This is a genomic window from Paraburkholderia nodosa (assembly GCF_001718195.1).
Taxonomy (GTDB): domain Bacteria; phylum Pseudomonadota; class Gammaproteobacteria; order Burkholderiales; family Burkholderiaceae; genus Paraburkholderia; species Paraburkholderia nodosa_A.
This window is the reverse complement of record NZ_MCNV01000006.1, coordinates 227109-283459: the sequence shown is the minus strand read 5'-3', so window position 1 is coordinate 283459 and position 56351 is coordinate 227109. Positions and strand designations below refer to the sequence as shown.

Here is a 56351-nt window from a genome sequence, read left to right as displayed (position 1 = left end):
GCCGAGCGCCTTCTCCTGGTACTCGCGATACGCGCGCTGCACGGCGTCGGCGTTGCGCGCGAGCGCGGCCGGCACCGGCTGCTCGAGCTGCAGGAAACGCTCGACCGGCTGCAGATCCGTTGTGTTCGCATCGGGAATGCGGGTGACCACCCGCAATCGAAGCGCGCCCTTCGAGCCAAGCTGATGCGGGTCGCCATCCACTTCGCCTTCGATCGCCGCATAGCCGCGCCCGCGCGCCTGATCGATCATGAGCGCCGTGGGCATGTCGGCGGGCATGAGCGACGAGAAGTTGCTCGACGCCTGCGCCACCACGTGCATGTCGGGCGCCGCGCCCGACATGCTGCGCACCGGCTCGACGATCATCGCGTCCTGCACGCCGAACTGATCGCGCGCGCGCAGCAGCGTGAGCGTCGTGCCTGCCGAATCGCCGTTCGCGATCTGCTCGGCCATCAGACGGCCCTTGGTTTGCAGGTCGGAGAGCGAGGCGTCGAGCATGCCGCGGCCGAGATTCAGGCCGGCGGTGAGCGCGGTTTCCACGTTCACGTCGAACCACGACTCGATCGAGCGCGAGACGAACTGATAGGAAACGATATAGATGATGCCGCCCGGCACCACGCCCACGAGCGCGAAGAAGAACGCGAGCTTCGCGAGCAGCCGCGTGCCGAACTTGCCGCGCCTCAAGCGCACGACGATCACGATCATGAGCGCCGTGACCACCGACAGGAAGATCAGCGCGACGACGATATTGGCTGCGTAGAGCCAGCCGTAGTAGCGGTCGAAGAACTCGGTGTTCGCGCTCGCCGCGGCGAGCAGGACGAGCAGCAGCGTCGCGGTGAACGCGACGGTGGAGACGAGCAGCTTGACGACGACGCTGCTGAAGCTGGTGGCGCGGCGTACTTTATTTAGCACGTTCGGTCACCGTGAAGTTGAAGCGCTTCCAGTCGGAAGCGAGGTTCCAGTCGCGGTTGTTCACGGCGTCGATCTGGAACGGCTTGGGCATCAGCGCGACGTCGAGCTGCATGCGCACCGAGGCCGTGTACGTTTCGCCGGCGTGCACGTCGTTGCGATCGATCACGTGCCACGAGGTGACGTGCTTGATGACCGCGAGCGCTTCTGCGAGCGTCGAGAAGCCGAGCTGCAGACCGCCGCTCGAGACGCGGTACTCGCGCGTGAGCGGCTGGAACGACAGGCGAATGCTTTGCGAAACGCTCACCGGCTGTTCGTCGAACCAGTACCAGCGCGCGCGCGTGAGCTCGAAGTCGGTGGTGAAGTAGAGCGGAATGCCCTTGTTGACCGCGTCTTCCAGGCTGCTGTTGAGGTCGAAGTCGAAACGGGCGTCGAGGCTCCAGCCGTTGCTGTCGGCCTGGAGCGACGCGCGCTGCACCGAGATCGAGTCGGCGCGCGCCGGCGCGGCGGCCACGAAGCCGACGACGGCAAGCACCAGCCAGATCAGGGCCGCGAACCGCAGCGGGAAGAAGCGTTTGATGGTCACCGTTTCTGAAAGCGCGCGTAGAAGAATCCGTCGTGATCTGCGGTGCGATCGGGAACGGGAAAGACAGTCGTCGTCACTTCGGCCTTTGCAGCAGCATCGTGCCGCGCTTCGCCGGCTGCGCCGTCTTCTGGCCCCCGGGCCGGCGCGCCGAATGCCTCGGGCAGCAGTTGCCCCGGGGCGTCCAATCGTACCGCATCCGCATGGGTGCTTTCAAACCAGCGCGCCTGCGCCTCGCCTTCCTCGGGGAAGATCGAACAGGTCACGTACAGCAGTTCGCCGCCCGGCTTCACGAGCGGCCACAGCGCATCGACGATGCGGCGCTGCTCGGCGGCAAGCGCCGGGATGTCGCTCTCGCGGCGCAGCCAGCGAATGTCCGGATGACGGCGCACGATGCCCGAGGCCGAGCATGGCACGTCGGCGAGGATGCGATCGAAGCCTTCGCCGTCATGCCACGCGGCAGGATTGCCCGCGTCGCCGACCACGATCGATGCGCGCCGCATGGGGTGCGCGGGATCGTCTTGCGCGAAACCGAGGCGCGCGAAGTTTTCGCCGATGCGCGCAGCGCGCGTGGCGTCGCTTTCGAGCGCAACCAGATCGATGTCGGCAAGCTCGAGCAGATGGCCGCTCTTGCCGCCGGGCGCCGCACACGCGTCGAGCACACGCATGCCGTCACGCACGCCGAGGATTTGTGCGGCCACTTGCGCGCCGGCGTCCTGCACGGACACGTCGCCCGCGAGGAACCCGGGGATGCGATCCACCGGCAACGCGGCGGCCAGACGCACGGCGTGTTCGCCGATCTGCGTGGCGGCGATGTTTTCGGCGGCGAGCCGCTGGACGTAATCGGCGGCGCTCGTGCGGCGCGCATTCACGCGCAGCGTGAGCGGGCCTTGCGTGTTGCCCGCGGCGAGAATCGCCTGCCACTGCGTGGGCCACGCGGCGCGGACCGCGTCGATCCACCAGCGCGGATAGTTCCAGTGGGCGGTTTCATCGGCCTGGGCAGCGGCAAGCGCGGTGTCGCGCTCGCGCAAAAATCCGCGCAGTACCGCATTGACGAGCCCCTTCGCGAAGGCGATTTCGCGGCGCGCGCCCACGGCGCGCACGACCTGATCGACGACCGTAAACGGCGTGTAGGCGGCGCTCGCCTCGTCTTCGGCGAGCAACGCCAGCGCGCAGGCGAGCAGGTTCGCGACGAGCTGCGGCGGCGCCTTGCTCACGCGCTGCCGGATCAGCCAGTCGACCGTGCCGAGCCGCCGCATGGTGCGATAGGCGATGTCCTGCACAGCGCCGCGAGCCTGCGGCGCGACGTCGGCGCGCAAGGCGGCGAAGGCGCTCGCGAGCGCGCCAGGCAAGGCCGAACCGGCGCGCACCGCGCCGACCGCATGAGCGGCCTGGTCGAGCGCAAAGCCCAGCGAATCGGGGGCCAGGTGCACGGCGTGGCTGCGCGCCGGCGCCGCGCCCTGCGGGCGCGCGGGGGATGCGGAACTCTTTTTGCCTTGAGACGGCTTGCCGGGTCGCCGGGATGGGCTGGATGTCATGAAGAAACCGGATGCGGGCCGCTGTGAGTCGCGGCGTCAGTAATGCACGAGCGAGCCATTGTAGCGTGGCGAGCGCGCAACACTGCGAGCCGGCGCGATTCCCGTTGACGGCACCGCGCCAGCGCGCGGATAGCGAGGCAAGCGCAGGGATACATATTGGCGGATACCGACTAACCGCTCGCCTCATGATGGCGACAGAAAACGCCCCTCCCCCCTGCGACGTAGCGGCCATCATGAAACGACTCGGGAAGAAACAAGACTTCGCGTTCCTCGCCTTCGTTGCTCTGTTTTCTGTGTACCAGCAGGGACGGGGAAAGCTGTTCTCGCCTTTCTGGGACTACAAGGTGTACGCGTACGCGCTCGATCAATTCAAGCGCGGCGCGAATCCGTATATTCCGCACGGATTCCCCTTCATCTATCCGCCCATCTTCCTGAATCTGTTCTCGCGCGTGCCGTTTCACTGGCTCTATCTGGCATTCGTTGTCGCGTCGCTGATCTATCTGGCCTACAGCATCAGGCATGCGGATTTCATCGTCGCGGGCGCGCTTGGGTTTCTGACCGGCGGCGCGGGCGTGGGAGGCATCCTCACGGGCAATTTTGCGATCTTCGGCCACCTGCTGATCATTGCGCTTTTTTATGCGGCTTCGGCTATGCACGACAGCCGTGGCGCGACGGCAAAGTATTGCGCGCTGGCTTTTTTCATCGCCCTGTTTGCCTCCATCAAGATCTATTTCCTGACCTACGCCGTCGTGTTCTTTTTTATCCCCAAAGGCATGCGCTATTTCATCGCCGTGCCCTTGTGCGTTGCGCTGGCAACCATCGCGCAGCTCGCGCTGGAACCGCGCCTGTGGACCGACTTCGAAACCCTGCTGCGCTGGCAGATGCTCGCCCAGAACGATTCCGGACTCGTGCTGTTCGGGATACTCGAACAACACGTGCGTGCGCTGTCGACCCTGGAAGACGTGCTGCTCTACGAGCTGGTGGTCGTGGCGCTATTCATGTACGCGGTCAATCCATTGCGCGGGCGGCGGCTCATGGTTGCCGAAAACGCAAGCGTGCCTGGCAGGCTGTTCTATGTGCTCGCGTTCTGTCTCGCGCTGAATCCGAGAATGAAGGAATACGACATCGCGCCGTTTTTTGCGTGCTGCTACGTTTCGCTCTTCCAGAGCAGCAAAGAAGACAACCGGATGGATCGCGTGTTTTTCTACGCCGTACCGTTGGCGTTCATCGCCGCGTGGATCGTCGTCAAGTTCGGGCACGTCTACTACGCGCTCGACGTGTCCTGGTTCATCGGCGTTTATTTCGTATTCTTCGTGGTGTCGCTGCGTCAACGGGCGTTGCGGGTTTCGGTGCGAGCGGGCGCCCGACATATGGACGGCGACGCCGCGGCGACGGGCTGAATAAAAAACGCCTCCGAGGAGGCGTTTTTTTCGTCACCGGCTACCGGTCGTCGCGTTAGCGTTGGCCACCTGCAGCCATTTCCATCAAGCGGCGGATGCGCTCTTCCGTGGACGGGTGCGTGCTGAAGAGGTTCTGCAAGCCGCCGCCCGACAGCGGATTCATGATCATCATCTGCGCCGTGGCCGGATGCTCTTCGGCCGCCGGGAACGGAATGCCCTGCGCGTAGCGGTGGATCTTGTCGAGCGCCGAAGCGAGCGCCTGCGGATCGCCGGAAATCTCGGCGCCGCCGCGGTCCGCCTCGAATTCACGCGCACGCGAAATCGCCATCTGGATCAGCGCGCCCGCGATCGGTGCGAGCAGCGCCACGGCGATGCTCGCGATGGGGTTCGCGGGACGGCCGTTCTCGTCGCGGCCGCCGAAGATCATCGCGAAGTTGGCGAGCGCCGAGATCGCGCCGGCCATGGTGGCCGAGATGGTCGAGATCAGAATGTCGCGGTGCTTCACGTGCGCCAGTTCGTGCGCCATGACGCCGCGCATTTCACGTTCGGACAGCACGCGCAGGATGCCCGTGGTCGCCGCGACCGCTGCGTGCTCGGGATTGCGGCCGGTAGCGAAGGCGTTGGGCGCGTCCTCGTTGATGAGGTAGACGCGCGGCATCGGCAGGCCCGCCCGCGTGGACAAATCGCGGACCATGCGATAGAACTGCGGCGCCGTGGTCTCGTCGACCTCCTGCGCGTTGTACATGCGCAGGACCATCTTGTCCGAATACCAGTACGAGAAGAAGTTCATGGCGAGCGCGAAGAACAGCGCCAGCACCATCCCGCGATGCCCGCCGATCAGCCCGCCAATCACGATGAAAAGGGCCGTAATCGCGGCCATCAACATCGCGGTTTTGACCCAGTTGAACATGTGCTGTGCTCCTTCACCCACCAGGGGATCAAATCGATCGTTGAACGCCCGCCGCCAGCCGGTCAGCTAGCTTTGAGCGAGCGCATTGTAAGCGATTTGTTAGATATGGGCAGATGCGAAAAATTCAATCTCATCGCGTGGCGGTCGCGAGCTTCAGGCCCAGCCCGACAAACGCCGAGCCGACCGTGCGATCGAGCCACTTCTTGACGCCCGGCTTGCCCGAGAAGCGCTGCGTGACGCTGCCCGCCACCCACGCGACGAAGCTGTTCCAGACCGTGCTCATCAGCATGAACACGGCGCCGAGTGTGAGGAAAGCGAGGGCCTTGTGCTCCGTCCCCGTGGTCACGAACTGCGGGAAAAACGAAACGAAGAACAGCACCACCTTCGGATTGAGCACGTTGGTGCAGAAACCCGAAACGAACAGCTGACGCAGCGGGCGCGGGGCGGCGGCAGGGGCCGTGGCCTGCGGGGCGCCTTCGGCGGGCCTGACTTCGTGCTTCGTGAGAACGAGGCGCACGCCGAGATACACGAGATAGATCGCGCCCACGATCTTGATGACCGTGAACGCCGTGGCCGACGCCGCGAGCAGCGCGGTCAGACCGAACGCGCAGGCGAGCGTGTGCACGCAGCAGCCCGCCGAGATACCCAGTGCGGAAACGAGGCCCGCGCCGCGGCCCTGCGCGACGCTGCGGCCGACGATATAGGCCGTGTCGGGCCCCGGCGTCACGTTCAGGAGAAATACGGCGACGAGAAAGAAACCGAAATGGGTAATGCCGAGCATGCCAACCTCAAAATCGAAAAACGCGCTTCAAACGCCATTGATTCTAGCGCGCCGGGAACCGCGCAGCACTTGGCCTGGCGGAGCGTTTTCACGCGCTGGCGCGAGCCCGGGTTCAAGCCGCCGGGGTCTCCGGCAGCTGGAACCGCTGCCCCGCCGCCAGCGGCATACCGGCCAGGAATTCGCGCGCGGGCAGCCGCTTGCCGCCCGGCTTTTGCAGCTGCGTGAGGCGCAGCGCACCCTCGCCGCAGGCCACCACCACGCCCGCCGGGCTGACTTCGAGAATCTCGCCCGGTTCGCCGGCCGCGTCCGCCGGACGCTCGACCGGCTCGGCGGCCCACAGCTTGAGCTGCGCGCCGTCCAGCGTGGCCGCGCCGCCCGGGAATGGGTCGAATGCGCGAATCTGACGCGCGAGCGCCACCGCCGGCCGACGCCAGTCGAGCGCGGCTTCCTGCTTGCCGATCTTCTCGGCGTAAGTCGCGCCTTCGGCCGGCTGCGGCGTGGCGGGCAGCGCACCGTCGCGCTCGAGCGCGACGAGCCCGTCGACGATCAGCTGCGCGCCGAGTTGCGCGAGGCGGTCGTGCAGCGTCGCCGTGGTGTCGCCCGGCGCGATCGGCGTGCGCACCTCGGAGATCATCGGGCCGGTGTCGAGCCCCGCGTCCATCTGCATGAGCGTGATGCCGGTTTCGGTGTCGCCGGCTTCGATCGCGCGATGAATCGGTGCCGCGCCGCGCCAGCGCGGCAGGATGGACCCATGAATGTTGATGCAGCCGCGCGGCGGGATATCCAGCACTTCCTGCGGCAGCAACAGCCCGTAGGCTGCGACCACCATCACGTCGTGCGGCGTGGCGCGCAGCAGGTCCAGCGCCGCGGCGGCTTCCTGCGGATACTTGCCGGTCCGGCGCAGCGACGGCGGCTGGGCGACGGCCATGCCGTGCTCCTGCGCATAGCGCTTGACCGGGCTTGCCTGGAGTTTCATGCCGCGGCCTGCCGGGCGGTCCGGCTGAGTCAGGACGAGCGGCACGGCAAAGCCCGCTTCGTGAATCGCCGCGAGCGCCGCGGCAGCGAATTCCGGCGTGCCGGCGAAGATGACGCGAAGGGTGTGGCTCATGGGCGCTCGGTGCGTGGCGGCGGGTTGATGAAGAAAGAGACGGTCAGATCGCGATTACATCGCCCGTTCGAGCTTCTTCATCTTGCTGCGGATGCGCGTCTGCTTGAGCGACGACAGGTATTCGACGAACACCTTGCCCATCAGGTGATCCATTTCGTGCTGGATGCACACGGCGAGCAGCCCTTCGCAGTCCACCTCGTAGGTCTCGCCCTTTTCGTTCATCGCGCGCACGCGCACCTTTTCCGCGCGCTCGACTTCATCGTAGATGCCCGGCACGGAAAGGCAGCCTTCCTCGTGCACTTCGCGCTCGTCGCTCGACCAGATGATTTCCGGGTTGATGAACACGCGCAGTTCGTCGTGCGCGTCCGACACGTCGATCACCACGACGCGCTCATGCACGTCGACCTGGGTGGCCGCGAGACCGACGCCCGGCGCGGCGTACATGGTTTCGGCCATGTCGGCGACCAGTTTGCGGATGCGGTCGTTGACCACCTCGACCGGCTTTGCGACCTTGTGCAGACGCTTGTCCGGGTAATGAAGAATGTTCAGTAGAGCCATGATTTGACGGGTTTCTCGTTGGGCGCCTGAAAGAGCCTGGCACAGGGAACGATGCGCGGCCTGGCCATTCGGCCAGCTTGCGGGTCCCGGGCCGGATACGGAGGATATCTCCTGATATTCGGACGAAAGGGCCGCAATTCAACGTTGAACGCGCGTATCGCCCGTGCGGGCGCGCTGCTCGCGAAGGCGTGCGCGCAATGCCACGGGTAAAGACGCCACGGTGTATTTCGGATGGTGAAAATTTTATCACGAGGTGCGGCAAACCGTCCGCGCCCTGGGAACGCAATGCCGACGACCTTGCCGCTGTCTGCCGAAGAACTGGCCGCCTGGCTGCGCCTCGCCCTCGCGCGCGGCCTGAGGCCCGCTGCGCTGCGCGCGCTGCTCGGCGCGTTCGGCCTGCCCCAACACGTGCTGGCCCAGCCGTTCGCCGCACTCGCCGCGGTGGCGGGTGCGCAAGCCGCCCATGCCGCCCTGGCCGAGCCCCGGCCGGACTTCGCGGCACGACTCGATGCCCTGCAGGCGTGGCGCGCGGCGCCCGGCAACGCGCTCATCACGCTTGCCGACCCGGCCTATCCGGGCCGCCTGCTCGACATGCCCGATCCACCGCCGCTGCTCTACGCAAAGGGCCGGCTCGAACTGCTGCACGCACGCGCGGTGGCCATCGTGGGCAGCCGCAACGCCACGCCGCAGGCCGTCGAGGACGCCGCGCGCTTCGCACGCACTCTCGCCGCGTCGGGTCTCACCGTCGTGTCGGGGCTCGCGCTCGGCGTGGACGGCGCCGCCCATCGCGGCGCACTCCACGAGCAGGGCGGCACCGTCGCCGTGACCGGCACCGGGGCGGATCTCGTCTATCCGCCGGCCCATCATCCGCTCGCCGTGGAGATCGCCGCACACGGCGCGCTCGTCTCCGAATGGCCGCTCGGCACCCCGGCGCGCTCCGCGAACTTTCCGCAGCGCAACCGCGTGATTGCCGCGCTCGTCGAAGGCGTGGTGGTGGTCGAGGCCGCACAACGTTCCGGCTCGCTCATCACGGCACGGCTCGCCAACGAAATGGGACGCGACGTTTTCGCGCTGCCCGGCTCGATTCACGCGCCGCTCACGCGCGGCTGCCACGGGCTCATCAAGCAGGGGGCGCAGCTGGTCGAATCGCCCGAAGAGGTACTCGATGCGCTCGATGTCGGGCAACCCTCGAGTGCAGGCCGCACGCCGGTGTCGCCGCGGGAACAGCGCCGCGAGAAGGTCTCCGTTCCGTTCGATCGCATGCCGCGCGACGACGCAAACGAGACGCCACAGCTGGCGCTCGAGTTCCCCCGCCCCGAGCCGCCGCCTGCGCATCGCGCTGAAGCACGAAAATCGCCCGCCAGCCTTGGCGCTGAAGCCCGGCGCCTCCTCGAAGCGCTCGGTCACGCGCCCGCCACGGTTGAAATCCTCGCGCAGCGCACCGACATGGCCGAAGCGGTGCTGCAAGGCACGCTGCTGCAACTCGAGCTCGCGGGACACCTCGACGCCCTGCCCGGCGGCTGGTTCGTGCGGGCCTCGCGCGGCTGATGCCGCGGATTGGGGGAGCATCACCGCTCACGCGTCGCCGTGATACATTCGCGCCAAATACCCCGCTCTATATATAAGAGAACGCAAGGAACGACCATGCCCGCGCTAGACCTCGACACCGAAGCCGACCAGATCGCCGAGCGCGTCAGCAATCAGGACACGCTGTTCGTCGCGTGCCTGTGCGCGCAATGGTGCGGGACGTGCCGCGACTACCGTGCCACGTTCGACCGCATCGCCGAGGCGCATCCCGATGTCTGCTTTGCGTACATCGACATCGAAACCCATGCCGACCGCTTCGACGATCTCGATGTCGAGAACTTCCCGACCATCCTGATCGAGGACGGTCACGCCACGCGCTTTTTCGGCACGGTCCTGCCGCACGCCGCCGTGGTCGAGCGCATGCTTTCGGACCTCACGGCGCTACCGGGCGTGTCCGACGCGCCCAAGCTGCGCCCCGTCCTGAGCGCGGTTTGAGCGCACCCAGCATCTGACCCCGATCAGGCACACCGCTTGCCGCGCGGCCTGGCGCGCCCTTATGATTGGGCGCCCTGGCGGGTGCGCGGGTGTCGTCATGAGATGACGCAAAAATCGACGCCGACGCGCCATGTGCTATAAAGCGGTCGAGAACGGCCCCCCGAGCGGGGCAGCAACGCCGGGCATCGCGCCCAAGCGCCCATTCAGGCGGCATCGGCCCCGGGGGCGCCAACCGGAACACCCACAAGCAACCAGTCATGTCCAAAGCTCTGATCATCGCCGAGAAGCCGTCCGTCGCGAACGACATCGCGCGCGCGCTGGGCGGTTTTACCAAGCATGACGAGTACTACGAGAGCGACGACTACGTACTCTCGTCGGCAGTCGGCCATCTGCTGGAAATCGCAGCGCCGGAAGAATACGAGGTCAAGCGCGGCAAGTGGAGCTTCGCTCACCTGCCCGTGATCCCGCCGCACTTCGACCTGAACCCGATCGCCAAGAGCGAATCGCGGCTCAAGGTGCTCAACAAGCTGATGAAGCGCAAGGACGTCACGCAACTCATCAACGCCTGCGACGCGGGGCGCGAGGGCGAGCTGATCTTCCGCCTGATCGCGCAGCACGCGAAGGCGAAGCAGCCGGTCCAGCGCCTGTGGCTCCAGTCGATGACGCCGCAGGCGATCCGCGACGGCTTCGCGAACCTGCGCAGCGACCACGACATGCAGCCGCTCGCCGACGCCGCCCGCTGCCGCTCGGAAGCCGACTGGCTCGTCGGCATCAACGGCACGCGCGCGATGACCGCCTTCAACAGCAAGGGCGGCGGCTTCTTCCTCACGACGGTTGGCCGCGTTCAGACGCCGACCTTGTCGATCGTCGTCGAACGCGAAGAGAAAATCCGCCGCTTCATCCCGCGCGACTATTGGGAAGTGCGTGCGGAGTTCGTCTGCGCGAGCGGCTTCTATGAAGGCCGCTGGTACGACCCGAAATTCAAGAGGGACGAGTTCGATCCGGAAAAGCGCGATTCGCGCCTCTGGAGCCTGCCGGCCGCCGAGACCATCGTTGCGGCCTGCCATGGCCGCGAAGGCACGGTCAGCGAGGAATCGAAGCCGTCCACCCAGCTCTCGCCCGCGCTCTTCGACCTGACGAGCCTGCAGCGTGAAGCGAACGGCCGCTTCGGCTTTTCTGCCAAGAACACGCTCGGCCTCGCTCAGGCGCTGTACGAAAAGCACAAGGTGCTCACCTACCCGCGTACCGACTCGCGCGCGCTGCCCGAGGATTACATGGGCACGGTGAAAGAGACGCTCGAGATGCTCAAGGAGAGCAACAACTACCTGCCGCACGCCAAGCAGGTGCTCGACAAGGGCTGGGTGAAGCCGAACAAGCGCATCTTCGACAACTCGAAGATCAGCGACCACTTCGCCATCATCCCCACGCTGCAGGCGCCGAAGTCGCTCTCGGAGCCCGAGCAGAAGCTGTACGACCTCGTCGTGAAGCGCTTCCTCGCCGTGTTCTTCCCGGCGGCGGAATATCGCGTCACCACGCGTATCACCGAAGTCGCAGGGCATCACTTCAAGACCGAAGGCAAGGTGCTGGTCGAGCCGGGCTGGCTGCAGGTCTATGGCCGCGACGCGGGCGGCGACGACGCCAATCTCGTGCCGGTTAAGAAGGACGAGAAGGTCAAGACCGACAAGATCGCGGCGCACCAGCTCGTGACCAAGCCGCCTGCGCGCTACAACGAAGCGACGCTGCTCTCGGCCATGGAAGGCGCGGGCAAGCTCGTGGACGACGAAGAGCTGCGCGAGGCCATGGCCGCCAAGGGCCTCGGTACGCCGGCCACGCGCGCGGCGATCATCGAAGGTCTGCTCGGCGAAAAGTATCTCGTGCGCGAAGGCCGCGAACTGATCCCGACGGCCAAGGCGTTCCAGCTCATGACGCTGTTGCGCGGTCTCGGCGTGAAAGAACTGACCGCGCCGGAACTCACCGGCGAATGGGAGTACAAGCTTTCGCAGATGGAGCGCGGCAAACTCCCGCGTGACGCGTTCATGCAGGAAATCGCCCGCATGACGCAGACCATCGTGAAGCGCGCGAAGGAATACGACTCGGACACGATCCCCGGCGACTACGCGACGCTGCAAACGCCGTGTCCGAATTGCGGCGGCCAGGTGAAGGAAAACTATCGCCGCTTCGCCTGCACGAAGTGCGAGTTCTCGATCTCGAAGATTCCGGGCGGCCGCCAGTTCGAAATCCCCGAAGTGGAAGAACTGCTGCAGAACAAGACGATCGGCCCGCTCTCGGGCTTCCGCAGCAAGATGGGCCGGCCGTTCTCTGCCATCCTCAAGCTCTCGTTCGACGACGAAATCAAGAACTACAAGCTCGAGTTCGACTTCGGCCAGGACTCCGGCGCCGAAGACGGCGAAGCGCCCGACTTCTCGCAGCAGGAGCCGGTGGGCGCGTGCCCGAAGTGCAAGGCACGCGTGTACGAGCACGGCATGAGCTACGTGTGCGAGCACTCGGTCGCGAATCCGAAGACCTGCGACTTCCGCTCGGGCAAGGTGATCCTGCAGCAGGAGATCGCGCGCGACCAGATGGCCAAGCTGCTTGCCGAAGGCCGCACCGACTTGCTGACCAACTTCAAGTCGTCGCGTACGGGCCGCAACTTCAAGGCTTTCCTCGTCAAGCAGCCGGACGGCAAGATCGGCTTCGAGTTCGAGAAGAAGGAGCCGAGCGCGAAGACGGCGGCCAAGACGGCCGCGAAGAAGTCGGCTGCCTCGGCTGAGGCGACGAACGATGCCGCGAACGACGCGGCGGATTCGGCCGAAGAAGGCAAGGCGAAACCCGCGCGCAAGACGGCGGCCGCCAAAGCCGCACCGGCACGCAAGACCGCCGCCCGCAAGACGCCGGCGCGCAAGACAGGGTCGTAAAGCCGTCCCTTCCCGGGCCGTCGCCGGCCCGCTCGCAACAGGCAAAAAGGCGCAGCTTCTCTCGAAGCTGCGCCTTTTTTATCGACCGATGAACGGCGATATCGGGCTTATAGCGGCGAGATCGCCGAAGTCCGGGTACGCGCTGCCGAAGCGCGCGCCGCCTTCGGCGCGCGTTCGCCGTCCGTGCCGTTGTGCTCGCTGTCGTGCAGGCTACCGCCCGGCGCTGGCTGCACGCCATCGTAGTCGTCGCCCGCAACGCCGTTGCGAGCCGCCACTGCCGGACGTGCAAGACCGTCCTTGACCCACTGCTCGCCAAGCTGGCTGTTCGGCGTCTGGCTGAAGTGCTCGACGAGATGGTCGATGAACGTGCGCACCTTGGCAGGCAGGTGACGCCGGCTCGGATACGCGACGTTGATCTCCACCTGCGGCAGACGATAGTCGCCAAGCAGCCGCACGAGGCGCCCGCGCGTCATGTCGCGACCGATCAGGTAGCTCGGCAGGATCGCGATGCCCATGCCGAGCAGCGCGAACTGGCGCAGCATCTCGGTGTTGTTCGCCACGATCACATTTGTCGGACGCACGCGGATTTCGCCGTCCGGACCCGTGAAGACGCGCTCGTCCCCCCAGTACTCGGAGGGCAGCGAGAGGCTCGGGTGCTCCATGAGATGCTCGGGGCGCGTGGGCGTGCCGTGCTTTTCGAGGTACGCGGGCGTCGCGCACACCGTCATGCAACCCGTGGTGAGGCGGCGCGTGACGATGCTGGCGCTGCGCATCTGGCGTGCTGTCACGACGCCCAGATCGAAGCCCTCTTCGACGAGATCGACCTGACGGTCCACCAGCGTGACGTCGGGAATGACCTGCGGATAGCGCTGCGTGTAGGTCTGCAGCACCGGAGCGAGGTTGTGGAGCCCGAACACGACCGGCGCGACGATGCGCAGCGTGCCGACAGGTTCGTGATTGCGCGCGACGACCATCTGTTCGACATCCTCGAGCTCATCGAGGATCTGGCGGGCGCGCTCGAGATAGACCTGACCCGATTCGGTCAGGGAGAGACTGCGGGTCGTGCGGTTGAGCAAACGCGTGCCGAGTCGACCTTCGAGGTCGGCAACGTGCCGCGTCGCAACTGCGTTGGAGATATCCATCGCGGAAGCGGCCCGGGCGAAACTGCCGAGGTCGGCCACTTTGACGAATACTCGCATCGACTGCAAATGATCCATGAGACAACTCCTGCCTGTTACTACCCCGCTGTTAATCAGCGGAGGAAACCGCGAATTCTCCTACGACAGCAGAAATCGTGCAGAAGTTGCCTCCGAAGCCCTTATTTTCTTTACGATTTCTTCGACTGCACCCCAAAATGCATTAACAGCGGTCCGATTATTACTTCGAACGAAACAATTTTGCGCGTTGCAGCGAAATAGTCGCTCTAACGCCGAACAGACGTGCCTCTGCACCGCACCAATGCATTCGACCCCGGAAATAAAAATGGCCGCCCTCGGGCGGCCGTCCAGATAGTGAGCGCTCACATTACATGATTAGAGACGCGTTTCCAGCCTCTGGCGAGCGTCCTTCAACACTTGCGGCAAGCCATGAGCGAGCTTGTCGAACAGCTCGGCGTGCAGCGCGAGTTCGGCGCGCCAGGCGTCGGCGTCCACTGAAATCACCTGTTCGAACTGCTCCTGCGTAAAGTTCAGGCCGCTCCAGTCGAGGTCGCCGTAGCGCGGCGACACGCCGAATGCATGCTCGTCGCCGGTGGCCTTGCCCTCGATACGGCGCACCATCCACTCGAGCACGCGCATGTTCTCGCCGAAGCCCGGCCACACGAACTTGCCATCTGGCCCCTTGCGGAACCAGTTCACGCAGAAGATGCGCGGCACCGTCGCACCGGCCTTGGCGAGGCGCTCGCCCACGTCGAGCCAATGCCCGAAGTAGTCGGCCATGTTGTAGCCGCAGAACGGCAGCATCGCGAACGGATCGCGCCGCACCACGCCCTGCTGTCCCGCGGCCGCGGCCGTGGTCTCCGAGCCCATGGTCGCGGCCATGTAGACGCCCTCGGTCCAGTCGCGCGCCTCGGTCACGAGCGGCACCGTGGTCGAACGGCGGCCGCCGAAGATGAACGCATCGATGGCCACGCCCTTCGGGTTCTCCCACTCGGGATCGATCGACGGGCACTGCGACGCGGGCGCCGTGAAGCGCGCGTTCGGATGCGCGGCCTTGCGGCCCGTTTCCTTGCCGATGGCGGGAGTCCAGTCGTTGCCGAGCCAGTCGATCGCGTGCGCGGGCGGTTCGTCGGTCATGCCTTCCCACCAGACGTCGCCGTCGTCGGTGAGCGCGACGTTCGTGAAGATCACGTTCTCCTTGAGCGTCGCCATGGCGTTGAAATTGGTCTTCTCACCGGTGCCCGGCGCCACGCCGAAGTAGCCGGCCTCGGGGTTGATGGCGTAGAGACGGCCATCGGCGCCGGGCTTGATCCACGCAATATCGTCGCCGATCGTGGTGATTTCCCAGCCGTTCATGGCAGGCGGCGGAATCATCATGGCGAAGTTGGTCTTGCCGCACGCCGACGGGAACGCCGCCGCGACGTGGTACTTGCGGCCTTCCGGCGAACGCACGCCGAGAATCAGCATGTGTTCGGCGAGCCAGCCTTCGTCGCGGCCCATGGTCGAAGCGATGCGCAGCGCGAAGCACTTCTTGCCGAGCAGCGCATTGCCGCCGTAGCCCGAGCCGTAGCTCCAGATCTCACGCGTTTCCGGGAAGTGGACGATGTACTTCGTCTTGTTGCACGGCCACGGCACGTCCCGCTCGCCCGCTGCGAGCGGCGCGCCCACGCTGTGCACGCACGGCACGAACGGGCCGTCTTCGCCGAGCACGTCGTACACGGCGCGGCCCATGCGCGTCATGATGCGCATGTTCACGGCCACGTAGGGGCTATCGGAAAGCTCCACGCCGATATGCGCGATCGGAGAGCCGAGCGGGCCCATCGAGAACGGCACGACATACATCGTGCGGCCGCGCATCGAGCCTGCGAACAGGCCGTCGAGCGTCGCGCGCATTTCGGCGGGCGCGACCCAGTTGTTGGTGGGGCCGGCATTTTCCTTGGTGGGCGAGCAGATGAAGGTGCGATCTTCCACGCGCGCGACGTCCGAGGGGTCGGAGCAGGCGAGATACGAATTCGGACGCTTCTGCGGATTAAGGCGGCGCATCGTGCCGGCCTCGACCATCTGCGCACACAGGCGGTCGTATTCTTCCTGGGAGCCATCGCACCAGACGATGCGATCGGGCTGCGTATGCGCTGCGATTTTCTGCACCCAGTCGACCAGTTTCCGGTGCCGGACCCAGGCGGGCACCTGTGCGGCGGCCTGGGCTTGGTAATCGGGATGGTTCATCGAGCTGTCTCCATTTTTAGGGCTGTAAAACGAGAATCGGCCCTTTTCAACGCTGCACGCGAGAGGCGCAACTCATTGCGAACCGGATGTCGATGGCAGATCAACATGCGAATCGGTTCGCGCAGTTGGGCAGGTCGTCAAGGTCCTCTAGCCTGGGGTTCGAAACCGTCTGTAAAGCGGCTTGCATCGGAGCCCGACAAGCTGTTAAAAGTTGCGAATTCGCGGCTGATTGCCGCGTCAAAAACCTGCGTGCGTAGCCTCGGGCTTGCGCAATTGCAATGCCTGCTGCTGCACGCGGCGAGCGACGTGAAGGCTCCCTATATTCATACCAGCCTTCCCGGCGCTGCATAGTGGGATAACCACCAGATGAACACCGAAGTCGCGCTACGAAAGGCGCGATGCAAAACACGCAAAACAACCCGCCGCCATGAAAATTGCCATCCTTGACGACTACCAGGACGCCGTCCGCAAGCTCGACTGCTTTCAACTGCTCGCCGACCACGAGGTCAAGGTTTTCAACAACACGGTCCGCGGCCTCGGCCAACTCGCCAGCCGCCTCGCCGAAGTCGACGCGCTCGTCCTGATTCGCGAACGCACCCGCATCACCTCGCAACTGCTCGACAAGCTCCCCCATCTGCGCATGATTAGCCAGACGGGCAAGGCCGGTCCGCACATCGACATCGAAGCCTGCACCGAGCGCGGCATCGCCGTGCTCGAAGGCACTGGTTCGCCCGTCGCGCCCGCCGAACTCACGTGGGCGCTCATCATGGCCGCGCAGCGCCGCATTCCGCAGTACGTCGCCAACCTCAAGCAGGGCGCGTGGCAGCAGTCGGGCCTCAAGACCTCGGCGATGCCGCCCAACTTCGGCCTCGGCCAGGTGATGCGCGGGCAAACGCTCGGCATCTGGGGCTACGGCAAGATCGGCCGGCTCGTGGCCGGCTACGGCAAGGCCTTTGGCATGCGCGTGCTGGTATGGGGCCGCGAGCATTCGCTCGAAGCGGCGCGCGCCGACGGCTACGAAGCCGCCGCAAGCCGCGAGGCGCTGTTCGAAGAGAGCGACGTCTTGTCGCTACATCTACGCCTGCACGATGACACTCGCGGGATCGTCAAGCAGGAAGACCTGCTGCGCATGAAGCCCACGTCGCTGCTCGTCAACACGAGCCGCGCGGAGCTGATGGAAGAAAATGCGCTGCTCGGCGCGCTCGCGCACAACCGGCCGGGCATGGTCGCGATCGACGTGTACGAGAGCGAGCCGATCCTGCAGGGCTACAGCCTGCTGCGCATGGAAAACGTGATCTGCACGCCGCACATCGGCTATGTGGAGCGCGAGAGCTACGAGCTGTACTTCGGCGGGGCGTTCCGCAATATCCTCGCGTTCGACGCGGGCGATCACGTGAGCGTCGCGAACCCCGAAGCGCTGCAGGGCGGCCGCCGCAAGTAAGCGCGGCGGCACGGGGCGGCGCGCGCCGCCCTTCGTGCGTCTTTCCGTCTGATTTCGATGCGGCCGCGTGCGCTCAGGCGTGAGCGGCCGCTTCCATGACCTCGGGCAAACGCGCGAGGAAACGCTCGCCGTCCACGCGGCCGAGGTTGTACGCGTGCTGCATCTGCTGCGGGCTCGTGTAGTCCCAGCTCGAGATCGGCACCCTGGCCGACGGCTGCACGTAAAGGCGCTGCTGCACGCCCTGCGTTGCCTGATGCCGCACCACGAACATCTGCGGACGCGGATAGAGCCGCGTCACCATCACCAGCACACGGCCGGGCGTGTCGTCGAGCGCGCCGACCGGCACGTTGTCGACCATCCCGCCATCGAGCACCGGTCGGCCGTCACGCCGCAGCACCGGCGTGAACGGCGGCGTGCATGACGACTGCAGGATGAGATCGGCTAGATCCTCCACGCTCGCGCATTCCTGCGCCGTCACGAATTCCGGATGAAACCCGAGCCTGCGCCCGAGCGTCGGGTGCAGCGTCTTGCGGATATGTTTTTCGATGTTGTACGCGATGAGACCCGCCGCCACGGCGCTGCGCGCGCCAAGCCAACGCGGCACATGCGACACGCCGATGCGGATCTCAGGCGCGTCCTGAAGCTGCGTGAACGGCTCGCCGTAGATGTCGAGCAACGCCTGGCGATAGATGCGGTAATGCGGAAACACCGACTCGCCGCGTAGCAGATTGCCCCAGTAGGCGTTGCGCTTGTTGTGGCGCAGCGCTTCCTCGTAATAACGCATGACCCAGTCGGCGTCGCGCGTGTAGAGCATGCACGCGGTGGCCGCGCCCGCCGAGATGCCCGTAATGACGCGCGGGCGAATGCGCAGCTCGGGCTGGACGATGTCCCAGAACCCCGCCTGCCACCAGCAGCGATTGCCGCCGCCGGCGAAAACCACCTGATCGAACATGCCTTCTACGTCCTTCGAAGCGACCGAAACCGATCGGAAGCGCCAAGCTTAATCGAGCAGCGCGTAGGTCGAGGTCGCGTGAACCGCCATGCGGCCGTCTTCGTCGTAGAGTTCTATTTCACCGAACACCAGATTGCGGCCCATGCGCAGCACGCGCGCCGTCACGAGCACGTCGCCCTTGCGCACCGCGCGCATGAAATTGGTGTTCAGCGCAACAGTCGTCATGGGCTTGAAGCCGCCGAGCGCGGCCGTGATCGCGACGATCATGGCCGTATCCGCCGCCGCCATGAACACCTGGCCGCAGATCACGCCGCCCGAATGGCGCAGCTCGCCGGAAAACGGCAGGCGCAAGGTGGCGCTGTCTTCCGAGACCTCGACGGGCTTCATCCCGAGCGCGCGCACCCAAGGGGCCAGCACCCGCTCCAGCAGCGCGTCGATTGCGTTGTCGTCCATCGTTTGCCTTTGTGGATTGCCGTGCGACGTTTCCAGCCGATCGCAGCCGACCTTGGCGAACCGGGGCGGTGCACAGCGACTAGCTCGAAACCTGGTTTGACCCAAGCGTGGCGACATCATACCGGGACGGCACGGCGCCCGTGGTAAAGGCACAAACGCTCGCGCACACGGAGCCTGCACCGCATCGACAAACTATTTTCAGATAATTTGCAGAAGGGACTTGCCAAGCCCGGAAAAGTCCTGCATAATCTTTTTTCTGTTGGGGGCGTTAGCTCAGTTGGTAGAGCAGCGGACTCTTAATCCGTAGGTCGAGTGTTCGAGTCACTCACGCCCCACCAGCGAATTCAGCCAAAAAGCCCGATCCTTGCGATCGGGCTTTTTGCATTTCTCCGCGGCCACGGGCCTGAACTACTTCACGCGCCTCACATGACGCGACGTCCGCTTCGGACGCGGCAGCCAGCGGCCGAGCGCCTCGAAGCCGTCGAGCTGGCGCAGCAGCGTATCGACGGTCGAAAGCTGAACGTGAGTCAGATGGTTTTGCTTGAGAAGCGCGTGCAAGCGCTTGCGCCAGTACGCGACACCCATCACCGGCATTTCGAAATCGCCAGCCAGCGACGGTGGCATCACGCGCGCGATGTGCGCGATTTCCTGTTCGACGAATGTCATGGCCTTCCCCGTTGTCCTGCCGTGGTTTCTTATCGTATGAAGTACTGTAGGACGCTCCGGGGCGCTCGCCAGCCTACCCGTATAGATAGGTAACCAATAGTCCGACTAAATAGGGGATGGACGCCGCTGAAAGCGGCGCCTCGCTGCCCGACGCTTGCGCTTCGCCGGTCACCGGCAAGCCGGTCTTTCACTTTCCACGCTTGCCAGGTCCGAGACGCCATGGATGGCGAAAAACTTCGGAATCCGGACCATCGAAGTCCGCTCCGCATGCTTCGCTTTTCGGACTCTCTTCGGCATCACGCTCGCTATCCAGATCGTCCAGCCGCCAGCGCTCAGAGGAACGGCTTGCCGTCCACCTGTTCATAGACGACGTTGCCGTCGTCGTCTTCGAACTGCTCCAGGTAGTTACGGGCGCCACACAGCGGACACCGGAACAAGGGCCCCTGACCTTCGTTCTTGATCACGACCTCGCTCTGTTCCCACGGGGTGCCGCACGACTGGTTGCGGCAAACGAATGTACTCGACATGCAAACTCTCCTGACTGTTACGGGTGCAAAGCCTACCGCAAGTGCGGCCCGCGCGCCGCAAATCTCCGACTCCCGCCGCAATTACGCTCCCAGGCTGTTCACTTCCTGAGCAGTTGGCCGCCCTTCTGTTCCGGCCTGACGCAATCCTTTCTCCGACCTGAAGGCTCGCGCGCAGCGCATTCGCGCGGCATGACGCGCTGGGCCTCGACCGCCCGGCAAAGCGCCGCTGCGCCGCCGCGCTGGCATGGTTCTCGCGTTAGCGTGCCGCGGTAGCGCGGCCTCGCCGCGTCCATCCATATCGAGATCGAGAACACAGAGGAGCACGCAGATGAATCACGCGGACATGCAATTCCTGACTACCGAATTCCCGTACAAGAAGCAGTATGGCAACTTCATCGGCGGCGAATGGGTCGCGCCGCTCGGCGGCGAGTATTTCGACGATATTTCGCCGATTACCGGTCACGCGTTCACGTCCATCCCGCGCTCGCGCGAAGCCGACATCGAACTCGCGCTCGACGCCGCACACAAGGCCAAAGCCGCCTGGGGCAAGACTTCGCCCACCGAGCGCGCGAATATCCTCAACCGCATTGCCGATCGCATCGAGCAGAACCTCCACAGGCTCGCCGTGGCCGAGACCATCGACAACGGCAAGCCGCTGCGCGAAACGCTCGCCGCCGACATCCCGCTCGCCGCCGACCACTTCCGCTATTTCGCGGGCTGCGTGCGCGCGCAGGAAGGCGGCATCTCGGAGATCGATCACGATACGGTCGCGTATCACTTCCATGAGCCGCTGGGCGTGGTCGGCCAGATCATTCCGTGGAACTTCCCGATTCTCATGGCCGCGTGGAAGCTCGCGCCCGCGCTCGCGGCCGGTAACTGCGTCGTGCTCAAGCCCGCCGAGCAGACGCCTGCATCGTTCCTCGTGCTCACCGAGCTGATTCAGGACCTGCTGCCGGCCGGCGTGCTCAACGTGGTGAACGGCTTCGGCCTCGAAGCCGGCAAGCCGCTCGCCTCGAACAAGCGCATCGCCAAGATCGCCTTCACGGGAGAAACCACCACGGGCCGCCTCATCATGCAGTACGCGAGCCAGAACATCATTCCCGTGACGCTGGAGCTCGGCGGCAAGAGCCCGAACATCTTCTTCGCCGACGTGCTCGACCATGACGACAGCTATTTCGACAAGGCGCTCGAAGGCTTCGCGATGTTCGCGCTCAACCAGGGCGAGGTGTGCACGTGCCCGTCGCGTGTGCTCATCGACGAGAAGATCTATGACCGCTTCATGGAGCGCGCGCTCAAGCGCGTCGCGGCGATCCAGCAAGGCCACCCGCTCGACACGAAGACGATGATCGGCGCGCAGGCCTCGCAGGAGCAGCTCGAGAAGATTCTCTCGTATATCGACCTCGGCAAGCAGGAAGGCGCGCAGTGCCTGATTGGCGGCGAGCGCAACAGCCTCGCCGGCGAACTCGGCGAGGGCTATTACGTGAAGCCCACTGTCTTCCGCGGCCACAACAAGATGCGCATCTTCCAGGAAGAGATTTTTGGACCCGTGGTGTCCGTCACCACCTTCAAGACCGAAGAGGAAGCACTGGAAATCGCCAACGACACGCTCTACGGCCTCGGCGCAGGCGTGTGGACGCGCGACGGCACGCGTGCCTACCGCTTCGGGCGCGCGATCCAAGCGGGGCGCGTGTGGACCAACTGCTACCACGCATACCCGGCGCACGCGGCGTTCGGCGGCTACAAGCAGTCGGGCATCGGCCGCGAGAACCACAAGATGATGCTCGACCACTACCAGCAGACGAAGAACCTGCTCGTGAGCTATAGCGAGCAGCCGCTCGGGTTCTTCTGAACGTACTGCGTGCCCTGAGCGTCGCGCGCGTTGGTTGGCGGTCGAGAGGCCGCAATTGCGCGCGACGCCCCCTTCGTAGCCTCTCGAGAGGAGCGTCACGACATGGTCGAACGCGTTACCGCCACGCCGGCCGCGCTCGCGCTGATCGAGCAGTTGGCGCGCGAGCACGGGTCCCTGCTCTTTCACCAGTCGGGCGGCTGCTGCGACGGCAGCGCGCCCATGTGCTTTCCCGTCGGCGAGTTCATGGTCGGCAATGCCGACGTGCAGTTGGGAGAAATCGGCGGGATGCCGTTCTATATGACCCAGGCGCAGTTTGAATACTGGCAGCACACCCAGCTCATCATCGACGCCGTGCCAGGCAACGGCGGCATGTTTTCGCTCGAACGACCCACGGGCCTGCGCTTTCTCACGCGCTCGCGGCTCTACGACGACGAAGAGAACGCGTGGCTCGAGGCGCATCCGGTGACACGCGTGAGTTCGTGACGCTCGAGCGCCCGGCACGCCAGGGGCGTCGCACCGGGCGTGGTGCTATCTTGGTTCGCAGGCGCTGCGCCATCGCGCGGCCATCGCACCAGGAGACGCCATCATGCAAAACCACGACGTGAAACTACTCACCCTCGAGCCGATGGACCTGCTCGCCGTCAGCCACGTGGGTCCGTACATGAAGATCGGCGACGCGTTCTACACGCTCGCGCAATGGCTCGGCGAGCGCAACGTGCGCACGTCCGGCTCGAAGATGGTCGGCATCTATTACGACGATCCCAATACGGTCGACGAGTCGAAGCTGCGCTCGAAAGCGGCGCTGCATCTGGGGCACGAAACCGACGTGGAGATCGTGGCGCCCGTTGAGAAGTTCCAGCTGCGTGGCGGCGAGCACGCGATGATGCTGCACAAGGGGCCGTATCAGGCGCTAGGCCAGGCGTGGATCTGGTTTTACAACGAAGGGCTCAATAAGCTCGGACGCACGCCGGACTTTTCGGCGCCTTCGTTCGAGGTTTATCTGAATACGCCCGATGAGGCGGCGCCGGACGATTTGAAAACGGAGCTTTATATCCCGCTCGCATAAGGCAGGCGATTCGCACACTTCGAACGATGCCGCCGGGACGTTTACGGCGGCATCTTCGTTTCCGATGCGAGGGTTCTAAGGTTTTAATAACGTATGTATACGTAAACGTAGTAATAGTTAACAAGCCCCTGGGTATTCTGTGGATAACCCCGGAAAACCATTGAGTAAACAAGGCTGTGGAAAAACCATAACCGTGCGGGCGTTAACGGGACAACACGAGGCAGCTGCTGGCAACTTTTCCACAGTTTGCGTGCAGACGAAGTTATCCCCGATTCATGCACAGTGATTTCCAGGGGTTTTCCGGCAGTTATCCGCTGGGGGCTGTGGATAGTGCAGAACGCGAATTGCCGCTGTCTTCCACACAAAAAATGGCGCCTTCAAGGGCGCTTTTTCGCTGCTGTAAATCGCGATGTTGAATCGGACCTCGCAATCTCGAATTTACGGTCTATAACTTCTGCGAGTGGGCCAGTGGTGACTATTGATCGAATTGCGCCATGGTCCGGGTGTCGCTCGAAAACGTGAAATAGTGAAAATCGCGAAGGCCGTCGAGGCCTGCTCCGTCACTCATGGAGGCGCCGGATGAAACGCCGTGAACTGCTGGCCGCGCTGGCTGCGGGCGCAATGACCCAGGTTTCCACCAGCCAGGCGCAGGAGAGCCCGGCGAAGTACACCAATGAGATCGCACTGCCCAAGCCCAAAGTCTCCGGCACGGTCTCTCTCGAGGATGCCATCCAGCGGCGCAGGTCCGTACGCAGGTTCCGGTCCGACGCGTTGCCTGTCGAGACCATCGGCCAGCTGCTGTGGGCCGGCCAGGGCGTGACCAGCCCGGACGGCAAGCGCGCGGCGCCTTCGGCCGGCGCTTTGTTTGCGCTTGAACTCTACATGGTGACCGCCGCAGAGGTGATGCACTACGTGCCTCAAGGCCACCGCGCGCAGACGCGAGCGACGCCCGACATGCGCCCCAAGCTGCAAGCGCTTGCACTCAACCAGGCGTCTGTCGGGGCGGCGCCGGCCTTGATCGTGGTGGCTGCCGATCCCGGCCGGCTCAAGCAGCGGTATGGGGGGAGAGCCGGCGTGTATAGCGATCTGGAGGCCGGGCACGCCGCCCAGAACATGCTGCTGCAGGCCGTTGCGCTCGGGCTCGTCGCCGTGCCCGTGGGCGCGGTCGATGGGCCGCAGGCAGCGCACGCGCTCGGTTTGCCTGCCGGGCAGAGCGTCGTCTATGTCATCCCGGTGGGTTTCGCGGCTTGAGTTGCGGCGTGAGGCCGTACAAAAAACAAACGCCCGGGAAACCGGGCGTTTGTTGTTCAATGCAGGCGTAGACGATCAAACGTCGATATTCCCCGCCCGCAGCGCATTGCTTTCGATAAACGCGCGACGCGGCTCGACGTCGTCGCCCATGAGCGTCGTGAAGATGCCGTCGGCAGCGATCGCGTCTTCGATCTGCACGCGCAGCAGACGCCGCACCGTCGGGTCCATCGTCGTTTCCCACAGCTGCCCGGGGTTCATCTCGCCAAGCCCCTTATAGCGCTGCTTCGACACGTTGCGCTCGGCGTCGGCGATCAGCCACTTCATCGCGCTCTTGAAGTCGTTCACGGCCATGCTGCGCTCGCCGCGCTTGATCACGGCGTTCTTGCCGATCAAGCCCTTGAAGGTATTGGCCGTGTTCACGAGCTGCTGATAGTCGGCGGTGAGCTGGAACTCCTCGTCGATCACCGAGACCTTCACGTTGCCGTGATGGCGGCGCTCCACGCGCAGCGAACGTTGCTCGCGCACCTGGTCGTACATCGGCACGACGCTCACTTCAGGCTTGAGCGGATCGTCGCGCAGCTGCGCTTCGAGTGCACGCGCCGAAGCCTCGGTCGAGGCTTCGCTCGACAGGTCGATCGCCACGCCGTCCATGATCGCTTCGAGCGCACGCTCGTCGTACAGACGCGAGAGACGATCCACCACGCCGCGCGCAAGCTGGTACGAGCGCGCGAGTTCGCCGAGCGCGTCGCCGGAGATCGGCGTCGCGCCTTCGCTCGGCATGAGCTCCGAGCCTTGCAGCGCGAGACGCAGCATATGCGCGTTGAGCTCCGAATCGTCCTTGAGATAACGCTCGTCCTTACCCGCCTTGAGCTTGTACAGCGGCGGCTGCGCGATATACACGTAGCCGCGCTCGATCATCTCCGGCATCTGGCGATAGAAGAACGTGAGCAGCAGCGTGCGGATGTGCGCGCCGTCCACGTCCGCGTCAGTCATGATGATGATGCGGTGATAGCGCAGCTTGTCCAGGTTGTAGTCGTCCTTGCCGATGCCGCAGCCGAGCGCGGTGATTAGCGTGACGATCTGCTCGGAAGACAGCAGCTTGTCGTAGCGGGCCTTTTCGACGTTCAGCACCTTGCCGCGCAGCGGCAGGATTGCCTGGAACTTGCGATCGCGGCCTTGCTTGGCCGAGCCGCCTGCCGAATCGCCCTCGACGATATAAACCTCCGACTTCGCCGGATCCTTTTCCTGGCAGTCCGCGAGCTTGCCCGGCAGGCCCACGCCGTCGAGCACGCCCTTGCGGCGCGTCATTTCGCGTGCCTTGCGCGCAGCGTCGCGCGCGCGCGCGGCGTCGACGATCTTGCCGCAAATGGTCTTCGCGTCGTTCGGCGTTTCGAGCAGGAACTCTTCGAGCGCCTTCGCCACGACGTCTTCGACCGGCGCGCGCACTTCCGAGGAAACCAGCTTGTCCTTCGTCTGCGAGCTGAACTTCGGCTCCGGCACCTTCACCGAAAGCACGCACGACAACCCTTCGCGCATGTCGTCGCCCGAGGTTTCCACCTTGGCCTTCTTGGCGATTTCGTTGTCGGCGATGTACTTGTTGATCACGCGCGTCATCGCCGCGCGCAGACCGGTCAAGTGCGTGCCGCCGTCGCGCTGCGGGATGTTGTTCGTGAAGCACAGTACGCTTTCGTTGTAGCTGTCGTTCCACTGCATCGCCACTTCGACGCCCACGCCGTCCTTCTCGCCCGAGATGTAGAAGATGTTCGGGTGCAGGACCTGCTTGGCCTTGTTGATGTACTCGACAAAGCCCTTCACGCCGCCCGCGAAAGCGAAATCGTCTTCCTTGCCCGTGCGCTGGTCGGTCAGGCGGATGCGCACGCCGTTGTTCAGGAACGAGAGCTCGCGAATACGCTTGGCGAGAATGTCGTAGTGGTACTCCACGCTGCCGAAGATGGTTTCGTCGGCCATGAAGTGCACTTCGGTGCCGCGATTTTCCGTGTCGCCGAGCAGTTGCATGGGCGAGACCGTGTGGCCGTCGCGCTCTTCGAGCACACGGTTCTGCGGCACGCCACGGTGAAATTCCATGAAGTGCTTCTTGCCGTTGCGGCGCACGGTGAGGCGCAGGAAGCTCGAAAGCGCGTTCACGCACGACACGCCCACGCCGTGCAGGCCGCCCGAGACCTTGTAGCTGTTCTGATCGAACTTGCCGCCCGCGTGCAGCTCGGTCATGACGATTTCGGCGGCGCTGCGCTTCGGATCGTGCTTGTCGTCCATCTTCACGTCCGTGGGAATGCCGCGGCCGTTGTCGGTGATCGAGATGGAGTTGTCCGCGTGGATCACCACGCGGATGTCGTTACAGTAGCCGGCGAGGGCTTCGTCGATCGAGTTGTCCAGCACTTCGAAGACGAGATGGTGCAGACCGGTGCCGTCCGACGTGTCGCCGATGTACATCCCGGGCCGCTTGCGCACTGCCTCCAGACCTTCGAGGATCTGGATCGACGAGGCGCCATAGCTGCTGTTGTCGGGTTGCGAGTTGTTCGTATCAGTCATGGAATTTTCCGGTTCTGCGTACTGCCTGTGTTACTGCTCGAGACTTTTTCAAAAAGCCATAAAAACGCCAAAGGGGCGCAGCGCCCCCTGGTGTTCTTCTTCTGTCGCGCTTTTTAGATGCGCATCGGCATCACCACGTACTTGAATTCCTCGTTCTCGGGAATCGTGATGAGTGCGCTGGAGCTGGCGTCGCCGAGGCTCACTTCCAGCGTGTCGACCTTCAGGTTCGCGAGTACGTCGAGCAGATACGTGACGTTGAACCCGATGTCGATGGTGTCGCCCTGGTAGGCGATTTCCAGCTCTTCCTGCGCCTCTTCCTGGTCGGCGTTGGTCGACATGATCTTGAGCTGGCCCGGCTCGATGATGCAGCGCACGCCCTTGAACTTGTCGGACGTGAGAATCGCCGCGCGTTGCAGCGAGCGTTGCAGTTCTTCGCGGCCGATCTGGAAGGTGTTCTTGTGCGCCTTCGGGATCACGCGCTGGAAGTCGGGGAACTTGCCTTCCACGAGCTTCGAGACGAGCTCGACCTGGCCGAACGTGAACTTGACCTGGGTCGAACCGATGTCGATCTTCAGCACGTCGTCGATGTCTTCGAGCAGGCGCTGGAGTTCGAGAATGGTCTTGCGCGGGATGATGACTTCCTGGCGCGCGAACGAGCCTTCGATCTTCATCGAGGAGAACGCGAGGCGATGGCCGTCGGTGGCGACTGCCATGAGCTGGTCGCCGTCCACGACGAGCAGCATGCCGTTCAGGTAGTAACGGATGTCCTGCTGCGCCATGGCGAAATACACCATGCCGAGCAACTGGCGGAACGTCTTCTGCGGCACCGCGAGGTTCGCGCCGAAGTCCTTGGCCTGCGCCACCGTGGGGAACTCGTCCGCGGCGAGCGTTTGCAGGGCGAAGCGGCTCTTGCCCGACTGCACCGTGAGGCGCTTGTCCGCGAGCGTGAGCGTGACCTGGCCGTCGGGCATCGCGCGCAGGATGTCGAGCAGCTTGCGTGCGGCGACGGTCGTGGCCACCTGGTCGTTGCCGACGCCGAAGTCGGCGGTCGTGGTGATCTGCAACTCGAGGTCGGTCGACAGGAACGAGACGTCGGAACCGGTTTTGGTGATCAGCAGATTGGCGAGGATCGGCAACGTATGGCGGCGTTCGACAATGCCGCTCACCGTTTGCAGCGGCCTCAGCAGGTTATCGCGTTCGGTCTTGACCAGTTGCATAGAGTTCCTTCGTTGATGTGACGGACTGCGCGCCCGCCTGGCGCCGGTTTTGCCGACGTGACCCCACGAAAGTCACGCGGCTTTGGCGCCGCTCAGGCGGTTAATGCGGCACAGGCCGCGGCGGTGGTTCCCGCCCCGGACCGCCGGGCGGTTAAACCCATATTGTGCCTGAAAACGGACCACTTCCCTAAATTGGGGGCGATCCGCGAAATAAACAGGGCAAACCTTTCGGGAAACGACGTCCGCCCCGCCATTGCGCTGCCGCCTGATGCGTCTTACCCCTTCAGCGTCTGCTCGAGCACGTGCAGCTCGTGATTGAGCTGGGCGTCCTTGGTGCGTTCGTCGGCGATCTTGCGCACGGCGTGCAGCACCGTGGTGTGGTCGCGGCCGCCGAACAACTCGCCGATTTCCGGCAGGCTCTTCTGCGTGAGTTCCTTGGCCAGATACATGGCGATCTGGCGCGGGCGCGCAATGTTCGCCGGGCGCTTCTTCGAATACATGTCGGCGACCTTGATGCTGTAGAAGTCCGCCACCGTCTTCTGGATGTTTTCGACCGAAATCTGGCGGTTCTGCACCGTCAGCAGGTCCTTGAGCGCTTCCTTGGTCAGCTCGATCGAGATCTCGCGGCCGTGGAACTTCGAATACGCGAGGATCTTGCGCAGCGCGCCTTCGAGTTCGCGCACGTTCGAGCGCAGGTGCTTCGCGACGAAGAACGCCACGTCCTCGTTCAGGCTCACGCCTTCCGATTGCGCCTTGCGCATCAGAATGGCCACGCGCATTTCGAGCTCCGGCGGCTCGATCGCCACGGTCAGGCCCGAGTCGAAGCGCGAGATCAGACGGTCGTCGATACCCGAGATTTCCTTCGGATACGTATCGCTCGTGATGATCACCTGCGCCTTGTTGGCGACGAGCGCCTCGAACGCGTAGAAGAACTCTTCCTGCGTGCGCGACTTGCCCGAGAAGAACTGAATATCGTCGATCAGCAGCAGGTCGAGCGAGTGGTAGTAACGCTTGAAGTCGTCGAATGCCTTGCGCTGGTAGGCCTTCACCACGTCGGACACATACTGTTCTGCGTGGATGTAGCGGATGCGCGCGCCCGGCTTGTCGAGCAGGAGCTGGTTGCCGATCGCGTGGATCAAGTGGGTCTTGCCAAGGCCCACGCCGCCGTAGAGGAACAGCGGGTTATACGAGATCCCGGGGTTGTCGGCGACCTGGATGGCGGCCGCGCGCGCGAGCTGGTTCGCCTTGCCCGTCACGAAGTTGTCGAACGTGAGCACCGGGTTGAGCTTCGAGCGCTCGTAGGTCGGGTCCGGCTCGCCGCTCGAAGCGGCCGCAGCCGCGCCCTGGCCCGGACGCCATGTGCGGCGGCCGGCGGCGGCTTCGTTGGCGTCGAGGCTGGGCAGATCGAGGTCGGCGGCGTCATCGGCCGTGGCCTGCGCGGCGGCGGCCGACGCGGCATGCACCATGCCCGCGAGTCCCGTCCCGCCCGTCACGGCGGCCGGCTGCGGCGCGGCGGCTGCGCTCATGACCGATGCGGACGCCGGCGCGGCAGCCAGCGGCGCGCGCGACGCGGCGGCGGGCGCCGGTGCGACGTGAGGCGCGCGCATGCCCGCCTTCGGGTCGAGGACGAACTGCACGTCGACGGGGGTCTGCCAGAAGTCGCGCGCCAGATCGGTGATCCGGCCCGAGAACTGGCTCTTGACCCAGTCGAGCTTGAAACGGTTGGGAGCGGCTATCTGCAGCGTGTTCGCCGCAGCATCGAAGGCAACCGGGGCCAACGGTTTAATCCACGTCACGTACTGCTGGGGCGTTAGCTCACGCTCCAGTAGTGCGGAACAGTGTTGCCAGAATTCGTTCATCGAGTTGCTGTGGTCGTTTTGTTTGCATGCGTTGCGGTCGCCCCGCTCTTGTCGCACGGATGCGACGAGGCCCTGACGAGGCGACGGCAATGGCTCCGGAAGCCCGCGCGGCAAAGGTCTTGCGGCAAGCAGGCGGGCCGGAGCGGCATGCAGGATTCTTGGGATAGGCGAGATTCTAACGCCGAAATCCCCTCACCAGGAAGTTATCCACAGGGACGGATCAACGCACGCTCGTTCGTGCCCTCACCGCGGCCGATGCAGGCGTTGCGCTGCCGTTCGAGAAGGTTCGATCGCCTAAGCTATTGACGGCCAACGAAAAACCGGCTTAAATAGCGGGTTCCTCGAAAACCAATCCCTAGTACCACCGGCCATTGCCTTTTTCCGCGATGCTCGCCGCGGTCATAACTCAACAGTGAGAGCAACATGAAACGTACTTTCCAACCTTCCGTTACCCGTCGCAAGCGTACCCACGGTTTCCGCGTGCGCATGAAGACCGCTGGTGGCCGCAAAGTGATCAACGCACGCCGTGCGAAGGGTCGCAAGCGCCTCGCCGTCTAAGTCGGGCAGCATCGCTATCAGCGAAATCACGGGTAGCGGCCCGCTCGCGAGCACGGCGAACAGGACGAACCTGGTAACTGATCGGGGCGTCATGCCGTCGCGAACGCAAGCCGCTTTTCCGAAAGCCGCAAGGCTACTGAAAACGGATGAGTTCTCATCCGTTTTTCGTTTGCGCCCCTGGCGCCGCACCGAGCACTTCGTCGTGTACGGCCGGCCCACCGGCAACGAGGCGCGGCTCGGGCTCGTGATCGGCAAGAAGTACGCACCGCGCGCGGTCACGCGCAACCTGGTGCGCCGCATTGCCCGTGAAGCGTTTCGTGTGCGCCGGGCGCAGTTCGAAGGTTTCGACCTGCTGCTGCGCCTGCATACGAAGTTCGACCGCAAGGCGCTGCCGGGCGCGTCTTCGCCGGGGCTCAAAGCTTTGTGCCGCGGCGAGATCGAAACGCTGCTCGAAAAGGCCGCGCGCGAAGTCACGCGGCGTGGCGGCGCTGCGCCTGCGACATCTGCGCGCACCCCTTGCGCAACGCAGGCTGCGGCACCAAGTGGGCAGGCAGCCGGGGAACCGCCGCAGGCCCAGGCCGGTAAAGATTTGCCGCCGGACGAGAGCAAGACCCGCGCATCATGAGCGGGGCACGCGAGTCCGGCATATCCGACGTAGCCGCCGCGCAAGCGGCACGTGGTTCGTCATCGAACGCGGCGCAGCCAGGCCGCAACGCCATGCAAACGGTATTGATCGCACTGCTGCGTTTCTACAAGCTTGCCGTGAGTCCCCTCCTCGGCAGCCGGTGCCGTTTTTATCCTTCCTGTTCGGATTACGCACGCGAGGCAATCCAGTATCATGGCGCCGCGCGTGGGACTTACCTCGCCGCGCGGCGACTGTGCCGCTGCCATCCGTTTTCGGCGGGCGGCGTCGATCTCGTCCCGCCTGCATCTCCGAAAAAGCGCTGACGCGCCATTCCATCGACACTGAGACAACGCATGGATATCAAACGCACCGTCCTATGGGTCATCTTCTTCATGTCAGCTGTCATGCTGTACGACAACTGGCAGCGCGACCATGGACGCCAGTCGATGTTCTTCCCGAACGCGACGCAAACGCAGACGCAATCCGCCTCGAGCGGCCCTGCGCCGGCTAGCGCCGCCAACGGCGCGTCCGACCTGCCGACGGCCGCTGCCGCCGCGGGCCAGGCGCCGACGAACACCGCCCAGCCGGCTGCAGCCGCAGCACAGCTCGTTCACTTTCGCACCGACGTCTACGACGGCGTGATCGACACGCGCGGCGGCACGCTCGTGAAGCTTTCGCTCGTGAAGGAAAGCGCCGACGGCAAGGGTCCCGACCAGTACATCACGTTGTTCGACCACACGAACGACCACACGTACCTCGCGCGCACCGGCCTGCTCGGCGGCGACTTCCCGAACCACAACGACGTGTTCACGGCAGTCGAAGGCCCGCGCGAGCTGACCGGCGACGCCAACTCCTTCCAGATCGCGCTGCAGTCGCCCGAGAAAGGCGGCGTGAAGGTCACCAAGACCTACACGTTCACGCGTGGCAGCTACGTGATCGGCGTGGACTGGAAGGTGCAGAACGTCAGTGGCGCGCCGGTTTCGCCCACGCTCTACATGGAAATCGTGCGTGACAGCCAGCCGGTCGAAACGCCGCGCTTCTCGCACACCTTCATCGGGCCGGCGGTGTACTCGAACGAGCATCACTTCCAGAAGATCACGTTCGGCGACATCGACAAGAACAAGGCCGACTTCGTGACCCAGGCCGATAACGGCTGGATCGCGATGGTGCAGCACTACTTCGCGACCGCGTGGATTCCGCAGCAAGGCGTCAAGCGCAGCATCTACGTCGAGAAGTTCGACAACTCGCTCTATCGCGTGGGCATGAAGCAGCCGCTCGGCACGATCGCACCGGGTGCGACGAATACCGTGCAGGCACGCCTCTTCGCAGGTCCCCAGGAAGAGCGCATGCTCGAAGGCGTCGCGCCGGGCCTGGAGCTCGTGAAAGACTACGGCTGGGTGACGATCATCGCCAAGCCGCTCTTCTGGCTGCTCGAGAAGATCCACGGTTACGTGGGCAACTGGGGCTGGTCGATCGTGCTGCTCACGCTGCTCATCAAGGCCGTGTTCTTCCCGCTCTCCGCCGCCAGCTACAAGTCGATGGCGCGCATGAAGGAAATCACGCCGCGCATGCAGGCGCTGCGCGAGCGCTTCAAGAGCGACCCGCAGAAGATGAACGCAGCGCTCATGGAGCTCTACAAGACGGAGAAGGTGAATCCGTTCGGCGGCTGTCTGCCGGTGGTGATCCAGATCCCGGTGTTCATTTCGCTGTACTGGGTGCTGCTCTCGTCGGTGGAAATGCGCGGTGCGCCGTGGATTCTCTGGATTCACGACCTCTCGCAGCAGGACCCGTTCTTCATCCTGCCGGTGCTGATGGCCGTCTCGATGTTCGTGCAGACCAAGCTCAACCCGACGCCGCCGGACCCCGTCCAGGCGAAGATGATGATGTTCATGCCGATTGCGTTCTCGGTCATGTTCTTCTTCTTCCCGGCCGGCCTCGTGCTGTACTACGTCGTGAACAACGTGCTGTCGATCGCGCAGCAGTACTACATCACGCGCATGATGGGTAAGGGCAAGAAGAAGCCCGCCTGAGTGCCGGGGCGGCAGTGATGCCGCCGCCTGAATCCAGGCTCGAAAAAAAGCCGTCCGGTGCGAACCGGACGGCTTTTTGCGTTATCGGACCGCCATTTCCTTGACGGCGCAGAGCGCAGCGTTCGTGTGTGCGCGTTAGTGTTCGTGTGTGCGCGTTAGTTCTTCTCGGCGTCGCCGTAGAATTGGGCGACCAGTTCCTGCACGAGATAGCGGTGATGGGCGCTGAGCGATTCGATCTTCGAGGCCAGTTCGAGCGTTTCCTCGGAAACCGGATATTTGCCGTCAGGCTTGCGCGGCCTCGGCACGCCAGAGCCGGCATTGCCCGGAGGCCCGTAGTGCAGCCAGTGGATGTCCACGTCGAACCATTTCGCCAGCGTCTCCAGCTTGTCCTGCGTGGGAATGGTGCGACCGCTCAGCCACTTGTGAGCGGTTTGCGGCGAAACCGGATGCTCGCCGTGATGGCGCAGATTGAACCGGTTCGCCAGGTCGGTGCTGCCGCGTAGCTTTTCGGGCGCGCGCTTCATGGCGAACCTGAGACGTTCGGCAAAAGCGGCTTTTTCGTTGGTGGTCGGCATGGGCCAGATTGTGCAACCCGAAATTGCCGAAGATGACAACCAGTTAGGCTACATTTAACGTATAAAAGCGATAATTCACCTGCTTCTGGTTGCCGTATGACTTCGGTCGAGATCCCCCATGAATTCCCGTGTGGCACGATGTTGGCGAGATCCAGCGCCTGAATTATCTGAAATCCGACAGAATTCCTTAAGACTAATCTTATCTAAATTAAGATAAATCGAGACGGCTCTTAGCTGGGTTTCCAGTCGAAAACGCTCTGTCCGGCGCGTTACAATGCCTCGCGTTTTGCGAGTGCTTGCAAGACCGCAGTGAGTCCCCGCACTCCATCCCGATTCCAGCCCTGCTCTACGGTCCACGCCCATCATGCTCGCCACCGATTCCGATCCCATCGTCGCCATTGCTACCGCGCCCGGACGCGGCGGGATTGGTGTCGTGCGCGTGTCGGCCGGCCGCGCCGGCGCGGCGGCGACCGCTGCGTTGATGCAGGCCCTCACGGGCCAGGACCTGGTTGCGCGCCACGCGAGCTATGTGCCGTTCCTCGACGGCGCCGGCACGGTGCTCGATCGCGGTATCGCGCTGTCGTTCCCCGCGCCGCATTCGTACACTGGCGAGCACGTGCTCGAACTGCAGGGCCACGGCGGCCCGATCGTGCTGCAACTCGTTTTGCAGCGCTGCATCGAGGCCGGCCGCGAGTTCGGGCTGCGCCTCGCGGAACCTGGCGAATTTACGCGACGCGCGTTCCTCAACGACAAACTCGATCTGGCCCAGGCGGAAGCCGTGGCCGACCTGATCGAGGCGAGCACCGAAGCGGCGGCGCGCTCGGCGGGCCGCTCGCTCGACGGCGCGTTCTCGCGCGACATCCACGCGCTCGTGGACGACGTCGTGACGCTGCGCATGCTCGTGGAGGCGACGCTCGATTTCCCCGAAGAAGAGATCGATTTCCTCGAGGCCGCGGACGCCCGCGGCAAGCTCGCACGCATTCGCGCGCAACTCGACCAGGTGCTCTCCGAAGCGCGCCAGGGCGCGCTGCTGCGCGAGGGCCTTTCGGTCGTGCTCGCGGGACAACCCAACGTGGGCAAGTCGTCGCTGCTGAACGCGCTGGCAGGCGCGGAGCTCGCGATCGTGACACCCGTTGCCGGCACGACGCGCGACAAGATTTCCCAGACCATCCAGGTCGAGGGCATTCCGCTGCATGTGATCGACACGGCAGGTTTGCGCGACACCGAGGACGAGGTCGAAAAGATCGGCATCGAGCGCACGTGGAGCGAGATCGGCCGCGCAGACGTGGTGCTGCATCTGCTCGATGCGCGCACGGGCATGAACGCCGAAGACGAGGTGATCGCCGCGCGCTTTCCCGCCGGTGTGCCGGTCGTGCGCGTGCTCAACAAGACCGACCTGACCGGCGTGCCGCCCGAAGTGGCGCAGCGTCGTGCCGGCAACGGCAGCGAAGTGTGCGAGTTGCGTCTTTCGGCGAAACAGGGCGACGGTGTTGGGCTGCTGCGCGCCGAGTTGCTGCGCATTGCGGGCTGGCAGGCGGATGCGCAGAGCGTCTATCTCGCGCGCGAGCGGCATCTCATCGCGCTGCGCGCGGCGCGCGAGCATCTCGCGCACGCGGCGGCGCACGCCGACCAGAATTCGCAATTGCTCGATCTGTTCGCCGAAGAGCTGCGGCTCGCGCAGGAATCGCTGAATTCGATCACCGGCGAATTCACGTCCGATGACCTGCTGGGCGTGATTTTCAGCCGGTTTTGTATCGGGAAGTAACCCGCAAGCGCACTGCGCGCCGCCCCATTCTTCTCCAGCCTGGAACAATCCCTTCGAAGGCCGAGGGTTAACCCTCGGCGGCAATCCTCCTAGACTTTCGCTCATCGGATGCAGACACGTTGTCGCACCGAATCAAAAGCCAAAGGAGGTAGTCAGCATGAAGTCCCTGATCCAGACCGTAGCCGTTGCCGTTGCACTCGTGGTGCCGATGGCATCGTTCGCGCAATCGAATGCGCCCGTGACCCGCGCCCAGGTGCGCGCCGAGCTCGAGCAGCTCGCGAAGGCGGGCTGGCATCCTGGCGCAGGGGCGGACCCGCACTACCCCGACGATCTTCTCGCAGCCGAAGCCAAGGTAGCCGCCGCGAACGGCGCAACGAGCGGCTATGGCGGCGTGGCAGCCGGCAACTCGGATGCAGGCCGCCCGGCGGTGCCGAAGGCCGACTGGAACGCGATGTATAACCATCCGTAACAAGGCAATACTGCTGAAACGCCTGCGAAGATCCCGCGCAGGCGTTTCGCATAGCTAAACGAATACCTCCGCCGTCGTTGACGCGACGGCTTCGCTCGGGCCTTCGGGCCTGGGCGCTTTTTCCAGCGATCGTCGATCAAACTGGCGCCGCTGTTCAAAAGCGAAGCTTGTTCAGCCTCATCTCTGCGCACTACGAGTTAACTGCCGGGTCATTTAATTCGTAGTGCGATCAATCGAAAATTCCACAAGGGGGGTGCGGCGGAATTCTTGGACTATTAGGAGCTGGTCCATGTATTCATACGAAGAACGCATCCGAGCGGTCAAACTCTACTTGAAGCTTGGAAAGCGCCTCACCGCGACGGTTCGTCAGTTAGGCTATCCCACAACGAAATCGCTCGAACGTTGGTATCACACGTACGAGCGATGTCTGGATTTGCCGAAGGAACGTATCTGCTTGAGGCCGCGCTATTCGGCGGAACAAAAAAAAGCGGCTACAGACCACTATATGAGCCATGGCCAGTGTCTGGCAGTAACGACAAAGGCCTTGGGATATCCGGGACGCGGGACGCTCGTCGCCTGGCTCGACGAGCTGCATCCTGAGCGAAAGAAGCGCGTTCTCGGGAAGGCTTCGGGTATTCGGTATGCACCGGAGCTCAGGCAGACAGCGGTCATCGATCTGTGCACTCGACGAGAAAGCGCGGAGGAAGTTGCTAAAAGGATTGGCGTGAGCCGGCCAACGTTGTACAACTGGAGAGATCGGTTACTCGGTCAGGAGGCTGCTTCAGCCATGACACGCCGCAACGATCCGCCGCAGAGCTCCGAGAAAGCGACGCTGGAGCAGCAAGTCGAATCACTCCGACGAGACATCCGGAAGCTCCAGATTGAACACGACATTCTGAAGAAGGCCAATGAAATATTAAAAAAAGGCCAGGGCGTCAACCCGCAACTCCTGACGAATCGGGAGAAGACGGCGCTGGTTGATGCCCTGAAACAGACTTACACGCTGCCGGAGCTTTTGGCTGAATTGGGGCTCGCCCGTAGCTCCTACTTCTATCACCGGGCGCGGATACAGGCTGCCGACAAGTATGCGGGTGTACGCAGTGCCATCGCAGATATCTTTGAATTGAACCACCGCTGCTACGGATATCGCCGGGTGCGGGCGGCACTTGGCAGGCAGAAAGTCTTCATCTCGGAGAAGGTCGTTCGGCGCTTGATGAAGCAGGAGCAGCTAAGCGCGGCCACAACGAGGCGACGTCGATACGGCTCCTACGCTGGAGAAATAGGTCCGGCTCCAGAGAACCTTATCAACCGGGATTTCCGTGCCGCAGCACCGAATGAAAAGTGGCTCACAGACATCACCGAGTTCCAGATTCCTGCTGGCAAAGTCTATCTGTCGCCAGTTATTGATTGCTTCGATGGGCTTGTGATCAGCTGGTCGATCGGTACGCGACCAGACGCCGAACTCGTAAACACGATGCTCGATGCCGCCATCGAAGCAATCGGCAGCAGCGACAGCCGACCTGTTGTCCATTCAGATCGCGGTGCGCACTATCGCTGGCCAGGCTGGCTTGCCCGGATACGTGAGGCAAGGCTGATTCGCTCAATGTCGCGCAAGGGCTGCTCGCCCGATAACGCAGCGTGCGAAGGATTCTTTGGACGGCTGAAAACGGAACTGTTTTACTCGCGGGACTGGCAGACCGTCAGCACCGACCAGTTCATCGAGGTCGTTGACTCGTACATTCGCTGGTACAACGAGAAACGGATCAAGATCTCGCTTGGCGCACTCAGTCCGATTGAATACCGGGAGAGCCTCGGGCTGACGACATAAACCCGTCCAAGAATTCCGCCGCACCCCCCAAGCGGGCGATTGTTTTGCGCTGGCTTCAACGCTTGTGCTCGCTAACGCGCCCTTCTCTGCCTCCACGAACGCCCAGCGCCCGCTGCGTGCGGCTGTAATTTGTGGACACACATCGTTGCTTTTCCAAACCCTTGCCGCATCGTGGCTCGTCGACAATCAGTGGCATAGGAGAACGACGATGAAAACACTCTTCTGCGTTATTGCTCTGGCTGGCTTGTCGGCCGGCCTCACGGGTTGTGTGGTGGCGCCGCCTTACGCGTACGCGCCTGCGCCGGCCTACGGCTACGCGCCGGGCTACTATGCGGCGCCGTCGGTGGATATCGGGGTTGGCGTGGGCGGCTATTACGGCCGCGGCTGGCGACGTTAAGGGGACCGTAACAAGCCGTCTGAAAGGTTGACGTCCGACCTTTGAGCTTGACCTATCCGATGTGATAGCTGGACACGCGCCGCCGCCGAACTAAAGTGGCGAGACACGTCTTCACAAGACAACGAGGCGTTGGACCAGCGCACGGGGGCATTCATGAGATTCATCGACGAAGAGATCGCGCATATCATGCGCGCGACGGCTCCCTCGTTATCCGCTGGCACGACGCCGGCCGTCTTTTCATTCGATTACTGGTACAAGCGCCTTTGCACGCTGCTCGACCTCGCCCAGATTACGCCGTCCCAGTTCCGCACGGTCGACGCGCTCATGGTCGAGCTCGAAGCGCGTCGGGCTGCGACCGGCGCGGCGGTGCGCGAGGCGCTGGCCGCCTGACTCCCGAGTTTGCTTCGCGAGCGCCCGGCGCCGCGAATTCCCGCTTAACCTCGCCATGTCACCCGAGCATGGATTAGCCCGCGCGAGCGGGCTTTTTTCTTTTGCGAAGCGCTCGCCAGCGGGCTGGCAGCCGCAGTCAAGAGCTTGACGATTCGGCCGGCCCGGCGCCCGCTCTTGAAAACGTCGCGCGCCCCCTGCATGTAGAGCCCACTTTTTCGGAGATTCAGATCGTGGGCAGACGACCTTCCTTCATTGACGATCTGGCTCGCGGCGTCCCTTCCGACGGCGCGGGCCAGCGCCCGGGCTTCGATGACGACGTGCTCCTCGACGCCTATTCGCGGACCGTGATCGGCGCGCTGGAGCGCGTGCAGCCCGCCGTCGCGCATATTGCCGTCGAGCGCCGCGCATCGGGCCAGGCGCCTGCGCGCGGCGGTAGCGGCTCGGGCTTCCTGTTCACGCCGGACGGCTACTTGCTGACGAACAGCCACGTCGTGCATGGCGCAAGCAAGCTGAGTGTGACGCTTGCGGACGGCACGACACAAAGCGCCGACCTTGTCGGCGACGACCCGAGCACGGATCTCGCCGTGCTGCGTATCGGCGCGGCAGAGGCGCTGCCGCACGCGCAGCTTGGCGACTCGGCGGGCCTGCGCGTCGGGCAGATCGCCATCGCCGTAGGCAGCCCGCTCGGCCTCGCGCAAACGGTGACGACGGGCGTGGTGTCTGCGCTCGGGCGCTCGCTGCGTTCGGAATCCGGCCGCATGATCTACGACGTGATCCAGACCGACGCCGCGCTCAATCCGGGCAACTCGGGCGGTCCGCTCATCAATTCGGCGGGTCAGGTGATCGGCGTGAATACCGCAATCATTCCGGGCGCGCAGGCCATCTGCTTCGCCACGGCCATCGACACGGCAAAGTGGGTCATCACGCAGCTCTTCGCACACGGCCGGGTGCGGCGCGCCTATATCGGCATTGCCGGCACCACGGTGCCGATCGCGCGCAAGGTGCAGCGCTACTTCAGCCTGAGCGCGACGACCGGCGTGCGGGTGATGGAGATCGTCAAGGGCAGTCCCGCTGCGCTCGGCGGCCTGCGCGTGGACGACACGATCGTGACGATCGACGGCGTGCCGGTCGACGGTATCGACACGCTGCAGCGTCTCTTCGACGTTTCGCGCATTGATCGCACAGTGGAAATCGGTGTGATCCGCTTGACGCAGCGGCTCAACCTGAGCGTGACGCCCGTCGAGCAGACGAGCTAGACGCGGGGGAACAACCGAGGTGATGGGCGGCGCACCGAGCGTAGCGTGCGCCGCTTCAAGCATTACCAGCCGCTGCCAGGCTGAGCATAAACCGGCTGTTGCCCGTAGCCGGGTTGCGCGTAGCCGTCGTCATATTGCGGCGGAGGCGGCGCGGGCTGGGCTGGCGCGCAGGGCACGTAGCGGCCCGAATACTGGTCGTAACACGCCGCGCCGGCCGGGGAGGCGGCATAGACCGGCGCCGGCTCGGCATACACGGGCGCAGGCTGTACATAGGCCGGCTGGGCCGGGTAGGCCACCGCCGGGCCGCTGTTGAGCACGGCGCCCACTGCGGCGCCAATCAACGCGCCGCCAACCAGCGCACCCACGACGTCACCGCCATGATCGTGCGCGCTCGCGGGGCCAGCCGCCACCGCACACCCCGCCAGCACCAAAACGGCTGCCATCTTTCGCATGTCGTTCTCCCTGAGAACCTTTGAAAACATGCGAGCGATTGTCAGCCTGATTGCTGGATACAGGTGCTGCAAGTGGTAACGCTGAATTACGGAGGTGTGGCTTGCCAGCGCGCGCTGGCCGGGAGTGATTCCCGTCAGCGTGCGTGCTCGCCGTGCGCGTCTGCCTCGTGCGTGCGCGGCGTGCTACCGCGCTGCCCGGCAGACGGACAGAGAAGGGTGAGCGCGACGGACAAGCACCATCAGCACGAACAAGGCGACGAAGTACGATCCAGGAGAACTCGAAATCCACGAGTGCCACCCATGTGCTTCGGCGTGTTCATCCGCGCGATGCGTGCTCCCGCTCAGTGATGCAGAAGGCTGCGTAGCGGATGACGCCAGTCCATATGATGTCCGTCTCCCGCTTCTACGCGCTGTCGATGCTCCTCGAGGATTTCGTCGGAAAACAGGAAGACGACAATGACAAGGGGAATCACCAGAAACGCGCCCAGTATTACGTGCTCGATCACGATTACCTCCTGGTTGTCAAGCGGTTTGCAATTGCATTGTAGCCAAGACGCGACAGTTTGCACATTGGGCGCGCACCGAAGCTTGAAAACAATGTTCGCCAACCATCACAACCCGCTCTGAGCAGCCTGCGTGCCCGTTCACAGTCCGATTCGCGGGGCTCGGGGTGGGCCCCGCATCCCGGTCGCCGTCGATCCGGATGCGCCGCTTATGCCGCCGCCTTTTTCCACGCGGCGGCAAAGAGCCCGGCGCCGATGAGCAGCGTGCCGCCCGTACGATTGACGGCGCGCTGCACGCGCGGGCTGCGTACGACCTTGCGCGCGGCCGCTGCGAGCAGCGCATAGACGAGCGCGTTGAGCGTCGCGAGCACGAGGAAGGTGGCTTCGAACACGACGATCTGCGATGTCATGGCCGCATGCGGATCGATGAACTGCGGCACGAAGGCGACGAAGAAAATGATGCTCTTCGGGTTGAGCGCGGTAACCGCGTAGGCATGCGCGAAGATGCGGCCGGTGCGCGTCTCGGAGGTGTCCGGTGCGTCGCCAACGCCGACGGGCGCGCGCCAGAGCTTCACGCCCAGATAGATCAGATAGGCGGCGCCAATCCATTTGAGCACCGAGAACAGCGTGGCGGATGCCGCGAGGATCACGCCGAGTCCGAGCATGGAAGCGGTCATCGCCGTGAAGTCGCCGAGCGCGACGCCGGCCGTGGTTGCGAGCGCGTAACGGCGGCCGTGGCCAAGCGCGTAGGAGACGACCAGCAGCACGGTGGGGCCGGGAATGGCAACGAGAATGGCCGACGCGATCGCGAACGGTAGCCAGTGAGCGAAAGTCATGGGGTTCCTCCATTGGGAAGCCCGATTTATCCACGAACTTTTGCCGTATGCAAGCGCGGCGCGCGGCTTCGTTTCGAGAGCCTCATGGAGCGGCTGGCATCCTTTTTATTCTGTCGCCAATCCATTAATGAGCGCGCGCCCGATGGGCGCTCGCGCGACTTTAGGTGCAATGCGTCATGGGCGCGCGGCGATCTATTAAATCGTTTAAATCAAAAGCGGATTCGATTTTCGTAGTCTGGCTATAACCGCCTGCGCCTTGTTGGATAAGGCGCCGGACGCTGTAATCGATGCTTCGGAGTGCTGCTGGACGCCTCTTAGCGCCGCGCTTCATGGCATAGCGGTGCTCGACGCCATGTTGCAAGCCTCCACGGCGCTGTTGCGAGCGCACACAAGTCGGGCTTGCAGTCTTTCGGCAGTTTTCTATTTTTAAAGACGCGGGTAAGGCATAAGAGTTAAATACATAGCTAACCTGACTAACACCCGCAGGAGGCAATCATGAAAAGGCTATCCGGTATCGTCGTCGCGGCTGCCAGCCTGGCTTGCGTCGTCGCGGTTCAGGCTCAGGATGTGAGCGTCAAGCCGCAGCAAACGGTGCAACTCAAGCCGGGCTCCTATGGGTGCCTCACGAAAGACAAGCTCGACGCCGTCGCGCTTCACGAGCAGGCCGGCGAGCATCAGCAGATGCAGGAATACTTCACGGGATTCCAGTGTCTGTCCACACTCGACAACCAGTCGTTCCGCGTCGTACAGGTGGTGGGCCACGACGTCGAATTCGTCAACGCGGCGAATGGCGACCAGCAAGGCCTCTGGACCACGGACCGCTTCATCAAGCAGTAAGGCCGTCTCTCCCAACGCGCCGCTCGACATGGCCCGACGCACGCGCGTCGCGCGCCGCTGTCAAATCCCCGTCACTTTCTCGTCAGACCATCCGCATTGCGTCGCGCCGTATCGACGCGCGCTGCGCGTCCACTCGACCGGCACATGGCTTGCTAGAAACTTCGCTATCATGTGCGGCTTTCGCGCGACCGGAATTCGGTATGGCACTCAAATCGACCATTTACAAGGCAGAACTGCAGATCGCGGACATGGACCGGCACTATTACGCCGACCATGCGCTCACGATCGCGCGCCATCCGTCCGAAACCGATGACCGCATGATGGTCCGCATCGCGGCGTTCGCGCTGTTTGCGGGCGAGCGGCTCGAATTCTGCAAGGGCCTGTCCGACACGGACGAGCCCGATCTCTGGCGCAAGGACTATACGGGCGCGATCGAAACGTGGATCGAGGTCGGGCAGCCCGACGAGCGCCGCATTGCCAAGGCGAGCGGGCGTGCAGGCGAGGTCATCGTGATCGCCTACGGCGGGCGCACCTCCGACATCTGGTGGCAAGGCGTGCGCAACAAGGTCGAACGCCTGCGCAACGTGACGGTCTGGTCGCTGGGCGAGGGCGTTGCCGCGTCGCTCGGCGCGCTGGCCGAGCGCACCATGCGCCTGCAATGCACGGTGCAGGACGGCGCGGCGTGGATCGGCAATTCGAGTGCTGAGCCAGTGGCTGTCGAATGGAGCGTGTTCAAGGCGCCCGAGAACGTCTGAAAGCAGGCTGCGCGCCCTCAAGCGTGCGGCGGCCCCTTGAGTTCCACCATGTTGCCTTCCGGGTCGAACAGATACAGCGACGGCCCCAAACCCTCCGCCCCATAGCGCTCGACGGCATGGCCGGGACGCGCGCCATGCTGCGTCAGATGCGACGTGAGCGCTTCGGCGTCAAACGGCTCCACGCGCAGACAAAGATGATCCATGTTGCCGCTCGCGCCGGCAGGCGCTGCGCCGGAACCCCGGTCGAGCGGGCCGCCGATCGTCACGAGATCGATCAGCGAGCGTCCCGCGCGCAACTGCACGAGGCCGAGATCGCGCTGTTCACGCTCCGGCTCGCAACCGAGTACTTCGCAATAGAAACGCGTCATGGCGGCCATGTCGGCGGCCCGGATAACGACGTGATCGATCTCGCGAATCTGGATCCGCATGGCGTCCTCGAGGTCGTGCTGGGATTCTCATGATGAACCTGTGGACGCGGGGCTGCGCAGAAGGCGCGCATTTCACCGAGCCGCGCCAACCGGAATCGGCCGCAGCAGGGCGGCAGCAGAACAGTGGGAACCGGCGGAAAATAGCTTTGGGCGCTGCGGCCGGGGAAACGCGGGACGAAAAAAAGCCCGCTGCAGTGAGCGGGCTTAATCCATATCAGGAGGAGACATGGAGGAGACAGGAACGACTATACCGAGTCGGCTGTCGCGACGCAACAACTTTTTAAGGGAAAACCCGCAAAGTTGTCATTTTGTCGCACGGGAATCGGCAAGACGCCACCAGGGATTCACCGAAGGCCATAAAAGTACGCGATCAGGCGCGCCTTCACGGCCCATGTCGACCGCAATGACAGCGCAAGATCCGGCGCGCCGTCGTCCGTACGCGAAGTTAGAGTAAGGGCATACAGACAGGCACTTCCAGGAGCCTCAAATGAGCGCCGTCCCTGCAATGAAACCAGCGATGAAACCCGCCAAACCGAGCCAGACGCCTGACAGCGAGTGGACGAACGACGCCGACCGCTGGCAAGCCGTCACGTCGCGCGACGCCCGCGCCGACGGCGCGTTCTTCTACGCCGTGCGCACTACCGGCGTGTTCTGCCGCCCGTCGTGCGCGTCGCGGCTGCCGCGGCGCGAGAACATCGAATTCTTTGCCGAGGCCGACGACGCGCGCGCCGCCGGCTATCGCGAATGCAAGCGCTGCCGCCCGGGCGGCCTGCCGCGTGAGCTGGAAATCGTGCGGCGCGCCTGTGCGGCGCTGGACGCCGACCCGCAAGAGCGGCTCACGCTCGCGCAGCTCGGCGAAGCCGTGCACCTCAGCCCGTTTCACCTGCAACGCCTCTTCAAGCGCGTGCTGGGCGTCTCGCCGCGCCAATACCAGGCGGCGCGGCGCGGGGCCGTGCTGCGCGACGCGCTCGGCGAGGGCGCCGACGTCACGCGCGCAAGCGCCGACGCCGGTTTCGGTTCGTCGTCGCGGCTCTATCACAGCGTGCCGGGCGAGCTCGGCATGGCGCCTTCCGCCTATCGCCGCAAGGGCGCGGGGCTGACGATCCACTACGCCGCCACGCCCACGCCGATCGGCTTCGTGCTCATTGCGGCAACGGAAAAGGGCATTTGCCGGATCGCGTTCGGCGACGATGCCGCGACACTCACCGCCGCACTCACGGCCGATTTCGCGAACGCGCAGTGCATCGAGGACAAGGCCGCGATCGCGCCGTTTGCCGCGCAGATCGACGCGTATCTGCACGGCCGGCGCGAGCGTTTCGATCTGCCGCTCGACATTGCCGCGACGGCGTTCCAGCAGCGCGTCTGGGACGCACTCCAGCGCATTCCCTACGGCGAGACGCGCAGCTACTCGCAGATCGCCGAAACGCTCGGCGCGCCGCGCGCGGTGCGGGCCGTGGCGAGTGCGTGCGCGTCGAATCCGGTGGCGCTGGCGATTCCGTGCCATCGCGTCGTGCAGAAGGGCGGCTCGCTCGCCGGTTATCGCTGGGGGCTCGAGCGCAAGGCGGCGCTGCTCGACAGCGAAGCACGCGCATCGCAAGGTGCGCAAAACGGTGCGAAAAACCCGAAAAGCAGCCGTTCGGCCCCGAACCGCGCCGACACGCCGGAGACCGCCACTTGAGCGCCATCGCCTCGCAAACCGAAGCACAAACCAGCGCGCCGACGCACAGCGCCACACTCGAGCTGCCGTTTCGCGCGCCCTACGACTGGCCCCGCGTGCTGCGCTTCTTCAGCGGGCGCGCCACACCGGGCGTCGAAGCGGTGGAGGACGGCGCGTGGCTGCGCGCGATCGATTTCAATGGCGCGAGCGGCACGCTCGCCGTGCGCCGTCACGCGCGCAAGCATTGCCTCGTCGTGCAGATCGACGGACCCGTGAGCGCGCATGCGGCGGCGCTCGCCGCGCCGCTCTCGCGCATGTTCGACCTGCAGGCCGATCCCGCCGCCGTCGCCGCGCATCTGCGCAGCGACCCGTGGCTCGCGCCGCTCGTCGCAGCCGTGCCGGGGCTGCGCGTACCGGGCGCGTGGTCTGGCTTCGAGCTCGTGGTGCGCGCGATCGTCGGCCAGCAGGTCAGCGTGAAAGCGGCGACGACGATCATCGGGCGCCTCGTCGAACGCGTGGGCAAGCGCATCGACGACCATGCCCACGCGCGCACTGCGTGGCGCTTTCCCACGCCCGCCGCGCTCGCCGCCGCCGATCTCGCGGGCATCGGCATGCCGGGCAAGCGCGTCGCCGCGCTGCAGGGCTTCGCGCAGGCCGTGGCGAGCGGCGCGGTGATCATCGAACGCGACTACGCGCAGAACGATCAGGAGAAGCCGCGCGGCACGCGTCAAAACAGACAAATCGACGCGATCGCACCGGAACCCGCCGATCTCGACACCATGCGCGCGGGACTGCTCGCGTTGCCCGGCATCGGACCGTGGACCGTGGAATACGTCGCGATGCGCGCGTGGCGCGATGCGAACGCGTGGCCCGCGACCGATCTCGTGCTGATGCAGGCCATCGCGGCGCGTGACCCGGCGCTCGTGCGCGCGACCCAACAGCGCGCCCGCACTGACACGTGGAGCCCCTGGCGCGCATACGCGGCCATGCATTTGTGGAACGAAATCGCCGATCGCGCGGGCGCGGCGCGCGGCGGCTAGGGCAGCGCCGGAAAGGCGCGCCCTCACCGAGAGAAGCGCGCGCAAACTGGCCAAAACCCCGCCCGAGGCAGGCCCAAGCAGGTCTTTCGGCGAGATGTTAAAGTAGCCCGCTACCGAAAAGAATCCCGGCCGGCGAGTCTTAGCAGCACTGCGCGCAGCACGGCGCCGCCGGCCCGAGCCCGACTTGCCTCAATGTCAGACACGACCTCTACACGCACGAACGACGTTCTCGCACAGCGCCTTTCCGTGCTGGGCGACGGGCCACATCGCGGCGCGCTCACGCGCGGTCTGCGCGGCATCGAGAAGGAGAGCCTGCGCGTGACGCGCGACGGCCGTCTCGCCATGACGCCGCACGCGGCAGCGCTCGGTTCGGCGCTCACGCATCCGTCGCTGACCACCGACTATTCGGAAGCGCTGATCGAGATCATCACGCCTGCCGAGCCCGATGCCTCGATCACGCTTGCGCAACTCGACGAGCTGCACCGCTACGTCTATGCGGTACTCGCGCGTGACGGCGAGATGCTCTGGAACGAATCGATGCCGGGCCTCCTGCCCGACGCCGACGACGGCATCCCCATCGCGCGCTATGGCAACTCGAATATCGGCCGCCTCAAGTACGTGTACCGCATGGGCCTCGCGCTGCGCTACGGCCGCACGATGCAGTGCATTGCCGGCATCCACTACAACTACTCGCTGAGCGAAGAGGTGTGGCGCGTGCTGCATGCGCATCATCAGTCCACGGCCTCGCTCACCGACTATCAATCGGAGCGCTACCTCGCGCTGATCCGCAATTTCCGCCGCACGAACTGGCTGCTCATGTACCTGTTCGGCGCCTCGCCCGCGCTCGACGCGCGCTTCCTGCGCGGCCGCGAGCACAAGCTCGAAACATTCGACGCCGACACGCTCTATCTACCGTATGCGACGAGCCTGCGCATGAGCGATCTCGGCTACTCGAACACGACGGGCCAGTCCGCCTTGCGCGCCGACTACGACACGCTGGCAGGCTATCTCGACGCGCTCGCGCAGGCCGTGAGCCAGCCGTATCCGCCCTACGAGGCGATCGGCACGCATCGCGACGGCGAGTGGGTGCAGATCAACACGAACGTGCTGCAGATCGAGAACGAGTTCTACTCAACGATCCGCCCCAAGCGCGTGACGCATCCGGGCGAGCGGCCTCTGCATGCCCTTGCCGCGCGCGGCGTGCAGTACGTCGAGGTGCGCTGCATGGACATCGACCCGTTCGAGCCAACCGGCATTTCGCTCGAGACCGCACGGTTTCTCGACGCCTACCTGCTCGCCTGCGCGCTCGATGAAAGCCCTTTCCTGCCTGCCGACGCCTATGCCGAATCGAATGAAAACTTTGGCCTGGTGACGAAGGAAGGGCGCCGCCCGGGTCTCGCGCTCAAGCGCGACGGCAAGGACGTGCCGATGCACGAGTGGGCCGAAGCGCTGTTCGAGAAGATCGGCCACGCAGCCGCCGTACTCGACGCGGCGCACGGCAGCGACGAACACACGCGATCGCTCGCGACACAGCGCGCGAAGCTGGCCGACCCGTCGCTCACGCCATCGGCGCGCGTGCTGCAAACCATGCGCGATAACAAGCAGTCCTTCCTGCAATTTGCACGCGCACAAAGCGAGCACCACGCAGCGCAATTCCTCGCGCGTCCGCTCGACGCCGAGGCCACGGCGGAGTTCGAAACGCTCGCGCGCGAGTCACTCGCGGAGCAGGCGCAACTCGAGCGCGACGAAGTCGGCTCGTTCGACGCGTTCGTCGCCGCCTATCGCGCGTATACGCTCAATCGCTTCAGCGTCTGAGCCGCCGCCGGTGCGCCGCTACGGCGCGCACCCATTCCATCGATGTTTGTCCCGGGCACCGCATTTGCTCGCAACACCTGCGTGCAGATGCGGTCCAACCAGGGTAGGCGCCGCGTTACCGAAGCGCGCGGATGACGGGCGCGCCGGACGAACGAAGCTGAAAACACCAAAAATGCACGGGCCGCGCGCAATGCGGCTCACTCTGGGAGGAATCCACGCGATGAAACGAATTCTTGCGATCCTGCTGTGCGCGACGGCTGCGGCCTGCGCGTCGCGCGGGCAGGTCAATCCCGACGTCATGCAGATCGCGACCGCACCGCTCACCTGTTCGGACAAGACGGAATGCGATCTCTGGTGGCAACGCGCCCAGGACTGGGTGCGCAGTCATTCGAAGTACGAAGTGCAGACCGTGACCGACACGCTGATCCAGACGTCGGGCCCGGGCGGCGGCCGGCGTCTGCTCGCCTATGAAATCACGAAGCAGGCCAACGCCGACGGCACGGCCACGATCGGCTTCGCCGCGCATTGCGACAGTTCGCTCGGCTGCAAGCCCAACCCGTGGTCGGCAGGCGCGGCGTTCAAGCAGTACGTGCGAACCGGCGTCGATGCGCCGATTCCCGGCGATACGACCACAGGCGCAGGTGGCGACACCGCCGGCGTGAGCGGCGCAGCCGTGGCGGAGCCGGCTTCGAGCGCGCATTGATCGGCGCATGGCCGATTTGGGCATTGTCTGATTGAGGGAGGGGTTGAGGAACCCGTATCTTGGGCTGGTTTCGGCCCGTGTGGTCTGGGCCGTTCATCCTCAACCACCACTCGAATCGACAATGAAACTGCGCTTTCTGTCTGCCAGTGCCGCGGCTGCCGTCATCGCCGCCGCCGCTGGCTGCACTACCGCCTCAGGCCCTACCCACAATCTCGACATCGTCACGCTCGCTAACGGCTCGCAAGCGTATCGCGTGCAATGTCTCGGCCTGTTCGAAAGCTCCAAAACCTGTATGGCCAGGATGAACGAGACCTGCGGCAGCAAGACGCCGCTACGCGTCTCGTCGGTGGATCGCGCCGTTGCCGGCTTCAAACCGGAAGACGACCCGCGTGAAATCACGTTCATCTGCCAGCCGCCGCAGTCGCCGGCACCGGCGCCGGCGCCGATCGGCGAGACGCCGCCCCAGGTTCAGCCGCGCACGATCACGCTGAACGCCGACGCCAACTTCGCGTTCGACAAGGCCGATCTGCTGCCCGACGGCAAGCGCAGGCTCGACCGGTTCGTCACGGAAAGCAACGATGTGAACATCGGTACGGTCGTGATCGACGGCCACACCGACTCGGTCGGCTCGAAGGCCTATAACGATCGCCTCTCGGTGCGCCGCGCCGAGTCCGTTCGCCGCTATCTCCAGTCGCGTGGCCTCCACGCCGGCCAGTACGAAGTGCACGGTTATGCCTTCTCGAGGCCGCTTGCGTCGAATGCCACAGCTGAAGGCCGCGCGAAGAACCGTCGCGTCGAGATCCAGACGAGCGGCATCACACAGCGCTAGCAACGCAGCGCATCGCGCACCCGGTCGCCCGCGGCTCACGCGGGCGGCCTTTCGCGGGACCGTCAATGACCCATTGCCGGTCCCGCGCCTTTTTTCGGCTTCGTCACCCACACCAGCAGAGCCAGCACGACAAACATCGCGCAGGAAATGCGGAAGAAGTCGTTGGTGGCCATCATGTAGCCTTGCGTCGTCACGACGTCGTTGAGCTGGGCGGTCAGGCTTTGCCCCGCGAAACCGAGGTTCGCGAGCGCGTCCTTGTAGGCGACGGTGTTCGGCGAAGACTGGGTCACCGATTCCGACAGCACGGCATGGTGATAGATGGCGGCGTCTTCCCAGAACGTCGTACTCGCCGCCGTGCCGATCGCGCCCGAGAGCGTGCGCAGAAAATTCGAGAGGCCCGCGGCGCTCGCGAGCCGCTCGTCGGGAATGCTGGAGAGCGTGATGGTCGTCATCGGCACGAAGAAGCACGCCACGCCGATGCCCTGTACGAGGCGCGGCAGGATCACGTGGTCGAACGGCACGTCGAGTGTGAACGTCGAGTTCCAGAGCGAGACGAGCGCGAACACGATAAAGGCAAAGCTCGCGACCATGCGCAGATCGAGCCGGTGCATGTTGCGTCCGATGAGCGGCGAGAGCACGAGCGCGAGCAGGCCCACCGGCGCGGTGGCCAGACCCGCGAGGCCCGCCGTGTAGCCCATGACAGTCTGCAGCCAGAGCGGGAAGATCACCACCGAACCGAAGAAAGCCATGAAGCCGAACGAGATGATCATCGCGCCGAGCGCGAAATTGCGGTCGCGAAAGAGCGAGAGATCGACCACGGGCTCCTTTTCCGTCGCCTCCCACACGAGCATGAACGCGAGCGCGACCACCGCGATGATGGCGAGCGTGACGATGAACGTCGAGTTGAACCAGTCACGGTCCTTGCCGAGGTCGAGCACCATCTGCAGGCACGACACGCCGATCACGAGGAGCGCGAGGCCCACGGCGTCGATGCGCTGCTTCGTCGTTTTCGTCTCGCGGCCGCGCAGCAGCAGGTACGCGCAGATGCCCGAGAAGAGGCCGATCGGCACGTTGATATAGAAGATCCACGGCCACGTGTAATTGTCGGTGATCCAGCCGCCCATCACCGGTCCGAAGATGGGTGCGACGATCACGGTCATCGCCCAGAGGCCGAGCGCGAGGCCGCGTTTGGCGGGCGGGTAGGAGCGCATGAGGATGGTCTGCGAAAGCGGGACCATCGGCCCGGAAACGAGCCCTTGCACGAGACGGAATGCGATGAGCGTCTCGAAGTTCGTGGCGAAGCCGCAGGCGGCCGAGGCCAGCGTGAACAGCAGCACGGAGAGCGTGAAGAGGCGCACTTCGCCCACGCGGCGCGCGAGCCATCCGGTGAGCGGCACGGCGATCGCCGAGGCGACCGAGTACGACGAGATGACCCACGTGCCTTCGCTGTTGGCGACTCCCAGGTTGCCCGAGATGGTCGGTACCGCTACGTTGGCGATCGAGGTGTCGAGCACCTCCATGAAGGTCCCGAGCGCGAGCCCGACTGTGAGGAGCGCGAGCGTGCCGCCGGAAAACGGTGCGGGTTCGGCCTGCGCGGGCACCGCGGTAGAAGCTGCCATGTTCCGTGTCCTTGGTGAGTCGGCCGTTGCTGCCGCTCCACGGGAGCAGCGCACGCCAGCTTGTTATTGCGTGTCTGTGCATTTTCTGCCCAGACAGTGATTGGATCAAACTACGCCAGGTGTTGCGCTACCGCGCACCGTGCGCCGTTGCTAGCCGCCGTCTTCCTGCGCCGGCGCTTCTGGGCCCTTGCCTGCCCCGATCATCGATCCGCACAGCGGTGTGGTCGAGCCGTCATTGGCGATGAAGCGTTGCAGCAAATGAATCAGCGTCGCGACTTCTTCGGGCGAGAAGCCGCGTAACTGCTCGGACATCTCCGCGGCAATCAGGTCGGGCAATTGCTGCGCCGCCGCGCGCCCCTGGTCCGTCAATGCGAGTTCCACGACCCGGCGGTCCGCCTGGCTGCGCTGCCGCTCGAGAAAACCCTTTTTCTCCAGCCGGTCGAGCATGCGCGTCATGGAGCCGGTGTCGTACGAGAGCGCGCGTGACATCTCGTTGGGCGTGCTCGCGCGCTCGAACCACAATAAAAGGATCACACCAATTTGCGAGGATGTGAGTCCAAGCGGCGCGACCGCACGGTCGATACGCCCGGCCAGCACGTTGCGCGCGGTAGAGAGGAAATAGCCGAGACTTGGCTCGACGCCCAGACTCGCCGGGACGAAAGGACCGTCGCTCATGGCAGTTCGCTTTCCAGCATCTCAAAAAACGAGCGGATTATAACGGGTTACTTCGCTGCTCAGGCAGATAAATCAGCTAGCAGGTCGCGGCCACCTCTGTCGCCGCGATCGGCGCATAAAAACAACAGTCGTATTGATGCGCTGCAAAGTATGTTGTGATTTGATTGCATAGTCAATATTATGACAGGCAACCAGTTTCGTTCTTCTACGTCCACCCGTTTCCGCATCATGCTTTTTCTCATCAACGCGCTTGGCGGCCTTGGCCGCTCCGTCACCGACACCGCCCGCCTCGCTTTCGCGAAGGCCGGTGAGTCGTCGCGCTGGCGCAAGCTCGCGTTGTATGCGGCCATGTTCGCGCTGCCGGGCGGCTCGATCGCGGTGGTGGCCGTGGTGTGGGCTCAGCGCCGGCGCGCGCAGCCCGAACCCGCCGCCGCAAGCGCTGTCATGGCGGCCACGCCCGCCGCCGCAACCGCAGCAATACCGGCAGCGGATGCACCCGCGTGCGGTGGCGGCCAGCTCGCCTGCCGCGCACCGCAGCGCCGCCGTAACGACGCGTAACCTGTGCGTCTCACGCCGTAACACCCGCGAACCCTTCCAACGCGTAAGCTTTCGGATTCCGTGCAGTGACTAGCGTGTGCGCTACCATTGCCGCAACGCGACAACCCCGTGCGCGACCGGCCGCCCGAGCGCGCGCCGGTTGCATCGACAGGAATCCTTGCATGCCTTGCCGTTTCGTCCGCTCCGGCGCGACCACTGGACCCGCCGGGTCTGTGGCGCGCCGCGCGCCCAAGCCGCTTTCCATCCTGACGCTGTGCGCGGCCGCCGCGCTCACCTTCCAGTTGACCGGCTGCGCCGTCGGCCCCGACTATCACCGGCCCAGCGCTGCCGTGCCCGCTTCGTTCAAGGAAGCGCCCGAGGGCTGGAAGGTCGCGCAACCCGCCGATACCACCGACCGCGGCGCCTGGTGGCTGATCTACGACGACGCGCAGCTCAATGCGCTGATGGACCAGCTCAACACCAGCAACCAGACGGTCGCGCAATCTGCCGCCGCCTACCGCCAGGCGCGTGCGCTCGTGGGCGAGGCGCGGGCGGCGTACTTCCCCGTGATCAGCGGCTCGTTCGCCGGCACGCGCTCGTACACGCCCACGCGCGCGGCCAACTCTAGCGGCGGATTGTCGAGCGGCAGCATCAACAACAACGTCAACCTCGGGCTCGACGCCACCTGGGAACCCGATCTCTGGGGCAAGGTGAGCCGTACGGTCAGCTCGCAGGAGGCGAGCCAGCAGGGCGCCGCCGCCGATCTCGCGAACGCGCGCCTGTCGGCCCAGGCCACGCTCGCGCAAACCTACTTCACGTTACGCTCGCTCGACGCGCAGCAGAAGCTGCTCGACGATACGGTCGTCGCGTACCAGAAGTCGCTGCAGCTCACGCAGAATCAGTACGCCCAGGGCGTGGCGGGCCGCGCCGACGTGATCCAGGCGCAAACCCAGCTGCAATCTGCGCAGGCTTCTGCGATCGACAACGGTGTGGCGCGCGCCCAGGACGAGCATGCGATCGCCGTGCTGGTCGGCCAGCCGGCCTCCACGTTCTCGATCCCGCCGTCGCCGCTCGCCGCCACGCCGCCCACGGTACCGCTCGCCATGCCTTCGGCGCTGCTCGAGCGCCGGCCCGACATCGCCTCGGCCGAGCGCAAGGCGGCCTCCGCCAACGAGCAGATCGGCGTCGCCATCGCGGCGTACTTCCCTACGCTCACGCTGTCCGCGAGCGGCGGCTTCGAAAGCTCGGTGATGTCGCAGCTGCTGCAGCTGCCTTCGCGCTTCTGGACGCTCGGGCCGTCGCTTGCCGGCACGATCTTCGACGCCGGGCTGCGCAAGGCCCAGACCGAGGCCGCGCGCGCCGCCTACGACCAGCAGGTGGCCGCGTACCGGCAAACCGTGCTGGCCGCGTTCCAGGACGTGGAGGACAACCTCGCTTCGCAGCGCATCCTCGGGCAAGAGGTCGGCGTGCAGCAGCAGGCGGTGGAGTCGGCGCAGCATGCGCTCGCGATCGTGACGAACGAGTACAAGGCGGGCACGACCGATTTCCAGAACGTGCTTTCCGCGCAGGCCACGGCCTTTACCGCGCAGCAGAAGCTCGTGAGCATCGGCGGGCAGCGCATGGTGTCGTCGGTGGGGCTCGTGAAGGCGCTGGGCGGCGGCTGGGATGCCTCGCAGATGGATCGCGAGACCGGCAGCGTCGCCGCTCCGGCAGTGGTTTCGGCCGCTTCGGCCCCAGCGGCAGCGACGACGGCTACGGCGGCCGCCCAGCCGCAGTAAGGCGTATGCACCCGCGCAGGCGGGCGCACGCTCAGACCACGAACCTCAGCGCATGAACGTCAGCGCGACGGTGCCCGGCCCGACCGGCCGGCCCAGCAGATTCAGCAGGCCCGCCAGGTTGTCGCGCTGATCCGGCGCCGCGCTCGCGGTGCCCTGAAACGATGCCGAAGCCCGCGAGAACGAGCCGCGCCCCTCGAGCATCAGCGGTCCTTTTTGCGTCGAGAGCTCGAGCGTCGACGTCGCCCCTTGCGCCTGCAGCACCACCTGATACGTGCCGAGCGGCTTCACGAGCGAAACGCGCGAGCTCATGTCGGCGAGCGAGACGGTCAGTCGTCCGAATGCATCCGTGCCGAACACGCGCCACGGTGTCCACGCGAGCCGCACCTTGCCGTCCAGATCGAGCGTGTTGAAGGGCGCGCCGAGACCGGCGAGCAGCGACGCGGGCACGGCGATCGTGCCCGCGCTCACGTTCGCGCCGCGCAACGACGCATCCACCGTGACCGGGTCGGGCATCGCCTCGGTCTGCAGCATGTCCATGCGTACGCGTGCGACGAACAGCGGCCAGAACGCCGTACGCCAGACGATGCGCCCCGGCAGCAGCGTTGCGCCGCGTGCGTCCTGGCCCGCAGCGAGCATCAGCGTGGCGGAGCCGTGCCAGAGCGAGCCTTCCGGGTCGATCAGGTTCACGTGCCCCTGAGTCGCGCGCGCGAACTGCGGTGCGATCCAGGCCGCGGGCAAGCGGGCGAGCAGCACGACAGCGCTCGACAGCAGGCCCACGATCAGCCAGGGCAACGCGGCGCGCAGGCGCCGCATCCAGTAACTCATTGCGCATTTCTCCGGCGATTCTCATTGCGCGCTTTTCGATGCGCGCTTTTTCTTCTTAGTGCGTATTCGCCGGTTGCAGCGAGGCCGTCAAGTCGACCTGGCCGTCGGCCTTCAGCGCGGTGATGTGCGCCTCGACCACCTGCACCTTGAACTGCTTGCGCACGTCGTCGAGCCACGCGGTCCACGCCGGAAACGACACGTTCTTCATCTGCACCTGCACTGTCGTGCCGATCAGCTGAATCTGCGCGCCCGTGAGCGAGTGATCGGCGAGCGAGGCGGTGACCGCGTCCTTGAGCGCCTGGCCGCCCGGCGCCACGCTGGCCGCCGCGCCAGCCAGCGAGCGCGCCTCGTCGGCCTCGGCCGTCATCTGCGCGAGTTCACGCTGCATGCCGGGCAGGCTCTGACGCAGGCGCGCGCGGCCGTCGGCGGCGGGCTGCCACAGCACCGACCAGCCGATCGCCAGCGCAAGCAGCGCGCCACCCCACGTAAGCAGCGTCTTTTCGCGCGTCGTGCGCGCCTCCCAGAAGTTCGTCCAGGCCTCGGCCCACGCGCCGCTCATAGTCGTTGTCTTCACGATGCGCTCCTGATGGTCCATTTGCCCGTGCTGGCATCCACCGTGCCCGCCAGGCCGTTGCCCGCGAGGCGTTTCGCGAGATCGGCGTCGACGTTGACGCCTGGCTTGAAGGTCACGTCCAGACGCCGGTCGTGATAGTCGAGGGCCGCGATGCCGTTCGCGGGCACCGGACCGAGCGAGCGCGCGAGCCCGTCGGAGAGCGCGAGGAAGTCGTCGGGCGAGGGCTCGCCCGCGGCCAGGCGCAACTGCTGCAACTGGCGCGCCATCTGCCCGGCGGGATCGAGCACGACGGTCGTCTTCGGGAACGCGTTGAGGAGCAGCTCGGTCATCTGCGCGCTGATCGCGTCGCGCTGGCGCGCCATCATGAGCCACTGGATATTCGCGCCGACGACCGCCACGACGAGCGACGCCGCCACGAGCACGATCGGCACGCGCAGACGGCGCAGCGTCGCGCGGTCGAGCCGCCACGGCTGCGAGGCGAACTCGAACTGGCAGAGGTCGAAGCGGCAGGCGAGCGCGCGGCGCGCGAGCGCCTCGAACGTGAGCGGCTGCGCGCCCGGCAATGCGGCTGCCAGCGACGCACGTGCGGCGGCGCTCACGGGCTCGCCCGGCAAATTGGTGAGGACGTAACCCGAAACCGGCGCGCCGCCGGCGAGCGCC

54 protein-coding genes and 1 tRNA gene (2 of these 55 cut by a window edge) are annotated in these 56351 nt (G+C 64.9%); 29 read left to right on the top strand and 26 right to left on the bottom strand.

Annotated elements, in window-relative coordinates; all coding sequences use genetic code 11:
* The 3 genes in view from BFD71_RS13955 to rsmB are tightly spaced (each overlapping or abutting the next) and all read right to left on the bottom strand, a layout consistent with a single transcriptional unit that may run on beyond the window.
* Positions 1 to 909 carry the beginning of a sensor histidine kinase gene (locus BFD71_RS13955; RefSeq protein ID WP_069264607.1) on the bottom strand. The gene continues 1512 nt to the left of window position 1, outside the view, so 909 of the gene's 2421 nt are visible here — the first part of the coding sequence; its start codon is at positions 907 to 909; its stop codon lies off the left edge, out of view.
* Positions 899 to 1492 (bottom strand): DUF4390 domain-containing protein, encoded by a 594-nt coding sequence (locus tag BFD71_RS13950; RefSeq protein ID WP_069264766.1) that lies wholly within the window; start codon positions 1490 to 1492, stop codon positions 899 to 901. The genes BFD71_RS13955 and BFD71_RS13950 overlap by 11 nt, the downstream gene beginning before the upstream one ends.
* On the bottom strand, positions 1489 to 3027 hold the full coding sequence (gene rsmB, locus BFD71_RS13945; RefSeq protein WP_069264605.1) for a 16S rRNA (cytosine(967)-C(5))-methyltransferase RsmB: 1539 nt from the start codon (positions 3025 to 3027) through the stop codon (positions 1489 to 1491). The genes BFD71_RS13950 and rsmB overlap by 4 nt, the downstream gene beginning before the upstream one ends.
* Positions 3028 to 3260: 233 nt before the next feature.
* Between rsmB and BFD71_RS13940 the strand changes: the two genes are divergently transcribed.
* Complete coding sequence (locus tag BFD71_RS13940; RefSeq protein ID WP_069264603.1) at positions 3261 to 4427, top strand: hypothetical protein; 1167 nt, start codon at positions 3261 to 3263, stop codon at positions 4425 to 4427.
* A gap of 55 nt (positions 4428 to 4482) precedes the next feature.
* Here BFD71_RS13940 and htpX read toward each other — a convergent pair whose 3' ends face one another.
* From htpX to def, 4 genes are all read right to left on the bottom strand, one after another.
* A complete protein-coding gene (gene htpX, locus BFD71_RS13935) occupies positions 4483 to 5337 on the bottom strand; it encodes a zinc metalloprotease HtpX (protein WP_069264601.1) in 855 nt (284 codons plus the stop codon).
* A gap of 130 nt (positions 5338 to 5467) precedes the next feature.
* A complete protein-coding gene (locus tag BFD71_RS13930; protein WP_069264599.1) occupies positions 5468 to 6118 on the bottom strand; it encodes a LysE family translocator in 651 nt (216 codons plus the stop codon).
* Between the two features lie 112 nt (positions 6119 to 6230).
* Positions 6231 to 7226 carry a methionyl-tRNA formyltransferase gene (gene fmt / locus BFD71_RS13925; RefSeq protein ID WP_069264597.1) on the bottom strand — a complete coding sequence of 332 codons (996 nt, stop codon included), beginning with the start codon at positions 7224 to 7226 and terminating at the stop codon, positions 6231 to 6233.
* 54 nt (positions 7227 to 7280) lie between these two features.
* On the bottom strand, positions 7281 to 7784 hold the full coding sequence (def, locus tag BFD71_RS13920; RefSeq protein WP_069264594.1) for a peptide deformylase: 504 nt from the start codon (positions 7782 to 7784) through the stop codon (positions 7281 to 7283).
* Positions 7785 to 8069: 285 nt separating this feature from the next.
* On the opposite strand from def, the gene dprA reads away from it, so the two are divergent.
* From dprA to BFD71_RS13905, 3 genes are all read left to right on the top strand, one after another.
* Entirely contained in the window at positions 8070 to 9332 is a 1263-nt protein-coding gene (dprA, locus tag BFD71_RS13915) for a DNA-processing protein DprA (RefSeq protein WP_069264592.1), read from the top strand.
* Positions 9333 to 9428: 96 nt separating this feature from the next.
* Positions 9429 to 9806 carry a thioredoxin family protein gene (locus tag BFD71_RS13910; RefSeq protein WP_069264589.1) on the top strand — a complete coding sequence of 126 codons (378 nt, stop codon included), beginning with the start codon at positions 9429 to 9431 and terminating at the stop codon, positions 9804 to 9806.
* A 257-nt stretch (positions 9807 to 10063) separates the two neighbouring features.
* Positions 10064 to 12721 (top strand): DNA topoisomerase III, encoded by a 2658-nt coding sequence (locus tag BFD71_RS13905; RefSeq protein ID WP_069264587.1) that lies wholly within the window; start codon positions 10064 to 10066, stop codon positions 12719 to 12721.
* A 107-nt stretch (positions 12722 to 12828) separates the two neighbouring features.
* Here the strand turns inward: BFD71_RS13905 and BFD71_RS13900 are convergent, their stop codons facing one another.
* Positions 12829 to 13938: a LysR family transcriptional regulator gene (locus tag BFD71_RS13900; protein WP_069264585.1), complete on the bottom strand. Its 1110-nt coding sequence runs from the start codon at positions 13936 to 13938 to the stop codon at positions 12829 to 12831.
* Between the two features lie 315 nt (positions 13939 to 14253).
* On the bottom strand, positions 14254 to 16104 hold the full coding sequence (locus BFD71_RS13895; protein WP_069264583.1) for a phosphoenolpyruvate carboxykinase (GTP): 1851 nt from the start codon (positions 16102 to 16104) through the stop codon (positions 14254 to 14256).
* A 427-nt stretch (positions 16105 to 16531) separates the two neighbouring features.
* Here BFD71_RS13895 and BFD71_RS13890 point away from each other — a divergent pair, with 427 nt between their 5' ends.
* A complete protein-coding gene (locus BFD71_RS13890; protein WP_069264581.1) occupies positions 16532 to 17545 on the top strand; it encodes a D-2-hydroxyacid dehydrogenase family protein in 1014 nt (337 codons plus the stop codon).
* Positions 17546 to 17618: 73 nt separating this feature from the next.
* Here the strand turns inward: BFD71_RS13890 and BFD71_RS13885 are convergent, their stop codons facing one another.
* Together BFD71_RS13885 and BFD71_RS13880 are read right to left on the bottom strand one after the other, a co-directional pair.
* Entirely contained in the window at positions 17619 to 18497 is an 879-nt protein-coding gene (locus BFD71_RS13885) for a patatin-like phospholipase family protein (RefSeq protein WP_069264579.1), read from the bottom strand.
* Between the two features lie 48 nt (positions 18498 to 18545).
* Complete coding sequence (locus tag BFD71_RS13880; protein ID WP_028203232.1) at positions 18546 to 18950, bottom strand: PaaI family thioesterase; 405 nt, start codon at positions 18948 to 18950, stop codon at positions 18546 to 18548.
* Between the two features lie 262 nt (positions 18951 to 19212).
* Here BFD71_RS13880 and BFD71_RS13875 point away from each other — a divergent pair.
* Positions 19213 to 19288 (top strand) — tRNA-Lys (locus BFD71_RS13875).
* Positions 19289 to 19358: 70 nt separating this feature from the next.
* Here the strand turns inward: BFD71_RS13875 and BFD71_RS13870 are convergent.
* Complete coding sequence (locus BFD71_RS13870; RefSeq protein WP_069264577.1) at positions 19359 to 19616, bottom strand: hypothetical protein; 258 nt, start codon at positions 19614 to 19616, stop codon at positions 19359 to 19361.
* A 332-nt stretch (positions 19617 to 19948) separates the two neighbouring features.
* Positions 19949 to 20143: a hypothetical protein gene (locus BFD71_RS13865; RefSeq protein ID WP_069264575.1), complete on the bottom strand. Its 195-nt coding sequence runs from the start codon at positions 20141 to 20143 to the stop codon at positions 19949 to 19951.
* A 328-nt stretch (positions 20144 to 20471) separates the two neighbouring features.
* Between BFD71_RS13865 and adh the strand changes: the two genes are divergently transcribed.
* The 4 genes from adh (at position 20472) to BFD71_RS13845 (ending at position 24309) form a co-directional block, all read left to right on the top strand.
* Complete coding sequence (adh, locus tag BFD71_RS13860; RefSeq protein WP_069264573.1) at positions 20472 to 21992, top strand: aldehyde dehydrogenase; 1521 nt, start codon at positions 20472 to 20474, stop codon at positions 21990 to 21992.
* Between the two features lie 102 nt (positions 21993 to 22094).
* A complete protein-coding gene (locus BFD71_RS13855) occupies positions 22095 to 22475 on the top strand; it encodes a DUF779 domain-containing protein (protein WP_069264572.1) in 381 nt (126 codons plus the stop codon).
* Positions 22476 to 22578: 103 nt separating this feature from the next.
* Positions 22579 to 23058, top strand: coding sequence for an AraC family transcriptional regulator (locus BFD71_RS13850; protein ID WP_069264570.1), 480 nt, complete (start codon positions 22579 to 22581; stop codon positions 23056 to 23058).
* 579 nt (positions 23059 to 23637) lie between these two features.
* Complete coding sequence (locus BFD71_RS13845) at positions 23638 to 24309, top strand: SagB/ThcOx family dehydrogenase (protein ID WP_069264568.1); 672 nt, start codon at positions 23638 to 23640, stop codon at positions 24307 to 24309.
* A gap of 75 nt (positions 24310 to 24384) precedes the next feature.
* Here the strand turns inward: BFD71_RS13845 and gyrB are convergent, their stop codons facing one another.
* The 3 genes from gyrB to dnaA all read right to left on the bottom strand — a co-directional run bounded on the left by gyrB (position 24385) and on the right by dnaA (position 29935).
* The gene (gene gyrB, locus BFD71_RS13840) at positions 24385 to 26859 is read right to left on the bottom strand and encodes a DNA topoisomerase (ATP-hydrolyzing) subunit B (protein WP_069264566.1); all 2475 of its coding nucleotides are present in this window, start codon (positions 26857 to 26859) and stop codon (positions 24385 to 24387) included.
* A 113-nt stretch (positions 26860 to 26972) separates the two neighbouring features.
* Positions 26973 to 28076 (bottom strand): DNA polymerase III subunit beta, encoded by a 1104-nt coding sequence (dnaN, locus tag BFD71_RS13835; protein WP_028203240.1) that lies wholly within the window; start codon positions 28074 to 28076, stop codon positions 26973 to 26975.
* A gap of 275 nt (positions 28077 to 28351) precedes the next feature.
* Positions 28352 to 29935 (bottom strand): chromosomal replication initiator protein DnaA, encoded by a 1584-nt coding sequence (gene dnaA / locus BFD71_RS13830; protein ID WP_069264564.1) that lies wholly within the window; start codon positions 29933 to 29935, stop codon positions 28352 to 28354.
* 423 nt (positions 29936 to 30358) lie between these two features.
* Between dnaA and rpmH the strand changes: the two genes are divergently transcribed.
* From rpmH to yidC, 4 genes are all read left to right on the top strand, one after another.
* On the top strand, positions 30359 to 30493 hold the full coding sequence (gene rpmH, locus BFD71_RS39090) for a 50S ribosomal protein L34 (RefSeq protein WP_026120950.1): 135 nt from the start codon (positions 30359 to 30361) through the stop codon (positions 30491 to 30493).
* A 91-nt stretch (positions 30494 to 30584) separates the two neighbouring features.
* A complete protein-coding gene (rnpA, locus tag BFD71_RS13825) occupies positions 30585 to 31118 on the top strand; it encodes a ribonuclease P protein component (protein ID WP_083245244.1) in 534 nt (177 codons plus the stop codon).
* 92 nt (positions 31119 to 31210) lie between these two features.
* Positions 31211 to 31441 carry a membrane protein insertion efficiency factor YidD gene (gene yidD, locus BFD71_RS13820; protein ID WP_028203242.1) on the top strand — a complete coding sequence of 77 codons (231 nt, stop codon included), beginning with the start codon at positions 31211 to 31213 and terminating at the stop codon, positions 31439 to 31441.
* Positions 31442 to 31471: 30 nt separating this feature from the next.
* Positions 31472 to 33148: a membrane protein insertase YidC gene (gene yidC / locus BFD71_RS13815; protein ID WP_069264562.1), complete on the top strand. Its 1677-nt coding sequence runs from the start codon at positions 31472 to 31474 to the stop codon at positions 33146 to 33148.
* 155 nt (positions 33149 to 33303) lie between these two features.
* Here the strand turns inward: yidC and BFD71_RS13810 are convergent, their stop codons facing one another.
* Complete coding sequence (locus BFD71_RS13810; RefSeq protein ID WP_069264560.1) at positions 33304 to 33723, bottom strand: helix-turn-helix domain-containing protein; 420 nt, start codon at positions 33721 to 33723, stop codon at positions 33304 to 33306.
* Positions 33724 to 34087: 364 nt separating this feature from the next.
* Here BFD71_RS13810 and mnmE point away from each other — a divergent pair, with 364 nt between their 5' ends.
* The 6 genes from mnmE (at position 34088) to BFD71_RS13780 (ending at position 39828) form a co-directional block, all read left to right on the top strand.
* The gene (mnmE, locus tag BFD71_RS13805) at positions 34088 to 35488 is read left to right on the top strand and encodes a tRNA uridine-5-carboxymethylaminomethyl(34) synthesis GTPase MnmE (protein WP_069264558.1); all 1401 of its coding nucleotides are present in this window, start codon (positions 34088 to 34090) and stop codon (positions 35486 to 35488) included.
* A 157-nt stretch (positions 35489 to 35645) separates the two neighbouring features.
* Entirely contained in the window at positions 35646 to 35957 is a 312-nt protein-coding gene (locus BFD71_RS13800; protein ID WP_069264556.1) for a DUF4148 domain-containing protein, read from the top strand.
* 289 nt (positions 35958 to 36246) lie between these two features.
* A complete protein-coding gene (locus BFD71_RS13795) occupies positions 36247 to 37785 on the top strand; it encodes an IS3 family transposase (protein ID WP_069264554.1) in 1539 nt (512 codons plus the stop codon).
* 208 nt (positions 37786 to 37993) lie between these two features.
* Positions 37994 to 38182 carry a hypothetical protein gene (locus tag BFD71_RS13790; RefSeq protein WP_069264552.1) on the top strand — a complete coding sequence of 63 codons (189 nt, stop codon included), beginning with the start codon at positions 37994 to 37996 and terminating at the stop codon, positions 38180 to 38182.
* 153 nt (positions 38183 to 38335) lie between these two features.
* On the top strand, positions 38336 to 38572 hold the full coding sequence (locus tag BFD71_RS13785) for a hypothetical protein (protein WP_069264550.1): 237 nt from the start codon (positions 38336 to 38338) through the stop codon (positions 38570 to 38572).
* A gap of 230 nt (positions 38573 to 38802) precedes the next feature.
* Positions 38803 to 39828, top strand: coding sequence for a S1C family serine protease (locus tag BFD71_RS13780; RefSeq protein ID WP_069264548.1), 1026 nt, complete (start codon positions 38803 to 38805; stop codon positions 39826 to 39828).
* Between the two features lie 62 nt (positions 39829 to 39890).
* Here the strand turns inward: BFD71_RS13780 and BFD71_RS13775 are convergent, their stop codons facing one another.
* The 3 genes from BFD71_RS13775 to BFD71_RS13765 all read right to left on the bottom strand — a co-directional run bounded on the left by BFD71_RS13775 (position 39891) and on the right by BFD71_RS13765 (position 41619).
* Entirely contained in the window at positions 39891 to 40280 is a 390-nt protein-coding gene (locus tag BFD71_RS13775; protein ID WP_069264546.1) for a hypothetical protein, read from the bottom strand.
* Between the two features lie 341 nt (positions 40281 to 40621).
* Positions 40622 to 40786, bottom strand: a complete 165-nt coding sequence (locus tag BFD71_RS41430; protein ID WP_176732878.1) for a hypothetical protein — start codon at positions 40784 to 40786, stop codon at positions 40622 to 40624.
* A 206-nt stretch (positions 40787 to 40992) separates the two neighbouring features.
* Positions 40993 to 41619, bottom strand: coding sequence for a LysE family translocator (locus BFD71_RS13765; protein WP_069264542.1), 627 nt, complete (start codon positions 41617 to 41619; stop codon positions 40993 to 40995).
* Positions 41620 to 42114: 495 nt separating this feature from the next.
* Here BFD71_RS13765 and sap1 point away from each other — a divergent pair, with 495 nt between their 5' ends.
* Both sap1 and BFD71_RS13755 read left to right on the top strand, forming a co-directional pair.
* Positions 42115 to 42456: a surface attachment protein Sap1 gene (gene sap1, locus BFD71_RS13760; protein WP_069264540.1), complete on the top strand. Its 342-nt coding sequence runs from the start codon at positions 42115 to 42117 to the stop codon at positions 42454 to 42456.
* Positions 42457 to 42656: 200 nt separating this feature from the next.
* Entirely contained in the window at positions 42657 to 43211 is a 555-nt protein-coding gene (locus BFD71_RS13755) for a YaeQ family protein (protein WP_069264536.1), read from the top strand.
* Positions 43212 to 43228: 17 nt separating this feature from the next.
* Here the strand turns inward: BFD71_RS13755 and BFD71_RS13750 are convergent, their stop codons facing one another.
* On the bottom strand, positions 43229 to 43639 hold the full coding sequence (locus tag BFD71_RS13750) for a VOC family protein (protein ID WP_069264534.1): 411 nt from the start codon (positions 43637 to 43639) through the stop codon (positions 43229 to 43231).
* 517 nt (positions 43640 to 44156) lie between these two features.
* Here BFD71_RS13750 and ada point away from each other — a divergent pair.
* From ada to BFD71_RS13725, 5 genes are all read left to right on the top strand, one after another.
* Entirely contained in the window at positions 44157 to 45317 is a 1161-nt protein-coding gene (gene ada / locus BFD71_RS13745; protein WP_069264532.1) for a bifunctional DNA-binding transcriptional regulator/O6-methylguanine-DNA methyltransferase Ada, read from the top strand.
* A gap of 5 nt (positions 45318 to 45322) precedes the next feature.
* The gene (locus tag BFD71_RS13740; protein ID WP_069264763.1) at positions 45323 to 46336 is read left to right on the top strand and encodes a DNA-3-methyladenine glycosylase family protein; all 1014 of its coding nucleotides are present in this window, start codon (positions 45323 to 45325) and stop codon (positions 46334 to 46336) included.
* A 192-nt stretch (positions 46337 to 46528) separates the two neighbouring features.
* Positions 46529 to 48151, top strand: a complete 1623-nt coding sequence (gshA, locus tag BFD71_RS13735) for a glutamate--cysteine ligase (RefSeq protein WP_069264530.1) — start codon at positions 46529 to 46531, stop codon at positions 48149 to 48151.
* A gap of 220 nt (positions 48152 to 48371) precedes the next feature.
* Entirely contained in the window at positions 48372 to 48854 is a 483-nt protein-coding gene (locus BFD71_RS13730; protein ID WP_069264528.1) for a hypothetical protein, read from the top strand.
* 121 nt (positions 48855 to 48975) lie between these two features.
* A complete protein-coding gene (locus BFD71_RS13725; protein WP_069264526.1) occupies positions 48976 to 49683 on the top strand; it encodes an OmpA family protein in 708 nt (235 codons plus the stop codon).
* A gap of 62 nt (positions 49684 to 49745) precedes the next feature.
* Here the strand turns inward: BFD71_RS13725 and BFD71_RS13720 are convergent, their stop codons facing one another.
* Positions 49746 to 51302: a DHA2 family efflux MFS transporter permease subunit gene (locus BFD71_RS13720; protein ID WP_069264522.1), complete on the bottom strand. Its 1557-nt coding sequence runs from the start codon at positions 51300 to 51302 to the stop codon at positions 49746 to 49748.
* 150 nt (positions 51303 to 51452) lie between these two features.
* Positions 51453 to 51977: a MarR family winged helix-turn-helix transcriptional regulator gene (locus tag BFD71_RS13715; RefSeq protein WP_069264520.1), complete on the bottom strand. Its 525-nt coding sequence runs from the start codon at positions 51975 to 51977 to the stop codon at positions 51453 to 51455.
* Positions 51978 to 52205: 228 nt separating this feature from the next.
* Between BFD71_RS13715 and BFD71_RS13710 the strand changes: the two genes are divergently transcribed.
* Entirely contained in the window at positions 52206 to 52535 is a 330-nt protein-coding gene (locus BFD71_RS13710; protein WP_141710664.1) for a hypothetical protein, read from the top strand.
* 161 nt (positions 52536 to 52696) lie between these two features.
* On the top strand, positions 52697 to 54292 hold the full coding sequence (locus tag BFD71_RS13705) for an efflux transporter outer membrane subunit (protein ID WP_083245242.1): 1596 nt from the start codon (positions 52697 to 52699) through the stop codon (positions 54290 to 54292).
* Between the two features lie 45 nt (positions 54293 to 54337).
* Here BFD71_RS13705 and BFD71_RS13700 read toward each other — a convergent pair whose 3' ends face one another.
* The 3 genes in view from BFD71_RS13700 to gspL are tightly spaced (at most 55 nt apart) and all read right to left on the bottom strand, a layout consistent with a single transcriptional unit that may run on beyond the window.
* Complete coding sequence (locus BFD71_RS13700) at positions 54338 to 55117, bottom strand: type II secretion system protein N (RefSeq protein WP_069264516.1); 780 nt, start codon at positions 55115 to 55117, stop codon at positions 54338 to 54340.
* A 55-nt stretch (positions 55118 to 55172) separates the two neighbouring features.
* A complete protein-coding gene (locus BFD71_RS13695) occupies positions 55173 to 55676 on the bottom strand; it encodes a type II secretion system protein M (protein ID WP_069264760.1) in 504 nt (167 codons plus the stop codon).
* 11 nt (positions 55677 to 55687) lie between these two features.
* Positions 55688 to 56351: the end of a type II secretion system protein GspL gene (gene gspL / locus BFD71_RS13690; RefSeq protein ID WP_069264514.1), read on the bottom strand. 722 nt of this gene lie beyond the right edge of the window; the window shows 664 of its 1386 coding nt (coding positions 723–1386); its start codon lies beyond the right edge, outside the window; its stop codon occupies positions 55688 to 55690.

Bases quoted from the DNA above. Each gene is read 5' to 3' on its own strand.
- rsmB (WP_069264605.1), bottom strand. From the start codon at position 3,027: ATGACATCCAGCCCATCCCGGCGACCCGGCAAGCCGTCTCAAGGCAAA.
- BFD71_RS13940 (WP_069264603.1), top strand. From the start codon at position 3,261: ATGAAACGACTCGGGAAGAAACAAGACTTCGCGTTCCTCGCCTTCGTT.
- htpX (WP_069264601.1), bottom strand. From the start codon at position 5,337: ATGTTCAACTGGGTCAAAACCGCGATGTTGATGGCCGCGATTACGGCC.
- BFD71_RS13930 (WP_069264599.1), bottom strand. From the start codon at position 6,118: ATGCTCGGCATTACCCATTTCGGTTTCTTTCTCGTCGCCGTATTTCTC.
- fmt (WP_069264597.1), bottom strand. From the start codon at position 7,226: ATGAGCCACACCCTTCGCGTCATCTTCGCCGGCACGCCGGAATTCGCT.
- def (WP_069264594.1), bottom strand. From the start codon at position 7,784: ATGGCTCTACTGAACATTCTTCATTACCCGGACAAGCGTCTGCACAAG.
- dprA (WP_069264592.1), top strand. From the start codon at position 8,070: ATGCCGACGACCTTGCCGCTGTCTGCCGAAGAACTGGCCGCCTGGCTG.
- BFD71_RS13910 (WP_069264589.1), top strand. From the start codon at position 9,429: ATGCCCGCGCTAGACCTCGACACCGAAGCCGACCAGATCGCCGAGCGC.
- BFD71_RS13905 (WP_069264587.1), top strand. From the start codon at position 10,064: ATGTCCAAAGCTCTGATCATCGCCGAGAAGCCGTCCGTCGCGAACGAC.
- BFD71_RS13900 (WP_069264585.1), bottom strand. From the start codon at position 13,938: ATGGATCATTTGCAGTCGATGCGAGTATTCGTCAAAGTGGCCGACCTC.
- BFD71_RS13895 (WP_069264583.1), bottom strand. From the start codon at position 16,104: ATGAACCATCCCGATTACCAAGCCCAGGCCGCCGCACAGGTGCCCGCC.
- BFD71_RS13890 (WP_069264581.1), top strand. From the start codon at position 16,532: ATGAAAATTGCCATCCTTGACGACTACCAGGACGCCGTCCGCAAGCTC.
- BFD71_RS13885 (WP_069264579.1), bottom strand. From the start codon at position 18,497: ATGTTCGATCAGGTGGTTTTCGCCGGCGGCGGCAATCGCTGCTGGTGG.
- BFD71_RS13880 (WP_028203232.1), bottom strand. From the start codon at position 18,950: ATGGACGACAACGCAATCGACGCGCTGCTGGAGCGGGTGCTGGCCCCT.
- BFD71_RS13870 (WP_069264577.1), bottom strand. From the start codon at position 19,616: ATGACATTCGTCGAACAGGAAATCGCGCACATCGCGCGCGTGATGCCA.
- BFD71_RS13865 (WP_069264575.1), bottom strand. From the start codon at position 20,143: ATGTCGAGTACATTCGTTTGCCGCAACCAGTCGTGCGGCACCCCGTGG.
- adh (WP_069264573.1), top strand. From the start codon at position 20,472: ATGAATCACGCGGACATGCAATTCCTGACTACCGAATTCCCGTACAAG.
- BFD71_RS13855 (WP_069264572.1), top strand. From the start codon at position 22,095: ATGGTCGAACGCGTTACCGCCACGCCGGCCGCGCTCGCGCTGATCGAG.
- BFD71_RS13850 (WP_069264570.1), top strand. From the start codon at position 22,579: ATGCAAAACCACGACGTGAAACTACTCACCCTCGAGCCGATGGACCTG.
- BFD71_RS13845 (WP_069264568.1), top strand. From the start codon at position 23,638: ATGAAACGCCGTGAACTGCTGGCCGCGCTGGCTGCGGGCGCAATGACC.
- gyrB (WP_069264566.1), bottom strand. From the start codon at position 26,859: ATGACTGATACGAACAACTCGCAACCCGACAACAGCAGCTATGGCGCC.
- dnaN (WP_028203240.1), bottom strand. From the start codon at position 28,076: ATGCAACTGGTCAAGACCGAACGCGATAACCTGCTGAGGCCGCTGCAA.
- dnaA (WP_069264564.1), bottom strand. From the start codon at position 29,935: ATGAACGAATTCTGGCAACACTGTTCCGCACTACTGGAGCGTGAGCTA.
- rpmH (WP_026120950.1), top strand. From the start codon at position 30,359: ATGAAACGTACTTTCCAACCTTCCGTTACCCGTCGCAAGCGTACCCAC.
- rnpA (WP_083245244.1), top strand. From the start codon at position 30,585: ATGCCGTCGCGAACGCAAGCCGCTTTTCCGAAAGCCGCAAGGCTACTG.
- yidD (WP_028203242.1), top strand. From the start codon at position 31,211: ATGCAAACGGTATTGATCGCACTGCTGCGTTTCTACAAGCTTGCCGTG.
- yidC (WP_069264562.1), top strand. From the start codon at position 31,472: ATGGATATCAAACGCACCGTCCTATGGGTCATCTTCTTCATGTCAGCT.
- BFD71_RS13810 (WP_069264560.1), bottom strand. From the start codon at position 33,723: ATGCCGACCACCAACGAAAAAGCCGCTTTTGCCGAACGTCTCAGGTTC.
- mnmE (WP_069264558.1), top strand. From the start codon at position 34,088: ATGCTCGCCACCGATTCCGATCCCATCGTCGCCATTGCTACCGCGCCC.
- BFD71_RS13800 (WP_069264556.1), top strand. From the start codon at position 35,646: ATGAAGTCCCTGATCCAGACCGTAGCCGTTGCCGTTGCACTCGTGGTG.
- BFD71_RS13795 (WP_069264554.1), top strand. From the start codon at position 36,247: ATGTATTCATACGAAGAACGCATCCGAGCGGTCAAACTCTACTTGAAG.
- BFD71_RS13790 (WP_069264552.1), top strand. From the start codon at position 37,994: ATGAAAACACTCTTCTGCGTTATTGCTCTGGCTGGCTTGTCGGCCGGC.
- BFD71_RS13785 (WP_069264550.1), top strand. From the start codon at position 38,336: ATGAGATTCATCGACGAAGAGATCGCGCATATCATGCGCGCGACGGCT.
- BFD71_RS13775 (WP_069264546.1), bottom strand. From the start codon at position 40,280: ATGCGAAAGATGGCAGCCGTTTTGGTGCTGGCGGGGTGTGCGGTGGCG.
- BFD71_RS13765 (WP_069264542.1), bottom strand. From the start codon at position 41,619: ATGACTTTCGCTCACTGGCTACCGTTCGCGATCGCGTCGGCCATTCTC.
- sap1 (WP_069264540.1), top strand. From the start codon at position 42,115: ATGAAAAGGCTATCCGGTATCGTCGTCGCGGCTGCCAGCCTGGCTTGC.
- BFD71_RS13755 (WP_069264536.1), top strand. From the start codon at position 42,657: ATGGCACTCAAATCGACCATTTACAAGGCAGAACTGCAGATCGCGGAC.
- BFD71_RS13750 (WP_069264534.1), bottom strand. From the start codon at position 43,639: ATGCGGATCCAGATTCGCGAGATCGATCACGTCGTTATCCGGGCCGCC.
- ada (WP_069264532.1), top strand. From the start codon at position 44,157: ATGAAACCCGCCAAACCGAGCCAGACGCCTGACAGCGAGTGGACGAAC.
- gshA (WP_069264530.1), top strand. From the start codon at position 46,529: ATGTCAGACACGACCTCTACACGCACGAACGACGTTCTCGCACAGCGC.
- BFD71_RS13730 (WP_069264528.1), top strand. From the start codon at position 48,372: ATGAAACGAATTCTTGCGATCCTGCTGTGCGCGACGGCTGCGGCCTGC.
- BFD71_RS13725 (WP_069264526.1), top strand. From the start codon at position 48,976: ATGAAACTGCGCTTTCTGTCTGCCAGTGCCGCGGCTGCCGTCATCGCC.
- BFD71_RS13720 (WP_069264522.1), bottom strand. From the start codon at position 51,302: ATGGCAGCTTCTACCGCGGTGCCCGCGCAGGCCGAACCCGCACCGTTT.
- BFD71_RS13715 (WP_069264520.1), bottom strand. From the start codon at position 51,977: ATGAGCGACGGTCCTTTCGTCCCGGCGAGTCTGGGCGTCGAGCCAAGT.
- BFD71_RS13710 (WP_141710664.1), top strand. From the start codon at position 52,206: ATGCTTTTTCTCATCAACGCGCTTGGCGGCCTTGGCCGCTCCGTCACC.
- BFD71_RS13705 (WP_083245242.1), top strand. From the start codon at position 52,697: ATGCCTTGCCGTTTCGTCCGCTCCGGCGCGACCACTGGACCCGCCGGG.
- BFD71_RS13700 (WP_069264516.1), bottom strand. From the start codon at position 55,117: ATGAGTTACTGGATGCGGCGCCTGCGCGCCGCGTTGCCCTGGCTGATC.
- BFD71_RS13695 (WP_069264760.1), bottom strand. From the start codon at position 55,676: ATGAGCGGCGCGTGGGCCGAGGCCTGGACGAACTTCTGGGAGGCGCGC.